Annotated in this window: 57 protein-coding genes and 2 pseudogenes (1 of these 59 only partly in view); 38 read left to right on the top strand and 21 right to left on the bottom strand. The window is 72.1% G+C overall.

Annotated elements, in window-relative coordinates:
- Positions 1-593: the 3' portion of a serine hydrolase domain-containing protein gene (locus tag ACWDBB_RS19860; protein ID WP_449790844.1), read on the top strand. It extends 592 nt beyond the left edge of the window; the window shows 593 of its 1,185 coding nt (coding positions 593-1,185); its start codon lies beyond the left edge, outside the window; its stop codon occupies positions 591-593.
- 183 nt (positions 594-776) lie between these two features.
- Here ACWDBB_RS19860 and ACWDBB_RS19855 read toward each other — a convergent pair whose 3' ends face one another.
- Together ACWDBB_RS19855 and ACWDBB_RS19850 are read right to left on the bottom strand one after the other, a co-directional pair.
- Positions 777-1,478, bottom strand: coding sequence for a response regulator (locus tag ACWDBB_RS19855; RefSeq protein WP_449790843.1), 702 nt, complete (start codon positions 1,476-1,478; stop codon positions 777-779).
- Positions 1,475-2,704: a sensor histidine kinase gene (locus ACWDBB_RS19850; protein ID WP_449790842.1), complete on the bottom strand. Its 1,230-nt coding sequence runs from the start codon at positions 2,702-2,704 to the stop codon at positions 1,475-1,477. The genes ACWDBB_RS19855 and ACWDBB_RS19850 overlap by 4 nt, the downstream gene beginning before the upstream one ends.
- 283 nt (positions 2,705-2,987) lie before the next feature.
- Between ACWDBB_RS19850 and ACWDBB_RS19845 the strand changes: the two genes are divergently transcribed.
- The gene (locus ACWDBB_RS19845; RefSeq protein ID WP_449790841.1) at positions 2,988-5,348 is read left to right on the top strand and encodes an MMPL family transporter; all 2,361 of its coding nucleotides are present in this window, start codon (positions 2,988-2,990) and stop codon (positions 5,346-5,348) included.
- A 392-nt stretch (positions 5,349-5,740) separates the two neighbouring features.
- On the opposite strand, the gene ACWDBB_RS19840 is transcribed toward ACWDBB_RS19845, so the two are convergent.
- Positions 5,741-6,058, bottom strand: a complete 318-nt coding sequence (locus ACWDBB_RS19840) for a hypothetical protein (protein WP_449790840.1) — start codon at positions 6,056-6,058, stop codon at positions 5,741-5,743.
- A gap of 201 nt (positions 6,059-6,259) precedes the next feature.
- Between ACWDBB_RS19840 and ACWDBB_RS19835 the strand changes: the two genes are divergently transcribed.
- From ACWDBB_RS19835 to ACWDBB_RS19825, 3 genes are read left to right on the top strand one after another with little or no spacing between them, the layout of a single operon-like run.
- On the top strand, positions 6,260-7,585 hold the full coding sequence (locus ACWDBB_RS19835) for a sensor domain-containing protein (protein WP_449790839.1): 1,326 nt from the start codon (positions 6,260-6,262) through the stop codon (positions 7,583-7,585).
- Entirely contained in the window at positions 7,576-8,220 is a 645-nt protein-coding gene (locus ACWDBB_RS19830) for a response regulator transcription factor (protein ID WP_449790838.1), read from the top strand. The genes ACWDBB_RS19835 and ACWDBB_RS19830 overlap by 10 nt, the downstream gene beginning before the upstream one ends.
- Positions 8,221-8,236: 16 nt before the next feature.
- Positions 8,237-8,983 carry a DUF4097 family beta strand repeat-containing protein gene (locus ACWDBB_RS19825; protein ID WP_449790837.1) on the top strand — a complete coding sequence of 249 codons (747 nt, stop codon included), beginning with the start codon at positions 8,237-8,239 and terminating at the stop codon, positions 8,981-8,983.
- 69 nt (positions 8,984-9,052) lie between these two features.
- Here the strand turns inward: ACWDBB_RS19825 and ACWDBB_RS19820 are convergent, their stop codons facing one another.
- Positions 9,053-9,445 (bottom strand): hypothetical protein, encoded by a 393-nt coding sequence (locus ACWDBB_RS19820; protein WP_449790836.1) that lies wholly within the window; start codon positions 9,443-9,445, stop codon positions 9,053-9,055.
- Between the two features lie 92 nt (positions 9,446-9,537).
- Here ACWDBB_RS19820 and ACWDBB_RS19815 point away from each other — a divergent pair, with 92 nt between their 5' ends.
- From ACWDBB_RS19815 to ACWDBB_RS19805, 3 genes are read left to right on the top strand one after another with little or no spacing between them, the layout of a single operon-like run.
- Positions 9,538-9,693: a hypothetical protein gene (locus ACWDBB_RS19815; protein ID WP_449790835.1), complete on the top strand. Its 156-nt coding sequence runs from the start codon at positions 9,538-9,540 to the stop codon at positions 9,691-9,693.
- 46 nt (positions 9,694-9,739) lie between these two features.
- Complete coding sequence (locus tag ACWDBB_RS19810; protein WP_449790834.1) at positions 9,740-10,450, top strand: class I SAM-dependent methyltransferase; 711 nt, start codon at positions 9,740-9,742, stop codon at positions 10,448-10,450.
- A gap of 19 nt (positions 10,451-10,469) precedes the next feature.
- A complete protein-coding gene (locus ACWDBB_RS19805; RefSeq protein WP_449790833.1) occupies positions 10,470-11,165 on the top strand; it encodes a hypothetical protein in 696 nt (231 codons plus the stop codon).
- Between the two features lie 73 nt (positions 11,166-11,238).
- Here ACWDBB_RS19805 and ACWDBB_RS19800 read toward each other — a convergent pair whose 3' ends face one another.
- Together ACWDBB_RS19800 and ACWDBB_RS19795 are read right to left on the bottom strand one after the other, a co-directional pair.
- On the bottom strand, positions 11,239-11,442 hold the full coding sequence (locus ACWDBB_RS19800) for a cold-shock protein (protein ID WP_045694210.1): 204 nt from the start codon (positions 11,440-11,442) through the stop codon (positions 11,239-11,241).
- A 231-nt stretch (positions 11,443-11,673) separates the two neighbouring features.
- Positions 11,674-11,847, bottom strand: a complete 174-nt coding sequence (locus ACWDBB_RS19795) for a 50S ribosomal protein L32 (protein WP_449790832.1) — start codon at positions 11,845-11,847, stop codon at positions 11,674-11,676.
- Positions 11,848-11,897: 50 nt separating this feature from the next.
- On the opposite strand from ACWDBB_RS19795, the gene rpmG reads away from it, so the two are divergent.
- Together rpmG and ACWDBB_RS19785 are read left to right on the top strand one after the other, a co-directional pair.
- Entirely contained in the window at positions 11,898-12,062 is a 165-nt protein-coding gene (gene rpmG / locus ACWDBB_RS19790) for a 50S ribosomal protein L33 (RefSeq protein ID WP_449790831.1), read from the top strand.
- 30 nt (positions 12,063-12,092) lie between these two features.
- A complete protein-coding gene (locus tag ACWDBB_RS19785) occupies positions 12,093-12,356 on the top strand; it encodes a type B 50S ribosomal protein L31 (RefSeq protein WP_279094886.1) in 264 nt (87 codons plus the stop codon).
- Positions 12,357-12,549: 193 nt separating this feature from the next.
- Here the strand turns inward: ACWDBB_RS19785 and dnaK are convergent, their stop codons facing one another.
- Positions 12,550-14,406, bottom strand: coding sequence for a molecular chaperone DnaK (gene dnaK, locus ACWDBB_RS19780; protein WP_449790830.1), 1,857 nt, complete (start codon positions 14,404-14,406; stop codon positions 12,550-12,552).
- Between the two features lie 112 nt (positions 14,407-14,518).
- On the opposite strand from dnaK, the gene ACWDBB_RS19775 reads away from it, so the two are divergent.
- On the top strand, positions 14,519-14,860 hold the full coding sequence (locus ACWDBB_RS19775; protein WP_449790829.1) for a helix-turn-helix domain-containing protein: 342 nt from the start codon (positions 14,519-14,521) through the stop codon (positions 14,858-14,860).
- 46 nt (positions 14,861-14,906) lie between these two features.
- Here ACWDBB_RS19775 and ACWDBB_RS19770 read toward each other — a convergent pair whose 3' ends face one another.
- The 3 genes from ACWDBB_RS19770 to ACWDBB_RS19760 form a co-directional block, all read right to left on the bottom strand.
- The gene (locus tag ACWDBB_RS19770) at positions 14,907-15,305 is read right to left on the bottom strand and encodes a DUF2267 domain-containing protein (protein ID WP_449790828.1); all 399 of its coding nucleotides are present in this window, start codon (positions 15,303-15,305) and stop codon (positions 14,907-14,909) included.
- Between the two features lie 54 nt (positions 15,306-15,359).
- On the bottom strand, positions 15,360-15,764 hold the full coding sequence (locus tag ACWDBB_RS19765; RefSeq protein WP_449790827.1) for a DUF2267 domain-containing protein: 405 nt from the start codon (positions 15,762-15,764) through the stop codon (positions 15,360-15,362).
- Between the two features lie 139 nt (positions 15,765-15,903).
- Entirely contained in the window at positions 15,904-16,338 is a 435-nt protein-coding gene (locus ACWDBB_RS19760) for an Hsp20/alpha crystallin family protein (protein ID WP_449790826.1), read from the bottom strand.
- 109 nt (positions 16,339-16,447) lie between these two features.
- On the opposite strand from ACWDBB_RS19760, the gene ACWDBB_RS19755 reads away from it, so the two are divergent.
- The 4 genes from ACWDBB_RS19755 (at position 16,448) to ACWDBB_RS19740 (ending at position 18,335) form a co-directional block, all read left to right on the top strand.
- On the top strand, positions 16,448-17,131 hold the full coding sequence (locus ACWDBB_RS19755) for a hypothetical protein (protein WP_449790825.1): 684 nt from the start codon (positions 16,448-16,450) through the stop codon (positions 17,129-17,131).
- Positions 17,106-17,357: a hypothetical protein gene (locus ACWDBB_RS19750; protein ID WP_449790824.1), complete on the top strand. Its 252-nt coding sequence runs from the start codon at positions 17,106-17,108 to the stop codon at positions 17,355-17,357. The genes ACWDBB_RS19755 and ACWDBB_RS19750 overlap by 26 nt, the downstream gene beginning before the upstream one ends.
- A gap of 142 nt (positions 17,358-17,499) precedes the next feature.
- Positions 17,500-18,021, top strand: a complete 522-nt coding sequence (locus tag ACWDBB_RS19745; protein WP_449790823.1) for a J domain-containing protein — start codon at positions 17,500-17,502, stop codon at positions 18,019-18,021.
- Positions 18,012-18,335: an STAS domain-containing protein gene (locus ACWDBB_RS19740; RefSeq protein WP_449790822.1), complete on the top strand. Its 324-nt coding sequence runs from the start codon at positions 18,012-18,014 to the stop codon at positions 18,333-18,335. Before ACWDBB_RS19745 ends, ACWDBB_RS19740 begins: the two co-directional genes overlap by 10 nt.
- 130 nt (positions 18,336-18,465) lie before the next feature.
- Here the strand turns inward: ACWDBB_RS19740 and ACWDBB_RS19735 are convergent, their stop codons facing one another.
- From ACWDBB_RS19735 to ACWDBB_RS19725, 3 genes are all read right to left on the bottom strand, one after another.
- The gene (locus ACWDBB_RS19735; RefSeq protein WP_449790821.1) at positions 18,466-19,107 is read right to left on the bottom strand and encodes a hypothetical protein; all 642 of its coding nucleotides are present in this window, start codon (positions 19,105-19,107) and stop codon (positions 18,466-18,468) included.
- 229 nt (positions 19,108-19,336) lie between these two features.
- Positions 19,337-21,286: a molecular chaperone HtpG gene (gene htpG / locus ACWDBB_RS19730; protein ID WP_449790820.1), complete on the bottom strand. Its 1,950-nt coding sequence runs from the start codon at positions 21,284-21,286 to the stop codon at positions 19,337-19,339.
- 190 nt (positions 21,287-21,476) lie between these two features.
- The gene (locus ACWDBB_RS19725) at positions 21,477-22,163 is read right to left on the bottom strand and encodes a type III effector protein (RefSeq protein ID WP_449790819.1); all 687 of its coding nucleotides are present in this window, start codon (positions 22,161-22,163) and stop codon (positions 21,477-21,479) included.
- A 115-nt stretch (positions 22,164-22,278) separates the two neighbouring features.
- Here ACWDBB_RS19725 and ACWDBB_RS19720 point away from each other — a divergent pair, with 115 nt between their 5' ends.
- The 7 genes from ACWDBB_RS19720 to ACWDBB_RS19690 all read left to right on the top strand — a co-directional run bounded on the left by ACWDBB_RS19720 (position 22,279) and on the right by ACWDBB_RS19690 (position 28,647).
- Positions 22,279-22,716 carry an Hsp20/alpha crystallin family protein gene (locus ACWDBB_RS19720; RefSeq protein ID WP_449790818.1) on the top strand — a complete coding sequence of 146 codons (438 nt, stop codon included), beginning with the start codon at positions 22,279-22,281 and terminating at the stop codon, positions 22,714-22,716.
- A gap of 175 nt (positions 22,717-22,891) precedes the next feature.
- Entirely contained in the window at positions 22,892-23,326 is a 435-nt protein-coding gene (locus ACWDBB_RS19715; RefSeq protein WP_449790817.1) for an Hsp20/alpha crystallin family protein, read from the top strand.
- 246 nt (positions 23,327-23,572) lie between these two features.
- Positions 23,573-23,698 carry a hypothetical protein gene (locus ACWDBB_RS19710; RefSeq protein WP_449790816.1) on the top strand — a complete coding sequence of 42 codons (126 nt, stop codon included), beginning with the start codon at positions 23,573-23,575 and terminating at the stop codon, positions 23,696-23,698.
- 364 nt (positions 23,699-24,062) lie between these two features.
- Positions 24,063-24,272: a ferredoxin gene (locus tag ACWDBB_RS19705; RefSeq protein WP_449790815.1), complete on the top strand. Its 210-nt coding sequence runs from the start codon at positions 24,063-24,065 to the stop codon at positions 24,270-24,272.
- Positions 24,262-25,632 carry an NAD(P)/FAD-dependent oxidoreductase gene (locus ACWDBB_RS19700; protein WP_449790814.1) on the top strand — a complete coding sequence of 457 codons (1,371 nt, stop codon included), beginning with the start codon at positions 24,262-24,264 and terminating at the stop codon, positions 25,630-25,632. Before ACWDBB_RS19705 ends, ACWDBB_RS19700 begins: the two co-directional genes overlap by 11 nt.
- A gap of 36 nt (positions 25,633-25,668) precedes the next feature.
- Complete coding sequence (locus ACWDBB_RS19695; RefSeq protein ID WP_449790813.1) at positions 25,669-26,868, top strand: cytochrome P450; 1,200 nt, start codon at positions 25,669-25,671, stop codon at positions 26,866-26,868.
- 516 nt (positions 26,869-27,384) lie between these two features.
- Positions 27,385-28,647 (top strand): hypothetical protein, encoded by a 1,263-nt coding sequence (locus tag ACWDBB_RS19690; protein ID WP_449790812.1) that lies wholly within the window; start codon positions 27,385-27,387, stop codon positions 28,645-28,647.
- A gap of 77 nt (positions 28,648-28,724) precedes the next feature.
- Here ACWDBB_RS19690 and ACWDBB_RS19685 read toward each other — a convergent pair whose 3' ends face one another.
- On the bottom strand, positions 28,725-29,633 hold the full coding sequence (locus tag ACWDBB_RS19685) for a LysR substrate-binding domain-containing protein (protein ID WP_449790811.1): 909 nt from the start codon (positions 29,631-29,633) through the stop codon (positions 28,725-28,727).
- Positions 29,634-29,899: 266 nt separating this feature from the next.
- On the opposite strand from ACWDBB_RS19685, the gene ACWDBB_RS19680 reads away from it, so the two are divergent.
- From ACWDBB_RS19680 to aspA, 5 genes are all read left to right on the top strand, one after another.
- Entirely contained in the window at positions 29,900-30,688 is a 789-nt protein-coding gene (locus ACWDBB_RS19680; RefSeq protein ID WP_449790810.1) for a gamma-glutamyl-gamma-aminobutyrate hydrolase family protein, read from the top strand.
- Entirely contained in the window at positions 30,685-30,852 is a 168-nt protein-coding gene (locus ACWDBB_RS19675; protein WP_449790809.1) for a hypothetical protein, read from the top strand. Before ACWDBB_RS19680 ends, ACWDBB_RS19675 begins: the two co-directional genes overlap by 4 nt.
- Complete coding sequence (locus ACWDBB_RS19670) at positions 30,849-32,288, top strand: amino acid permease (protein ID WP_449790808.1); 1,440 nt, start codon at positions 30,849-30,851, stop codon at positions 32,286-32,288. The genes ACWDBB_RS19675 and ACWDBB_RS19670 overlap by 4 nt, the downstream gene beginning before the upstream one ends.
- A gap of 108 nt (positions 32,289-32,396) precedes the next feature.
- Positions 32,397-33,413, top strand: coding sequence for an asparaginase (locus ACWDBB_RS19665; RefSeq protein WP_449790807.1), 1,017 nt, complete (start codon positions 32,397-32,399; stop codon positions 33,411-33,413).
- A 37-nt stretch (positions 33,414-33,450) separates the two neighbouring features.
- Positions 33,451-34,860: an aspartate ammonia-lyase gene (aspA, locus tag ACWDBB_RS19660; RefSeq protein ID WP_449790806.1), complete on the top strand. Its 1,410-nt coding sequence runs from the start codon at positions 33,451-33,453 to the stop codon at positions 34,858-34,860.
- A gap of 103 nt (positions 34,861-34,963) precedes the next feature.
- Here the strand turns inward: aspA and ptsP are convergent, their stop codons facing one another.
- Positions 34,964-36,622, bottom strand: coding sequence for a phosphoenolpyruvate--protein phosphotransferase (ptsP, locus tag ACWDBB_RS19655; protein ID WP_449790805.1), 1,659 nt, complete (start codon positions 36,620-36,622; stop codon positions 34,964-34,966).
- The gene (locus ACWDBB_RS19650) at positions 36,619-36,891 is read right to left on the bottom strand and encodes an HPr family phosphocarrier protein (protein ID WP_449790804.1); all 273 of its coding nucleotides are present in this window, start codon (positions 36,889-36,891) and stop codon (positions 36,619-36,621) included. Before ACWDBB_RS19650 ends, ptsP begins: the two co-directional genes overlap by 4 nt.
- A 338-nt stretch (positions 36,892-37,229) precedes the next feature.
- Between ACWDBB_RS19650 and ACWDBB_RS19645 the strand changes: the two genes are divergently transcribed.
- The 5 genes from ACWDBB_RS19645 (at position 37,230) to ACWDBB_RS19625 (ending at position 42,791) form a co-directional block, all read left to right on the top strand.
- Positions 37,230-37,991 (top strand): DeoR/GlpR family DNA-binding transcription regulator, encoded by a 762-nt coding sequence (locus tag ACWDBB_RS19645; protein WP_449790803.1) that lies wholly within the window; start codon positions 37,230-37,232, stop codon positions 37,989-37,991.
- Positions 37,988-38,959, top strand: coding sequence for a 1-phosphofructokinase (gene pfkB / locus ACWDBB_RS19640; RefSeq protein ID WP_449790802.1), 972 nt, complete (start codon positions 37,988-37,990; stop codon positions 38,957-38,959). The genes ACWDBB_RS19645 and pfkB overlap by 4 nt, the downstream gene beginning before the upstream one ends.
- Before the next feature lie 115 nt (positions 38,960-39,074).
- On the top strand, positions 39,075-41,093 hold the full coding sequence (locus ACWDBB_RS19635) for a PTS fructose transporter subunit IIABC (RefSeq protein WP_449790801.1): 2,019 nt from the start codon (positions 39,075-39,077) through the stop codon (positions 41,091-41,093).
- Between the two features lie 558 nt (positions 41,094-41,651).
- Complete coding sequence (locus tag ACWDBB_RS19630; RefSeq protein ID WP_449790800.1) at positions 41,652-42,050, top strand: hypothetical protein; 399 nt, start codon at positions 41,652-41,654, stop codon at positions 42,048-42,050.
- 537 nt (positions 42,051-42,587) lie between these two features.
- On the top strand, positions 42,588-42,791 hold the full coding sequence (locus ACWDBB_RS19625) for a cold-shock protein (RefSeq protein ID WP_280697877.1): 204 nt from the start codon (positions 42,588-42,590) through the stop codon (positions 42,789-42,791).
- An 85-nt stretch (positions 42,792-42,876) separates the two neighbouring features.
- Here ACWDBB_RS19625 and ACWDBB_RS19620 read toward each other — a convergent pair whose 3' ends face one another.
- From ACWDBB_RS19620 to ACWDBB_RS19605, 4 genes and pseudogenes are all read right to left on the bottom strand, one after another.
- On the bottom strand, positions 42,877-43,077 hold the full coding sequence (locus ACWDBB_RS19620; protein ID WP_449790876.1) for a hypothetical protein: 201 nt from the start codon (positions 43,075-43,077) through the stop codon (positions 42,877-42,879).
- 195 nt (positions 43,078-43,272) lie between these two features.
- Positions 43,273-45,705 carry a ricin-type beta-trefoil lectin domain protein gene (locus ACWDBB_RS19615; RefSeq protein ID WP_449790875.1) on the bottom strand — a complete coding sequence of 811 codons (2,433 nt, stop codon included), beginning with the start codon at positions 45,703-45,705 and terminating at the stop codon, positions 43,273-43,275.
- Positions 45,706-45,812: 107 nt separating this feature from the next.
- Positions 45,813-46,163, bottom strand: a complete 351-nt coding sequence (locus tag ACWDBB_RS19610; protein WP_449790874.1) for an RICIN domain-containing protein — start codon at positions 46,161-46,163, stop codon at positions 45,813-45,815.
- A gap of 28 nt (positions 46,164-46,191) precedes the next feature.
- Positions 46,192-46,431, bottom strand: a pseudogene (locus tag ACWDBB_RS19605) (hypothetical protein); the annotation flags it as partial.
- A gap of 561 nt (positions 46,432-46,992) precedes the next feature.
- On the opposite strand from ACWDBB_RS19605, the gene ACWDBB_RS19600 reads away from it, so the two are divergent.
- The 4 genes from ACWDBB_RS19600 (at position 46,993) to ACWDBB_RS19585 (ending at position 51,971) form a co-directional block, all read left to right on the top strand.
- Positions 46,993-48,042 (top strand): substrate-binding domain-containing protein, encoded by a 1,050-nt coding sequence (locus tag ACWDBB_RS19600; protein WP_449790799.1) that lies wholly within the window; start codon positions 46,993-46,995, stop codon positions 48,040-48,042.
- Positions 48,043-48,160: 118 nt separating this feature from the next.
- Entirely contained in the window at positions 48,161-49,735 is a 1,575-nt protein-coding gene (locus ACWDBB_RS19595; protein ID WP_449790798.1) for a sugar ABC transporter ATP-binding protein, read from the top strand.
- Positions 49,732-50,772: an ABC transporter permease gene (locus tag ACWDBB_RS19590; RefSeq protein ID WP_449790797.1), complete on the top strand. Its 1,041-nt coding sequence runs from the start codon at positions 49,732-49,734 to the stop codon at positions 50,770-50,772. The genes ACWDBB_RS19595 and ACWDBB_RS19590 overlap by 4 nt, the downstream gene beginning before the upstream one ends.
- 392 nt (positions 50,773-51,164) lie before the next feature.
- Entirely contained in the window at positions 51,165-51,971 is an 807-nt protein-coding gene (locus tag ACWDBB_RS19585; protein WP_449790796.1) for a DeoR/GlpR family DNA-binding transcription regulator, read from the top strand.
- 12 nt (positions 51,972-51,983) lie between these two features.
- Here the strand turns inward: ACWDBB_RS19585 and galK are convergent, their stop codons facing one another.
- Positions 51,984-53,129, bottom strand: coding sequence for a galactokinase (galK, locus tag ACWDBB_RS19580; protein WP_449790795.1), 1,146 nt, complete (start codon positions 53,127-53,129; stop codon positions 51,984-51,986).
- A gap of 264 nt (positions 53,130-53,393) precedes the next feature.
- Here galK and galT point away from each other — a divergent pair, with 264 nt between their 5' ends.
- Together galT and ACWDBB_RS19570 are read left to right on the top strand one after the other, a co-directional pair.
- Entirely contained in the window at positions 53,394-54,500 is a 1,107-nt protein-coding gene (gene galT, locus ACWDBB_RS19575) for a galactose-1-phosphate uridylyltransferase (RefSeq protein ID WP_449790794.1), read from the top strand.
- Between the two features lie 23 nt (positions 54,501-54,523).
- A pseudogene (locus ACWDBB_RS19570) lies at positions 54,524-54,744 on the top strand (N-acetylglucosamine-6-phosphate deacetylase); the annotation flags it as partial.

The raw sequence follows: 54,744 nt of genomic DNA, 5'->3' as shown, positions 1-54,744 counted from the left end.
TCCCCGCGGGTACCGGCTGGGAGTACAGCAACACCAACTACATCGTCGCCGGACTCCTAGTCCAGAAGGTCACCGGGCGGCCCACCGGCGAGGAGATCACCAGGCACGTCATCGACCGCATCGGCCTGCGCCACACCTACTTCCCCGCCCCCGGGGACATGAGCGTCCACGAGGCCCACCCGCACGGCTACTACCGCAGCTCGCCGGACGCGCCTCCGGTCGACTACACCGAGATGGACTCCTCGCCGGCCTGGGCGGCGGGGGCGGTCGTCTCCACCAACACCGACCTCAACTCGTTCTACGCCGCGCTCCTCGGCGGCCGGCTCCTGCCCGCGGCGCAGCTCGCCGAGATGCGCACCACCGTCCCCGCCGAGCCCCTGGGCCCGGGGGTCCGCTACGGGCTGGGCCTGCAGAGCAGGCCGCTCTCCTGTGGCGGCCTCTTCTGGGGCCACGGCGGGACCACCGCGGGATACCGCTCCCGCAACGGGGTCACCGACGACGGTCGCGCCGCCGCCATCACGGTCACCGCCGTCCCGGGCGAGGTCGGCGCGCAGCACATGGCGGACGCCCTGGACGCGGCCCTCTGCCGCTGACCCACCCCTCGGAGCGGAACGGGCCCAGGCCCCGGCAGTCACGGAGCGTCGCAACAACTCCGTGATCGCCGGGGCCGTTTGCCCGCTTTCCCGCCGGGGTACCCGTCCATGCCCCGCTGCGCGACCTCTCAGCCGGGCCCGGTTCGACCCTGCCCGGCCCGGCGGCGGCCGGCCGGCCCGCTTTCAGCCCGCCGGGTTGGCGCGCCGGGCCTCCACCAGGCCCGACTCGTAAGCCGCGATCACCGCCTGGGCGCGGTCGCGGACACTCAGCTTGGCGAAGATGCTGGTGATGTAGTTCTTGACCGTGGAGACGCTGATGCCCATCGCCGACGCGATCTCGGCGTTGTCGAGGCCGGTGGCCAGCAGGTGCCACACCTCGATCTCACGGGGCGTCAGTTCACCCAGGTCGGACACCGGCACCGGTGAGGACGGCTGCGGCAGGCGGGGCGTGGTGACGTACGTGGAGATCAACCGGGTGAGCAGGCGCGGCGCCACCGCCGCCTCCCCGGTGTGCACGGTGCGCACGGCCGCCGAGAGCTCCTCCGGGGAGACGTCCTTGGGCAGGAACCCGGAGGCGCCGGCGCGCAGGGCAGCCACCACGTACTCGTCCATGTCGAAGGTGCTCAGCGCCAGGACCCTGCAGGCGGGCAGCTCCCGCGTGATCCGCTCGGTCGCCTGGACCCCGTCGAGAACCGGCATCCGGATGTCCATCACGACGACGTGCGGCCGGTGCCGGTGCGCGAGGTCGACCGCTCGCTGCCCGTCGTCCGCCTCGGCCACCACCTCGAACGCCGGGTCCGGTGCCAGGATCAGGGCCAGGCCCCGCCGCACCAGCGGCTGGTCGTCCGCGATCAGCACCCTGATCCGCTCCGGGGTTTCCGTCATCCGAGCAGTTCCTCTCCGTCGGCCGGCGCCACCGGCAGGCTGGCCACCACCCGGAAGCCACCACCGTCGACGCCGCCGGCCACCATGCTGCCGCCCAGCAGCGCGACGCGTTCGCGCATGCCGATCAGACCGTACCCGGTGCGGCCCGCCCTCGGTCCGGCCGCACTGCCCGCCCCCGCCAGGGCCCCCACCAGGGTGTCGGCCGGCGCGGCGGCGCCGTTGTCGGACACCTCGACGGTGACCCGGTCCGGGTGGTACGTCAGCTGGACCCGCGCCTCGGCCCGGCCGGCGTGCTTGCGGGTGTTGGTGAGGGACTCCTGGACGATCCGGAACACCGCCAGGCCGGTGCTCGGCGGCAGCGGACGCTCCTCCCCCAGGACGGCGAACTCCGTGGGCAGACCGGCCCTGCGGGACTCCTCGACGAGCCCTGCGACGTGCCCGACACCGGGCTGCGGCGCGGACGGCGCCCCGTCCGCCTCCTCCGGCGCGTCGCCGGCCCGGAGCACGTCGAGCAGTTGGCGCATCTCGCGCAGCGCCATCCGCCCGGAGCCCTCCAGCGTGACCAGGGCGTCGCGCACCACCTCGGTGTCATTCCCGAGGTTCGCTCTGGCACCGCCGGCCATCAGCTGCATGGTGGTGATGTGGTGCGCCACGATGTCGTGCAACTCCCGTGCGATGCGGCGCCGTTCCTGCGCCACCGCGCGGTCGGCCAGCAGCCTGCGCCTGACCTCCATCTCGTGCTGCCAACGCTTCAGCACCTCGGCCGCGGCGACGACCAGCGCCGCGGCGAACACGTTGACCGCCATCTCCCCCACCGGAGGGGGCAGCGGATGCCCCCGGCCCAGCAGTGGCACGGCGGCCGCCACCAGGGCGGCCGGCGCCGCCACCGCGATGCCGCGGGAGCGGGCCACGGCGAACAGCGCGACGCACAGCGTGGAGTTGAAGTGCTGCGGCACCGGCCCGCTCAGGTTCAGTGCCAGGCCGAGGACCAGCACACCCGCCAGTGACGCCAGCGGGTAGCGGCGCCTGGTGAGCAGCGGCATGGCCGCCAGTACGAGCAGAACCAGGGCGGTCAGGGCGATCGGCTGGCTTCCGTCCGGACCGCCGACCGTGTAGCCGAGGAGGTCCAGGGCGGCCGCCCCGACGGCCACCAGCGCATCACTGGCCGTCCAGGGCACGCCGTCGGCTCTCGGCGACGGCGGCAGGGGCCGGTGGTGCGTCGACATGCTGGTGCTGGTCCTTTCTGTGGCCGGTCGGCACTGGCCTTCGCCGGTTCACCGTGACCGTCTACCGTGAGTCGTGTGCCGTTCCCGCAACGGCCTGCGGTCCCCGGGGGAAAGCGTCCGCGGTCATTCTCGCAGCGGTTCCCGGTCCCGGGCAGGCACCCGGGACCGATCCCCGACCAGGCCCCTGGTCCTGGTCACCGCCGTGTGCCGGGCCCAGGTCCTGACGGCGTTCTCCTCCTCCGCTCGGACGAGAAGGCCCGGTACGGCGTGATGGTCTGGAGACGTGCCGGAACCCCCGGCGACAGCACCGCAGCCGGAGGACATCGTGATCCGCGCCCTGACCGGATTCTCCACCAGAAATCCGTGGAAGGTGATCGCCGCATGGGCGGTCCTGGGAATGCTCCTGACCGTCCTGAGCCAGACCCTGATCTACCGGGTGACCCAGACGCAGACGGCCGACTTCCTGCCGAAGAGCTACGACTCGGCCGCCGCCATGAAGATCGCCCACGACCACTTCGGGACGAAACCCGACGCCAACCCGGTGACCGTCCTGGTGGCGCGGACCGACGGCCGGGCGCTGACCCCCGCGGACCACGAGCAGATCGACGCCGGGGCGAAGCGGCTGAGCCGCTTGAAGGTCACCATGCCCAAGCCCAAGGACGCGGCGCCCCTTCAGCGGGACTACTCGCAGATCCCCCAGGTCGGCCCGGCCATGGCGGCACCTGACGGAACCTTCGAGCTGCTCTCCGCCAACCTCACCGGAAACCCCGCCGACCCGGGCCTGGAGAACACCTTCCGGGCGTTCCGGGACAACGCCCGGGCGGAGTTCGCCGCCCAGGGCCTGCGAACCGGCTTCACCGGCGCACTCGCCGACCAGGTCGACTCCGCCGACGACGGGAAGACCCTCGCGACCATCGCCTCCGCCTGCGCCGTCGCCCTGATCGTGCTGCTCCACGTCCTGGTGTTCCGCAGCGTCCTGGCCGCCCTGCTGCCGCTGGTCTCGGTGGCCCTCATCAGCGGCGTGGCCGCCGGCGCGGTCGTGGGCACCGCGCTGCTCACCGGCATCAAGCTCGACCCCTCCGTACCGAGCCTCATCGGCGTGGTGCTCCTGGGCATCGGCATCGACTACTTCCTGTTCCTGATGTTCCGCTTCCGCGAGCAGCTGCGGGCCCGACCCGATCGCCACCACCGCACCACCGCCGCCGAGGTCAGTCAGAAGGTCGGCACCGCGGTCACCTCGGCCGCGCTGACCATCGTCGCCGCCTTCGCCACCCTCGGGATCGCCGGCTTCGGCCAGTTCCGGGTGCTCGGCCCGGCCGTCGCGGTCTCGGTCCTGGTCATGCTGCTGGCCAGCCTCACCCTGATGCCCGCCGTGCTCGCGGCGTGCGGACGCAAACTCTTCTGGCCCTCACGCGCCCTCAAGGCCGAGCCCCGCGACGGCACCGCGGCCCGATTCGCCGACCTGGTGGCCCGCCGCCCGCTGACCATGGTCCTCGCCTCGATCGCCCTCCTGGGCGCCCTGGCCGGCGGGCTGGCCGGGATCAAGATGGACTACGGCCTGGGCGGCGGCCCACGCACCGCGTCCCAGACCACCGCCCTCGAAATCTCGCGCGCCCTGCCCGCCGGCGTGGCGGACCCGACCAGCGTCTACGTCGAAACGAAGAACGCCGGCCCCCTCTCCCCCGGCGCACTCGACGGCCTGGCCCAGCGCCTCACCCGGGTCGCCGGCGTCGGCCAGGTGGCCAAGCCGGTCCTGAGCGAGAGCCGGCAGGCCGCGCGGATCGACCTGTTCCTCACCGAGGACCCGCAGTCCCAGCAGGCCCGCGACCTGGTCTCCGGCCCGATCCGCGCAGCCGTCGCCCAGAGCACACCCGCCGACCTGACCGCGCACGTCGGCGGCACCCCGGCCGTCTTCGCCGACGTCTCCACCGCCGTCGGCCGCGACCTTCGGCTGGTCTTCCCGGTCGCGGCGGTACTGATCGGGCTGATCCTCCTCTTGCTGCTGCGCAGCCTGCTCGCACCGGTGGTCCTGATGCTCTCCGTCGGCCTCGGCTTCGCGGCCACCCTCGGCGCGGCCGCCCTGCTGTTCCAGCACGCGATGGACAAGCCGGGCGTCAACTTCACGCTGCCCCTGGTCCTGTTCCTGTTCGTGGTCGCGCTCGGCACCGACTACAACATCCTGATCAGCGACCGGATCAGGGAAGAGATGGAGCACCCCGGGCCGCCCCGGGCAGCAGTCGCGCGCGCCCTGCGGCACACCGCCCCGGCCATCGCGACGGCGGGCCTCGTCCTGGCCGGCTCCTTCGCCGGCCTCGCGGTGACGCCGCAACCCTCCACCCAGCAGATCGGCTTCGCCACGGCGCTCGGCATCCTGCTCTCCGCGTTCCTGCTGTCCATCGTGCTGGTGCCCGCCCTGGCCGCGGTCCTCGGCCGCGGCCTGTGGTGGCCCCTGCGCCCCGGACGCACGACCACCCGACCCACCGACCAGCACCGCACGGACACACCGCACTCACCGCAGTCGCCGCCCTGCTCCCGGTGGCCCGCGCCGCCGCACCAGGACGCCCACCCCTACCCCCAGCCGTACGCGCCCCAGGAGGAACGGGGCACAGACCCCTCCTGGGCCCACCGGAGCCACCACTCCTAGGAGGCGGGTCCTCGGCCACCGAGCGGTCGTCCTCCTCGAAGGGCGCCGAGGTGTCCGCACGCCAGAACTCGGCGACCCCGAGCAGGATGCCACGGGCCAGCAGCGGGGCCGCGATCATCGAGTGCACGCCGTGGTCCATCAGGGCGCGGGTGGCGGGCGGGTCGTGCTCCTGCCACGCGGTGGCGTCGGCGAGGCGGGGTTCGAGCCTGGACTGTCCGGTGCCCAGGCTCCAGCCCTGAGGGGTGGCCGGGCCGAAGGCGGTGGTGCGGCCGAGCGGGTAGAAGTGCCCGCCCCTGGGGCCCGCCGACCCGTACCGCAGCCGACTCGTCTGATCGCCCCTTGGCACAGCAGTCGCTCCGGAACGACTGCTGCACGCCGACACCCGCGGCCCGTCACGAGCGGCGCGGGATCCGGGCACTCTGTGACAGCGACCCGCAGATGACGGAGGTGGCGGCCCACACCAGGGGGACTGTCCACGGGCTCCACCACATGAGCGCCAGCGAGACGGCCGCGGCCGCCAGCAGCGCGACGGTGACCGGCAGCACGACGTCGCGCCGGTACCCCCTCAGCTGCTCGCCGAGGACCTCCTCGACGATCTCGGCGACCCGGTCGTCGATGGTGTCCCCGTAGTGCGCGAGGAACTGCTCGATGTCGTCGGTCCTGCCGGCCGGGCCGGGACGGACGGCGGCGCTCGAGTGTCGATCGGTCATGACCCCACGATGTCGCACCGGGCGGCGCCGGGTCGGCAGCGTGAACCCACCGGCCGGACGGGGGTAGACCCTACCCCCCGCTGGTGGGCTCTCCTCGCTGTCGACGGGTGGTCGGGTTGGGTACCGTCCCCCTGTTGAACCGAGGCGCGGACGGTGACCTGGTCGCCGCCCGCACTGCCCACGAGAGCGGGTCCGAAGCAGTTGACCGAGAACATCGCCGGCCGTGCCACCGGCATGGCCTGGAGGGACGCCCGGCCACCCCGCGAGGTGGTGCCGGGCAATCCGCTGCGCGCGCTGGCCTCCCCCGTGCTGTGGCGGGCGTCGATCCACCTGGCACTTGACGGTCTGGTGGCGCTGGCGGGACTGGCCGTGCTGGTCGTGCTGGTCGTCGCCGTCTGCCTGGCGCCGGCCGGCCTGGTGGGCCTGCCGCTCACGGTGGCCGCGGGGTGGGCGCTGTTCCGGCTGGCCGCCGTCGAGCGCGCCCGGTTCGCCGTGACCTGCGGGCTGGAGCTCGACGAGCTGCCGGCGCCGGTCGCTTCGTGGCGGTTGGTCAAGTCGCTGCAGTCGCTCGTCCACAACCCCTGCACCTGGCGGCTGATCGGCTACCAACTACTGCTGATGCCGGTGGCGGCGGTGACCGTGGTCGGGGTGGCGCTGATCTGGGCCGTGCCGCTGACCCTGGTGCTGCTTCCGGCCTACTACCGGGGCCTGCCCGGCGGGCAGGCCCAGCTCGGGCCGTTCCTGGTGGACTCCCTGCCCCGGGCGCTGCTGGTCGCGGCGGTGGCGCTGCTGGTCGGCGCGGTCCTCTCCCCCCTGATCGTCAAACTCCTGCTGGCACTGGACACCGCGCTGGCCGTCGCACTGCTCTCCAGGCCCCGCGGCATGGAGCTGGAGCAGCGGATCAACGATCTGACGGAGAGCCGCGCCCGGGTGGTGGACGCCGCCGAGGCGGAGCGCAAACGGATCGAGCGGGACCTGCACGACGGTGCCCAGCAGAGGCTGGTGGCGATGTCGATCACCCTGGGCCGGGTCAGCTCGCGGTTGAAGAAGTCCGGCGACCACGAGACCAACAAGCTGGTCGAGGACGTCCGGCGGGAAACCCTCAGCACCATCGCCGAGTTGCGCAACCTGGCCCGTGGCCTGCACCCGCCGGTGCTGACCGACCGCGGCCTGGAGGCGGCGCTCTCCGCCGTCGCCGCGCTGGCACCGGTGCCGGTGCGCCTTGACGTCCTGGTGGAGCCGCGCCCCTCCCCCACCATCGAGGCGGTCGCCTACTTCACGGTGACCGAGGCGCTCACCAATGTGGCCAAGCATGCTCGTGCGACCCGCGCCTTGGTGGAGATCCGCCGGGAGGGCGCCCGATTGAACGTTAGGGTTGGCGATGACGGACGTGGCGGAGCCGATCTCACGGCCGGCACGGGTCTAACCGGTCTGGCGGACCGGGTGTCCGGGGTGGACGGGCGGTTCCGGCTCAGCAGTCCGGTGGGTGGACCGACCGTGATCGAGGTGGAATTGCCATGCGGGTAGTGCTGGCCGAGGACTCCGCGCTGCTGCGCCAGGGCATCGAACTGCTGCTCAGCGAACAGGGGATCGAGGTGGTCGCCGCGGTCGGCGACGGGGAGCAACTCCTGCGCGCGGTGGCCGAACACCGGCCGGACGCCTGTGTGACGGACGTCCGGATGCCGCCCACCTTCCTGGACGAGGGCCTGCGCGCCGCACTGGCGGTACGCGCCCGCTGGCCGGAGACCGGTGTCCTGGTGCTCTCCAACTACGTCGAGGAGCGCTACGCCATCGACCTGGTCAACACCAATGACAACGGGGTCGGCTACCTGCTCAAGGACCGGGTGTCGGACGCCGAGGAGTTCGTGGACGCGCTGCGCCGGGTCGCCGCGGGCGAGACGGTCCTCGACCCGGAGGTGGTCAAGCAGTTGCTGGCCGGCAGCCGGCAGCGGGATCCGCTGTCCACCCTGACGCCGCGCGAACGGGAGGTCCTCACGGCCATGGCGGAGGGCCGTTCCAACGCCGGAATCGCGGCCGATCTGGTGATCGGCACGGCGGCGGTGGAGAAGTACATCCGCAGCATCTTCGTGAAATTCGATCTGCAGCAGGAGGCGGGAGACCACCGCCGCGTGCTCGCGGTCCTGCGCTACCTGGGAGCTTGAGATCAGTACCACACCGATGAAGCGCCGCGGATGCCTCCTCATAGGGCTGGCCGCCCTCGTCGCGGTCGTCTCCGTGGCCAGTTGGATCGTGGTCGACTCGCTTCCGGCGCACCACCCGTACAGCGGCGACTGGCAGCAGGACGCGGCCGGCGCCGACCGGGTGACGGTCCAGACCGACCGACTCGGCGTGACGCTGAGCCAGGACAACTCCTCGCAGGTCACGGTGGCCATGAGCGGCAGCTACACGGGCCGTGTCCCGCAGGTCTCCGTCACCCGGTCCGGGTCGGACGTCACGGTCACCGCCGGCTGCTCCGACGACTGCTCGGGGCACCTGCAGGTCACGGTGCCGGCCGGCCTGGCCGCGCAGGTGAGCACCGGGGGCGCCGGGATCCAGGCGAAGGGTCTGACCGGCCGGCTGGATCTGGCCACCGGGCGGGGCGGGGTCGAGGTGGACCAGTCGTCCGGCCCGCTGACCGTGCGGAGCACGTACGGCGCGGTGACCCTCGCCGACAGCAGCGCCCCGGACGCCGAGGTGATCACCACCGACGGCGAGGTCAGCGCCTCCTTCACGGCGGCACCCGCCTCCCTGAAGGTCACCACGGACTGGGGCCGGGTCGACCTCAAGGTGCCTCACGACGCCTCCTACCGCGTCGACGCGCAGAGCTCCTGGTCGTCGCCGAGCGTCTCGCTGCCGAACACCGCCACGGACGCGCCGCACAGTGTGGTGGTGAAGACCACGCGCGGCGACATCGCGGTCCACTGAGAACGCCCGTGCCGCGAACGACGGTGGCGTCCCCGGGATCTCCCGGGGGCGCCACCGTCGTTCGGACGATCAGCCGGCGACCAGCGAGGGGTCGACGCTGATCTTCGCGTGCCGCTCCGGCGCGCCCAGTTCGGCGGTCGCCCCGGCCAGTCCGTCCAGGCCGATGACGCCGGCGATGACGGTGATGACGGTGATGACGGTGATGACGGCACCTTCCGGGGGTGGATCACGGATGCCGGATGAGTCCGGCGAGGAGGCGAAGTCGGCCGGTGCAGCGGTGACTTCGGCCGGTCGCCCCTGCTGGGTCCAGTGCCTCGTGGCCGCGGCCGCCGCCGCACCGGCGGCGATCACCCTCACCCTCGTCACGCCCGCCATCGCGTCCGGAGTCAGCGCCGCCGCGCAGCCGCGGGCCGCTGCCGCCCCGGCCGACACCACCGGCACCACCACCCCGCCCGACGACAACGGCGGGGACTGACAGGGGGGTTGTCCGTACCCCGGTTCGGTGGGCCTGCCACGTGTCCGGCCCGGCTGAACTGCTGTTGGCTGGAGGGCAGATGGTCGGTGCGACCTCGCGGGTGCCCTCGAGCACCGGCTACCGGATCGACGCCCACCGCAGCAGCTCCGCGCCGCGGATCGACCTGCCGAACTCCGACGGCGCGTCGACCTCCCTCACCGTGGCCGCCTCCGACGGAGGCATGCACATCCACTGAGCGGGCACCACCGCCCCACGCCGACGACCGACGTTGGAGAAGAACCATGCGCCACCCCTCCTCACCCCTGCGCGCCCCGTTCGGCAAGGCCGGCACCTGGGCCCTTGCGGGCGCCTCGGTCGCGGCCGCGGCCACCGCCTGGTGGGTGACCGACTCCGCGCCGTACCCCTACGCGCAGCACCGACTGCTCGACCTGCCGCTGCCGTTCCTGTCCTGGGAGCGGCTGGCCGAGCAGCTCCAGCCGCTGCCCGGCGAGCGGATGCTGGAGATCGGTCCCGGCACCGGGCTGCAATCGCTCCGGGTGGCGCCCCGGCTCGGCGCCGACGGCCGGCTGGACATCGTCGACATCCAGCAGGAGATGCTCGACCACGTGATGCGCCGGGCCGCCGGATCCGGCCTCGACACCATCGTCCCCACCCTGGCCGACGCGCGCGAACTCCCCTTCGACGACGCCACGTTCGATGCCGCCTACCTGGTCACCGCGCTGGGAGAGATCCCGGACGTCCCCGCCGCCCTGAGCGAGCTGCGCCGGGTCCTCAAGCCGACCGGTCGCCTGGTCGTCGGCGAGTTCTTCGACCGCCACCGGATCCGCCCGGCGACCCTGGCCCGGCACGCCAACGCCGTCGGCCTGCACGTCATCCGGCAGTCCGGACCGGCCCTGGCCTACTTCGCGCTGCTGCGGCCGTGCACCTCGGGCTCCGACGTCCGGCCGCCCGCCGGTGCCGCGGACCGGCGTGCGGCCACCATCGGCTCCTGATCGGGACTGGAGGACCGTCGTGAACGATCCCGGCATCCGGCGCGCGGCCGAGAGCGAGTGGGGCCCGCTCTACCGCCGTGCGCACGCCCGGCTGCGGGCCAGGGGCGCCGCCGCACTGACCCTCACCGTGGTCTCCAGCTGCCTGGTGCTGCTGTTCGCGGCGGTCGACGAGTTCCCGAGCGGGGCGGCCTTCGTCTCCCGGATAGGCGTGGTCCGGGCCGCCGAGCCGTGGGACGTCGCGCTGCCGCGCTTCCCGGTCTCGATATTCGTGCCGGCCCTGGGCCTCCCGGTCTGGGGGGCGCTGGCCCAGGTGTTCGTGGTCTTCGCGATCGCCGAGCTGACCCTCGGCCCGTGGCGCACGCTCGCCGTCGGGTACACCTGCTCGCTGGTGGGCACCTGCTACGCGCGCTTCGGGGTGTCCCGGCCGCCCGGCCACCTGCTCCACCTGCCCGCCGCGTTCGCCCAGGTCCGGGACACCGGGCCGTCGGCGGCCGTGATCGGGCTGGGACTGCTGGTCGCCTGGCGGTTCGGGGCGCGCTGGACCGCGTTGGGCGTGGTGCTGCTGACGGCCGCGATCACGGCGGTGGACCCGGTGTTGGCGGGTTACGAACACATGGCCGCGCTGGTGACCGCCGCCTTGCTGCTGCTCGCGGACGGGGTCGCCCGCGGGCTCACCGCCCGCGGTGCGCACGGCTCCGCCACCGTGGCGCGATGACCGAGGGGCCCGCACCGGGCACGTGTGCGCGGTGCGGGCCCCTCACTGCCAGGCGGGTGCCGTGGCAGAAGAACTACAGCGGGCGAATGTTCTCGGCCTGCGGGCCCTTCTGGCCCTGCGTGACGTCGAACTCGACCTTCTGGCCCTCGAGCAGCTCACGGAAGCCGTTGGCGTTGATGTTCGAGTAGTGGGCGAAGACGTCGGGGCCGCCACCCTCCTGCTCGATGAAGCCGAAGCCCTTCTCCGAGTTGAACCACTTCACAGTGCCATTAGCCATTAGAAATCTCCTTCAAGGGACTGTCCGAAGCACGCACGGCGCGGGCTTCGAGTCACCGCATGGAGCGCCCACCGGGGAAGAGCCGGGGAACAAAAAATGCGCCTGCAATACATCAGCAGGCGCACACAAAGTTCATGGGAACCACTACTGCAACTCCCACGACTGTAGCAGGCCAGGGCCCTGCGCGGCGGGAAGGCCGGCGCCCTGCCGATGCCGGCGCCCCCGCCGTGCTCACCTCTCGTCGGCGGCCAGCAGGCCGCGCTGGTAGGCGCGGACCAAGTGCTGGGGGACGAGGTGGCGACGGCCGTCGATCTCGATCGGGACCAGGATCGCGGCCTCGGCCCGGGAATGCCGTGGCCGCAGGTGACGTTGCCACCCTACACGCCTGATGGAAACGAAAACCATTTCGCTATGATGGTGGCTCAACCGTCACCGATCCGCCCCAGGAGGACGCCGTGGCCCGCAACGACCTGCGCCCGATCATCAAACTCCGGTCCACCGCCGGTACCGGCCACACGTACGTGACCCGCAAGAACCGGCGCAACGACCCGGACCGGCTCGTCCTGCGCAAGTACGACCCCGTGCTCGGTCGCCACACCGAGTTCCGCGAGGAACGCTGACCCCGACCCCGCCCAGCCAAGGAGAATCCGATGAAGCCCGGCATCCACCCCGCCTACCGCCCCGTCGTCTTCCGTGACCGCGTCGGCGGGCTGACCTTCCTCACACGGTCCACCGTCACCAGTGACCGCACCATCGAGTGGGAGGACGGCAACACCTACCCCGTGATCGACGTGGAGATCTCCTCCGCCAGCCACCCCTTCTACACCGGCCAGTCCCGCGTGCTCGACACCGCGGGCCGTGTCGAGCGCTTCGAGCGCCGCTACGGCGCCGCGGCCGCCCGCCGCAAGGGCTGAGACCGGGACCGCGTACGAATGCCGGTGCGCCCTCTCGGATCCGAGGTGGCACACCGGCGTTCGCGCGTACCGGGGCGGGTCATCGCGGCCGCAGGTGCTCGATGCGGGCGAAGGCCTGGTCGAGCGGTTCCGCCACGCGGTGGTCGTGAAGGGCGCGGACGACCCGCCGCCACCGCCGGCGGGCAGCCCACCGTCAGGGTGCGGTGCCGCCTCCCTTGTGCTCGTCCTCGTCCACGATCTCGGCGTCCACGACCTCCTCTTCCGAGCCTTGCGGACCGGTCGCGCCGCCCGGTGCACCGGGGGCGGTCTGGGCGTACATGGCCTGGCCGAGCTTCTGGCTGACCTGGGCGACCTTCTCGCTCGCCGCGCGGATCGCGGCGGTGTCCTCGCCCTTGAGCTTCTCTCTCAGCTCCGTCAGAGCGGCCTCCACCTCGCTCTGCACGTCGGCCGGGACCTTGCCCTGGTTGTCCGTGAGGAACTTCTCGGTGGTGTAGGCGAGTTGCTCGCCCTGGTTGCGGGTCTCGGCGGCTTCCTTGCGGCGGCGGTCCTCCTCGGCGTGCTGCTCGGCCTCGCGGATCATGCGGTCGATGTCGTCCTTGGGCAGGGCGGAGCCGCCGGTGACGGTCATCTTCTGCTCCCTGCCGGTGCCGAGGTCCTTCGCGCCGACGTGCATGATGCCGTTGGCGTCGATGTCGAAGGTGACCTCGATCTGCGGCAGGCCGCGCGGGGCCGGGGCGATGCCGGCCAGCTCGAACATGCCGAGCTTCTTGTTGTACGCGGCGATCTCCCGCTCGCCCTGGTACACCTGCACGGTGACCGAGGGCTGGTTGTCCTCGGCGGTGGTGAAGACCTCCGAGCGCCGGGTCGGGATCGTGGTGTTGCGCTCGATCAGCTTGGTCATGATGCCGCCCTTGGTCTCGATGCCCAGCGACAGCGGGGTGACGTCCAGCAGCAGGACGTCCTTGACCTCGCCCTTGAGGACACCGGCCTGGAGCGAGGCGCCGATGGCGACGACCTCGTCAGGGTTGACGCCCTTGTGCGGGTCCTTGCCGGTGAGCTTCTTCACCAGGTCCGTGACGGCCGGCATCCGGGTGGAGCCGCCGACCAGGATCACGTGGTCGATGTCGGGGACCTCGATCTTGGCGTCCTTGACGGCCTGGTGGAACGGGCCCTCGCAGCGGTCCAGCAGGTCGGCGGTGAGCTGCTGGAACTGGGCGCGGGTGAGCTTCTCGTCCAGGTGCAGCGCGCCCTCGGCGGAGGCCGTGACGTAGGGCAGGTTGATCGTCGTCTCGGTGGCGGCGGACAGCTCGATCTTGGCCTTCTCGGCGGCCTCGCGGAGGCGCTGCACGGCCATCTTGTCCTTGGACAGGTCGATGCCGTAGCCGTTCTTGAACTGCTTGACCAGGTGGTCGATGATCCGCTGGTCCCAGTCGTCACCGCCGAGGTGGGTGTCGCCGGAGGTGGCCTTCACCTCCACCACGCCCTCGCCGATCTCCAGCAGCGACACGTCGAACGTGCCGCCGCCGAGGTCGAAGACCAGCACCGTCTGGTCGTTCTCCTTGTCCAGGCCGTACGCCAGGGCGGCGGAGGTCGGCTCGTTGATGATCCGCGCCACCTTCAGGCCCGCGATCTCGCCGGCCTCCTTGGTCGCGGTGCGCTGGGAGTCGTTGAAGTACGCGGGCACGGTGATCACCGCGTCCGTCACGTCCTCGCCCAGGTAGGACTCGGCGTCGCGCTTCAGCTTCTGCAGCACCCGCGCGGAGATCTCCTGCGCGGTGTAGCTCTTGCCGTCCACGTCCCCTTTCTCCGGGAAGTGCCAGCCGCTCTCGCCCATGTGCCGCTTCACCGAGCGCGCGGTGCGGTCAACGTTGGTGACGGCCTGCCGCTTGGCGACCTCGCCGACCAGCACCTCGCCGCCCTTGCCGAAGGCCACCACCGACGGGGTGGTGCGCGCGCCTTCGGCGTTCGTGACGACGGTCGGCTCGCCGCCCTCCAGCACGCAGACCACCGAGTTCGTCGTTCCCAGGTCGATACCGACTGCGCGTGCCATCACGGGCCTCCTCTCTTGCCATCCCTCCCGTCTTGCCTCACCGGGAGGAAGGAAACTTGAGCCTCATGACATCAAGGGTAAGTCGACGCCGTGGCTGGAGGAAATCTGTAACGTGGAAGTGAGGTTTCATTTCATCGAGCGGCGAGGTGAGGTCGCGGTGGTGGAGCTGCCCATTGATGACGCGGATGCCGCGCTGTACACGGTGGGGCAGGTTGCCGCGATGCTGCACGTCCGGGTGGCGTTCCTGAGGCGACTGGACGAGCTGGGCGCGGTGGTGCCCGTGCGCTCGGCAGGCGGCCAGCGGCGCTACTCGCGCCGGGAGATCAACCGCATTGCCGCACTGGTCAAGCTGATCGGCGAGGGACTGACCCTGGAAGGGGCGCGCCGGGTGCTCGATCTCCAGGCCCGAGTGGAGGAGCTGGAGGCCGACCTGGGGCGGACCCGCGGCCGGTGACGTCCGGCGCCCGCCGCCTGGACCCGCCCGCGCTGCTGGGTGGGGTTCAAGCGGCGGCGGCGAGGTCGGCGCGGCCGAACAGGAGCGCGTAGCCGCTGGGCAGGCAAGCGAGAAGGCGGTCGGTGAGCCTATCGCCGGCGAGATCGGCGAGGGCGGCCAGGACGGAGGAGGCATCCCAGCGGGCGCTGGTGAGGCTGATGTTCAGGGCTCGGGCGACGGCTTCGACGAAGGCGGGGGCGGCGACGGGTTCGGGCAGGGGGATCTGCGAGGCGAGGACGGCGCGGGCCCGCTCGGGCAGCGCGGCGGCCAGCTCGCAGCGTTCGTCGCCGGTGAGCTGGGAGCCGAGGACGGCCAGGACGGTGTCGAGGACTCGTTCCGCTTCCTCGTCGCTGGGGTGGCGGCCAAGGGTGCGGACCTGCTGGATCAGGCGGCGGTGCCGGGTCATGGCGGTGGCCTTCCGATACGGGCCGCCGCGGTGCACGCGGCGGCACGAAAGCGGTCAGGATCGGTGGTCGGGGGCGGGGCGGCCGAACAGGACGTCGTAGCCGGGCGGCAGCTGGAACAGCACGCGCTCCAACAATTCGTCGCCGGCGGCGTCGGCCACCGTGGACAGGACGGCTCCGATGTCCCACACGGCGGTCTTCTCGGTGGCGCCCTCGATCCAGGCGGCGGTGGCGCGTACGAACCGTTCGGGACTGAGCGGCTCGGCGGCCTGCAAGGGGTTCAGCAGGATCAGGGCGAAGGTCTCGGGCAGACGGGCCGCGAGCTTCGCGCGCACATCGCCGACCAGGTGGGCGCCGAGCAGGGCCAGCACGACGCGGGCCGCGCGATCGGCGTCCTGGGGTGTGTCGTACTCTCCGCGTTCCTGGACCTGGTCCAAGAAAGCTTCCCATCGAAGAGTCACCGCGATTCCTCCCTGTCGATTTCACCGAAGGCCCTCACCACGAACGGTGCCGGTCCGGGCGGCACGGGGCCGACTGCGGGAGTGTTCCGCGCCGTCCGCTCGGGGGGTGCGGGCGGCGCGGAACGGCAGAGGGACGCCGTCAGGCCTTGATCTCCTTGCGGCTTCCGCCGTGGCCGATGGCGATCTTGCGGGGCTTGGCCTTCTCGGCGACCGGGATCTTCAGGGTCAGCACGCCGGAGTCGTAGTCGGCGACGATCCCGTCGGGGTCGAGCGTGTCGGAGAGCATGACCTGCCGGGAGAAGACGCCGAGCGGACGCTCGGACAGCTCCCACTTCACGTCCTCGCCCTGGTGGCGGGGACGGCGTTCGGCCTTGACGGTCAGCATGTTCCGCTCGACATCGATGTCGATCGCATCGGGGGCCACCCCCGGCAGGTCGAAGCAGATCACGTACTCGTCGCCGGCGCGGTAGGCGTCCAGCGGCATCGGGGTCGGCCTCGACCAGGTCCCGGTCGTGCCGAAGAACTGCTGGGTCAGCCGGTCCAGCTCGCGGAACGGATCGGTGCGCATCAGCATCGCGAAACACCTCCACTGATCGATGGGTGCCAGTGCGCTTCACCTGAAACCGTTCTAACATGTCATCCATCCAATGACAAACCCTGATGTCGCCAAAGGAGTGACACCCATGAGAAAGCGGCCCCAAGAACCCGCCACCAGTGGCGGACCGTCGAGGGGCCCGGCGTCCTTCCTCGCCGCCGCCGCGGCGCTCGCCGCCATAGACGACGCCGTCCGCACCGCGCAGGACACCGAAGCCACGACCCCGCCCACCACCCAAACCGACCCCGAGCAGGCACTGGCCGCCCTGCTGCTGCTGCGCGAGCTGCGTACCGAACTCGCCGACTGGGAGGCCCCGCTGGTGGAGACCGCCCGCGCCGCCGGCGCCACCTGGGCCGACCTCGCCCGCCCCATGGGCGTCGCCAGCCGTCAGGCCGCCGAGAACCGCTACCTGCGCCTTGCGCCACCCGCCACCGGCACCCCGGGCACCACCGGGGCCAAACGCGTCAAGGCCGTACGCGACCGCCGCGCCGCGGAGCGCTCCGTCGCCGACTGGGCCCGCGCCAACGCCGCTGACCTGCGCCGGCTCGCCGCCCAGGTCGCCGCCCTGACCGACCTCGCCCCGGCGGCCCGCCCCGCCCTCGACCACCTCCACACCGCGCTCGGCGCCCCCGACGCCACCGAACTCCTCACACCCCTGGCCGCCGTCCGCCCCCACCTCGGCGCCCACCACTCCCAGATCGCCCACCGCCTCGACGACCTCGCCCAGCACACCGACCGACTGCGCCATGACAGCGACCACCGGCGCGCCTGACCCCCCGGCCGCCGCCGAAGAGCGCTGGCAGCGGCTCGAGGACCAGCTCGTGGCCGTCGGGCACCGGATGCGGACCGACGGCGACGCCGCCCTCGCCTCGCTGGACGCCTGCCTCGCACGCCTGGAAGCCATACGCGAAGCCCTCCACACATCCCTGGCACAGGTCGCACAGGACATCGCCGCGCAGACCGGGGCCGGCGCGGCGCATCACACCGCCGGATACTGAGGGGGGTCATGCCGACGGCAGTGGGGACACCCATAGCCCGTATACCCCCATTTCGGACATCTTGACAAGCGTTGGCCAAGGTTCTATCCAAGTCAATGAGGAGGTTTGCCGGGGTCGCCGGTCGCCCGGGAGGTGGTCCGCCATGACGGGATCGCGAGACCGACGCGATCACTACGCGGTGCTGGGAGTGGAACCCACGGCGTCCGCGCGGCAGGTCACCTCGGCCTATCGCACCCTGGTCCGGCTGCTGCACCCGGACACCCGCCCCGTCGAACCGGGATCGGCGGAGCGACTCGGCGCGGTGGTCGCCGCCTACGAGGTCCTGCACGATCCCGAGCTGCGAGCCGCCTACGACGCCGAACGCGAGACCGCCCGGCCCCACCCGGGGACCGCCCGCGCCTCGGCCCCTCCCCCGACCGCCGGCCGACGGGTGCCCGTACGAGTCGTCCGGAAAACCGGTGGGGCGGGGCCTGCGCGCACCGCGCCGACTCCCCTCGTCGGAGCGATGCCGCGAGGAACCGAACCGCTCGTTCGAGTGGGCCCCGTGCGGACCGCACCGCCAGGTGCGTCGACGTGGGCGCGGGATGCCGGCGACCTCTGGGAGTGGGGCGACTTCTGGGAGTGGATGGTGCACCGGCTGTGGGAGGTGGAGCCATGGCTGTGAACGGCAACGACTTCCGCACCGCCGTCTCCCGGTGGGACGGCCAGGTCACCATCGCGATCACGGGCGAGATCGACCTCGCCACCGCCGCCGAGCTGGAGAGCCGCGTCAAGGAGTTCCTGGCGAACCGGCCCAGGCGCATCGACCTCGACTTCGCGCAGGTGAGATTCTGCGACTGCTCGGGCGCGCACGCCCTGGAACGGCTCCGTCACCAGGCGCAGGAGGAAGGCGTCGTCCTGAAGGTCACGGATGTGCGGGCCCCGCTCGTCGCCCGGGTGATCGACCTTTTCGGCCTCGCCGACCTGGTGGAAGGCTGACGCCGGGCCGCGTACCGCGGCGCTGCCACCATCGCGCGCGCTCCGAGGCACCGATGGCGCGAGTGAGGGCCGCCGCTTCAGGACCATCCTCCCGGCCGCCGGTCAGACTCCCGGCACCGGCCCGTCGTGTTCAGCTGGCCGTGGCCCACCGGGTGGCCCGCGCGCGCAGAGGGGAGACGACGGCGGCGTAGCAGTGTCCGGGCAGGTCGGTGACCCAGTCGAAGGTGTCGAGGGTGATGCCGTGCCTGGCCGCGGCGTGGAGCATGTCGGCCAGCAGAGCGGTCGCTGCGGCTTTCTGCTCCTCCGTGCCGGGAGTGGTGCGGCGCTCGGCGGCCTCGTTGACGCGGTCGGTGAGCTCGCGGTGCCGCAGGACGGCGCGGTAGCAGGTGCCGGGCAGATCGGTGACCCAGTCGAAGGTGTCGAGGGTGATGCCGTGCTGGGCCGCGGCGTGGAGCATGTCGGCCAGCAGAGCGGTCGCGGCGATCTTGTCCTGCTCGGTGCCGTGGTCCGGACGGCGCTCGGCGGCGGCATTGATCCGGTCGGCCAGGGTGCGGTGCCTGACGATGGCGCGGTAGCAGGTGCCGGGCAGGTCGGCGACCCAGTCGAAGGCCTCGAGGGTGATGCCGTGCTGGGCCGCGGCGTGGAGCATGTCGGCCAGCAGAGCGGTCGCGGTGACCTTGTCCTGCTCGGTGCCGTGGTCCGGACGGCGCTCGGCGGCGGCGTTGATCCGGTCGGCCAGGGTGCGGTTCTTGCGGTCGGTGTACTCGTACACGCGCGGATGTCCTCGGTCGGTCGGGTGGCTGTCGGCGGTGGCCGGCTTCCGTCCCCGGCTGCCGAAACGGGTGAGGGAAGCGGTGCTGCGGGCCGCACTCCTGCCAAGGGTGATGCAGCCCGGCCCCGGGCCGGTGCGCGCCCGCCCGCTGGCGGGCGGGTCTGGCCAAGCGGCGTGGGAGTGCGGCCGGCCGGGCTCTGTCAGCCGCGGCCGGCCGCACCTGCAGGGGTTAGAGGGTGTGGGTGAGGCGGTCGGTCAGGAGACGGGTGAAGCGGGCCGGGTCGGGCAGGTCGCCGCCTTCGGCGAGCAGGGCGCTGCCGTGGACGAGTTCGGCGGTGTCGGCGAGCGCGGGGTCGTCGGCGTTCGCCGCGTGTGCCTGGTGCAGGGCGGTGATGAGGGGGTGGGTGGGGTTGAGTTCCAGGATCCGCTTGACGGGCGGGAGTTCCTGGCCCATGGCCCGGTACATCTTCTCCAGGGTGGGGGTCAGGTCGTGGGCGTCGCCGACCAGGCAGGCGGCGGAGGTGGTGAGCCGGGTGGAGAGGCGGACCTGCTTGACGTGGTCGGCCAGGGCGTTCTGGAGCCAGCCGAGGAGGGCGGCGAAGTCCTGCTCGCGCTGGGCCTTCTCCGCCTTCGCCTCGTCGCCGGCGTCGCTGTCGGCATCGCCGTCGAGGTCGACCTGGCCCTTGGCGATGGACTGGAAGCGGTGGCCGTCGAAGGCGGGGATCTGGTCCGTCCAGACCTCGTCGACGGGGTCGGTGAGGATCAGGACCTCGTAGCCCTTGGCGGTGAAGGCCTCCATGTGCGGGGAGTTCTCCACCATCTGGCGACTCTCGCCGGTCAGGTAGTAGATGGTGTCCTGGCCGTCCTTCATCCGCGCGACGTACTCGCGCAGCGTGGTCGCCTTCTCCGGGTCGTTGGTCGAGGCCGCCGAGACCAGCTCCAGCAGCGCGTCGGTGTTGTCGCGGTCCTCGATCAGGCCTTCCTTGATCACCCGGCCGAACTGCTCCCACAGCTTGGTGTAGGTGTCGGACCTGCCGGCCTGCATGTCCTTGAGGGCGCCGAGGACCTTCTTGACGAGGCGTCGGCGCACGGCGGTGATCTGGCGGTCGTGCTGCAGGATCTCGCGGGAGACGTTCAGCGACAGGTCGTGGGCGTCGACGACGCCCTTGACGAACCGCAGGTAGTTCGGCATCAGCGCGTCGCAGTCGTCCATGATGAACACGCGCTTGACGTACAGCTGCACGCCCCGCTTGGTGTCACGGGAGAACAGGTCGAACGGGGCGTGGGCGGGGATGAACAGCAGCGCCTCGTACTCGAAGGTGCCCTCGGCGCGCATGTGGATGGTCTCGGCCGGGGCCTGCCAGTCGTGGCTGATCTGCTGGTAGAAGTCGTGGTACTCGGCCTCGGTCACCTCGCTGCGGGGACGGGCCCACAGCGCCTTCATCGAGTTCAGCGTCTCCGGCACGACGACGGCCTTCTCGTCCGTGGCGGATTCGGCGCCCGCCTCGACGGGCTCGACGGGCTCGGCGGCCATGCGGATGGGCCAGCGGATGAAGTCCGAGTACCGCTTGACGATCTGGCGGATCTTCCACGCCGCGAGGTAGTCGCCGAGCCCGTCCTCGCCGTCCGCCGGCTTGAGGTGCAGCGTGACCGAGGTGCCGACCGGCAGATCGTCGGCCTGCGCGATGGTGTAGGTGCCCTCACCGTCGGACTCCCACACGGTGCCCTGCTCGGTGCCGGCCCGGCGGGTCCGCAGAGTGACCTTGTCGGCGACCATGAACGCGGAGTAGAAGCCGACGCCGAACTGGCCGATCAGGCTCTGCGCCGCGTCCGCGTCCTTGGCCTCCTTGATCTTGGCCAGCAGACTCGCGGTGCCGGACTTGGCGATGGTGCCGATCAGGTCGACGACGTCCTCGCGGGTCATGCCGATGCCGTTGTCACGCACCGTCAGGGTCCGGGCGTCCCGGTCGACGTCCAGCGTGATGTGCAGGTCGGAGGTGTCGACTGCGAGGCCGCTGTCGGTGAGGGATTCCAGGCGGAGTTTGTCGAGGGCGTCGGAGGCGTTGGAGATCAGCTCGCGCAGGAAGATGTCCTTGTTCGAGTAGATCGAGTGGATCACCAGCTGCAGCAGCTGGCGGGTCTCCGCCTGGAACTCCAGCGTCTCGGTCGGGCTGGCCACGGGAGGCGTCTCCTTCATGTGCGGGTAGGGGAAAGGTCACGGACGACGCGGCGCCGTCACGGGGAGTGGTCTTCACGTCGAGGGCCTCAGGGCCTCTCGACTCGCACCTCGCGGGCCGGGCAGGCTTTACGACGGTGAACAGGTCCGCTGACATGCGGGCCGCAGCCCGGCAGGGCCGCGGCCGGGGTGCTCACGGGCCGGCCTGGGGTGTGCGGCGCAGCCGGTCGCTCTCGGCACGAAGCTGTTCGGTTCGGGCGGTGAGTTCGTCGAGGCGGTCGGCGATCGCCGGGTGGTCCGCCTCCAGGAGGGGCCGGGTCTCGGCGAGCGGGGCGAGCAGGCGGGCGGGGTCGTCGTGACCGAGCGCGTCCAGCAGGCGTTCCACGGCAGGGGCCGCCGAGGCGGTGAGGTCGTCCAGGGCGCCGATCTGTCCGGCGAGGCGGCGCAGGTCCGCGGCGTTGTCGCGGGCCCAGGTCGTCACCGCGCGGTCGGCGGCACGCTGGTCGCGGGTGGCCTGGACACGCTGCTCGCCGGTGCTGCCCGCCTCGGTGCCGGCATCGGCGTTCGGGCGCATGCGCAGGTAGCGGCGCTCGGCGGCCTGGCGGCTCTGGACGCCCATCGGTTCGGCGAGGTCGGCCCAGGTGGCGCCGGCGCCGCGGGCCGTCTCGATCAGACCGGTCTCCCAGCCGGCGAGTTCCTCGCGAAGGTGGCGCAGCATCAAGAGCGCGGACAGGGCAGGGTGCGGGTCGCTCTGGCCCGCGTCGTCCGGGGGTGCGTGGCGGGCGGTGCGGGCGGCGGCGTCCATCATGCCCAGCGCGGCGGCGGCGGCCAGGAACGAGGCCGGCCCCACCCCGGCCGCGCCGGTGTCCTGCGTATCCATGTCGTCACTCTTTCGCTGACTGGGTGTTTGTCATCACCTGGACGACATGTTACAACGGTTCGTGTCGCGCCGCACCGGTGCGAACAAGACCTTCTGGACCGGAGGTGTTCCGACGATGTCCATGCCCACTGCGGTGACCCACCAGGCGCCCCCCGGGTCCTGGTCGCGGCCGGCCCCGATTCCGATGGACGCCTGGCGCGAGGACGAGCGCTTCGTGATCGCACTCGACCTGCCCGGTGTCGCACTGGAGGCGATCGACGTCGACGTGCTGGGCCGGATGGTGACCGTGAAGGCCGAACGCCGTCCCACCCCGCGCGGCGAGGGCGCGCGCACCCGGCTCGCCGAGCGGACCCACGGGGTGTTCGAGCGCCGGATCCAGCTGGCCGACAGCCTCGACCCGAGCCGCATCGCGGCCCACCTGCAGGACGGCGTCCTGACCCTCACCGCCCCCGTCGCCCCGGCTCACCGGCCCCGCAAGATCACCGTCCGGGCCAGTGAGGCCGGCCAGTCGCCCGAGGAGAGCAGCCAGGCCGTTGTCGCCGCGGCGGCGTGAACCAGCGCGGGCCCTGAAGGCCACTGACACCGGGGCCCGGCCCCAGGACGCCTGACCATCCACTCTGTCATCCATCCAGCGACATTTGGGATGAGTCGCCGAGAAGGTGACATACCAGGAGGGATGTGTGAGCGCGTCGAAGTCGCCCGTTGATTCGACGAGGAGGTATTCGACGATGTTGATGCGCACTGACCCGTTCCGCGAGCTGGACCGACTCACCCAGCAGTTGTTCGGCACGGCCGGCACCTGGTCGCGCCCGTCCGCGATGCCGATGGACGCCTGGCGCGACGGCGACACGTTCTACGTCCAGTTCGACCTTCCCGGCATCAGCCCGGACGCGATCGACCTGGACGTCGAGAAGAACGTGCTCACCGTCAAGGCCGAGCGCCGCCCCACGCAGCGCGGCGGCAACGCCGAGGTCCAGCTCTCCGAACGCCCACTCGGAGTCTTCTCCCGGCAACTGTTCCTCGGCGACGCCCTCGACGCCGAGCACATCACCGCCGCCTACGAGGCCGGCGTACTCACCCTCACCATCCCGGTCGCCGAGACCGCCAAGCCCCGCAAGATCCAGATCAGCGGCGGCAGCGGCCGCAAGGCACTCCAGGCCTGACCACCCGTCGGACCTGGTCCCCCAAAGGGAAACGGTGCCGCGCGGGCGGAACACCCTTCGGCCGCCCGCGCGGCGCCCCGACCCGAGACCCTGCGCCGAACGGCGCAGGCCACGAATTTCCAGGCCCGACCTTGGCCCTCGGGCCTGGAACCCACGGAAAGTGACAGGGTCGGGTGCCGCGCGGAACCACGGGCTCCTTCCCGGGACCCACCGCGCGGCACCCCAGTCAGCCGCGGTCTGCGCGCCATGACCGCGCAGACCGCCGAAGCCGTGGACGAGGCGCTCTGGGGCCTGGTCTGTGACGACCCGGCCGCCGCCGAGCAACTCGCCCGCGTCATCGACGCCCACCACCGCCTGACCGACGCCCTTTGACCGCCATGGCCGACCGGTCCGCACGCCGGCCCCGCAAACACCAGCCGCTCGGCCACCGGTCACCCGTCCGGAGCAGCCGCACGGGGCGACGGTCGTCGCGGGTCCTGCCCGCATCAGCCCCCTGCCCCGATGACCTCGCAGGCCCGGCCTTCCGCCCGGCTCCCGGCCGCTCGACAGCCGGGAGCCGGGCCGGCTTCGTTTCAGCCGGTCGCGGTCCGGGGCGACGTCACCGCCAGGACGCGCCGGATGATCGGCCGGCGTTCTCCGCTCCCCGGCCCTTCTCGCCGCGGATGGCCCGTAGCCATGCGAAGGTCCGGTCCATCCCCCACTCTGGAACGGAGGGGGTGACGGAGGGAGTCATGGGATGCAGATCGTTGTGGACCTCACACGCTGCCAGGGCTACGCGCAGTGCGTGTTCCTCGCGCCGGAGGTGTTCCAGCTGCACGGGGAGGAGGGGCTGCTGTACGCCCCGGCCGTTCCCGACGACCAGCTGGATCGCGTGCGCCAGGCCGCGGCGGCGTGCCCGGTCCAGGCCATCCTCCTCGGCAAGGAGGTGAGCCCCGATGGCCGCTGACCTTCGAGAAGGCCGGATCGTCATCGTCGGCGCGTCGCTGGCCGGGTTGCGGGCCGCCGAGGCGCTGCGCGAGGAGGGCTTCACCGGCTCCCTGACCGTGGTCGGGGACGAGCCCCATCCGCCCTACGACCGGCCGCCGCTGTCCAAGCAGGTCCTGCTCGGCAAGGTCGCGGCGGACTCCACCGCCCTGCCGATGCGCCGGGACCCGGACGCCGACTGGCGGCTCGGGGTCCGTGCCACCGGCCTGGACCCTCTCGGGAAGCGGGTGCTGCTGGCCGACGGCGATTCGCTGCCGTTCGACCGGCTGCTGATCGCCACCGGCACCCGGGCCAGGCCCTGGCCCAAGGTGGCGGAGGCCGCCCTGGACGGAGTGTTCACGCTGCGTACCCGCGAGGACGCCGCCGGGCTGGCCGAGCGGCTGGCAGCGGGGCCGCGGCGGGTACTGGTGATCGGCGGGGGCTTCACCGGTTCGGAGATCGCCTCGGCCTGCCGGGAACGCGGTCTCGACGTCACGGTCACCGAACGTGGCCCCGCCCCCCTGGTGGGCGCGCTCGGCGGCACCTTGTCGAAACTCGCGGCCGCCATGCATCGCAACCACGGGGTGGACCTGCGCTGCGGGGTGACCGTCACCGCCCTGAGGGGCAACGGGAACGGCCGGTTCACCGGTGCGGACCTGTCCGACGGCAGCCGTGTGGAGGCGGACGTGTGCGTGGCGGCCCTGGGGGCGGTCCGCAACGTCGAGTGGCTGGCGGACTCCGGACTGGCGGCGGGCCCGCGCGGGATCGCCTGCGACGCCGGGTGCCGGGCCTTCAACATGTACGGCATCGTCACCGACGACGTCTTCGTGGCCGGTGACGTCTCCCGGTTCCCCCACCCACTGTTCGGCTACCAGATGCTCTCCCTGGAACACTGGGGCAACGCGGTCGCGCAGGCCGAGGTGGCCGCCCACAACATGGTCAGTCCCGGCCCTCTGCGCCGCCCGCACCTTGCCCTCCCGACGTTCTGGTCGACCCAGTTCGGGCTCAACATCAAGTCCGTGGGCGTGCCCACCTTCTCCGACCACGTGGTCATCGCCCAGGGCAAGCTGGAGGAGCGTCGCCTGGCGATGGTCTACGGCTACCAGGGCCGGGTCACCGCCGCGGTCACCGTCGACATGGCCAAGTCACTCGACTACTACGCGCACCTGATCGAGACCGCCGCCCCCTTCCCACCCGCGCCCGGCGCGTCCGACCGCCCGCTCGCGGCCGAGCTCCCGCTCCCCTCCGACGTGCCGGATCCGAAGGGGCTCTCCCACGGCCCGACCGTCGCGCTCACCGGCCACCTGCCCGACCGCCGACTGACCCTGGTCCAGCCCACCTGACCCACCACCCCGCCCAACCACGAGGAGCCCCACCCCATGGCCGCCGCCGACACCCTCCTGGAACGGATCACCAACTACGCCAACCGCCCCGACCCCTACCCGCTCTACACGGAACTGCGCGAAGCCGGTCCCGTCGTGCGGCAGGCGGACGGCAGCTACCTGGTCGGCACCTACCACGAGATCACCGCGCTCCTCCACGACCCACGCATCAGCGCCGATCCCCGCAGCCTCGCCACCCCGCCCGAGGGGGCGCCGAAGCCGCCGTTCCTACGGCTCGACGACCCCGAGCACCACAGACTGCGCGGTCTGGCCATGCGGCCGTTCGGCCCGCCGCACAGCGCCGGCCGCGTCGACGCCATGCGCGGCCAGATCACCGAAATCACCGAAGAACTGCTCCAGAACCTCCAGGACCGCACCCCGATCGACATCGTCGACGACTTCGCCTACCCGCTGCCCGTCACCGCCATCTGCCGACTGCTCGGCGTCCCCCAGGAAGACGAACCGCAGTTCCGGCAATGGTCCGACGCGATCGTCGCCTCCGCCGACGTCAGACCCGACGAGGAGTCCTCCGCCGAGCGGGACCGGGCCGGTGAGCAGGCGCGGATCGAGATGGGCCAGTACCTGGTGAACCTCGCCGAACAACGCCGCGGCCACCCCACCGACGACATGCTCTCCGCCTACATCAACGAACCCGACCCGGCCATGCGGCTCACCCACGAGGAACTCGCGGAAACCGCCGTACTGCTCCTCATCGCCGGACACGAAACCACCGTCAACCTCATCACCAACGGAGTCCTCACCCTGCTGCGCCACCCCGACCAACTGGACCGGCTGCGCCGCGAACCCGACCTGCTACCGGCCGCGGTAGAGGAGCTGCTGCGCTACGAGCCCCCGGTCCACATGCGGCAACGCATCCCCCTCGCCGACGTGGACATCGCCGGCACCACCCTCCCCAAGGGCACCTCCGTCGTGCTCGCGCTGGCCTCCGGCAACCGCGACCCCAAGCGGTTCCACGATCCCGACCGGTTCGACCCCACCCGCCCGGACAACCAGCACCTCGGCTTCGGCGGCGGCGTCCACCTGTGCTACGGCGCACCCCTCGCCCGTATCGAAGCCCAGGCCGCGCTCGGCGCACTGATCCCCCGCCTCACCAGCGCAACCCTCCTCCAGGACCCACCCCCCTACCGGCACGCCGCCATGCTCCGCGGCCCCCGCCACCTCCCCATCCGATTCTGACCGCGACGTTGCCCGCGACCTGCTCCGGCCCGCGCGAAGTCTCGGTAACGGCTGGTCCGTCTCGACCGACGCCCAGTCACCAAACGTGTCGCCAAAGGGAGTTGGCCCCGTTGCGGCCAACCGTCAGACGGTCGCCACAAGTGAAACTGACGGCATTTCAGCTACCTCCTCGCCGATCCACCTCACTCTCTCGCCGGACAGGTGAGTCATAGCGCGTGCGCCCAACTGGCCTCTCCGACCGCCGCGGTTGGCTCTTCAACGGGCGGTCATCCGGAGCGGATCCCGGCGCGCCCCCAGCGCAGCGCCGCCTGTTGGTCGACCGGTCCGAAGGTTCCGGGACCCGGCGGGCAGCGTTCCACGATCGCCTGTCGTCAGCCCCGTCGCGTTCGCACGTGGGCGGACTTTCCTTGGGCGACAAGTCCACAAGTGATCGGATTTGATCGCAACAGCTCCCACAGGGCAGGCTCGGTGCCGCACAGTGGCGGATCCGCCACTGTCCGGCGCGGAGGGAGTCGCATGTCCGGGACCGAGAACAGCAAACCGACTGCACATGTCGTTGTCGGGTACACCCCGCAGGACGGTTTCGTCGCCGTCCAACTCAATCCGCCCCCAGCGGAATACGTGTGGCACGACCAGCGGGCCGAGCACGACCGGGAACGGTTCGGGCCGGGCAACGGCTACCAGCAGTGGCTCGCCGTCGACGCCGCCACCGGTGCCGTTTGGTTCGGGGACACCGACTGGCGAACCCAGGACGAGGGCACCGCCCCCTGGCTTCCGGGGCACCGCCGGGCCGCGGCCGGCGATGGCGCTCTGCCTTCCCCGGCCGTGTTCGCGCTCCTGCTCACCCACCGCACTGTCGACGAGCAGGGCGCCGATACCTGGCGCTTCTTCAGCGCGGAGGAGCTCTACGCACTGGTCCGACGGATCCTGCCCGTGGTCCAGCGGGTGATCGGCTCGCTGCACCGTGTGGGCCCGGCCGGGGATCTGGAGTGGTCCGCCGAGGCTGCCACGGCCTGGACCGATCTCGAACAGGCCTGCCTCTACACGTTCGACGCGACGGGCACGGTGGCCTGGTCCGAGCCCCGCATGAGCCCCGTTCCCGGATGGCGGGTGGAAGTGGCGGACTTCCTCGCCCGGAATCCGGAGCTTTGCGATCCGGATTGGGCGACGGCTACCGACGCCGAGCTGGACACCTACGCCACGTACGAACCCGATTCCGGCTACGGCGGCGTTCCGGGACGCATGTGCACTCCGGCGGGCGTCCGGATCGAGGAGGGCTACACCTTCTACGGTCACCGTGCGGCTCTGTACGCCTACCGCGCGGCCGCTTGCGGCGACCGCGCCCCGGTCGAAGCCGGGCTCTGGCTGCGGACCAGCGATGCCGGACGGAGCAGTTGGGAGGACGCGAAGGTCGTGGGAGCGAGTCTCGCCGACGCCACTGACTGGGTGTTGGACCACCTCGCCGAGACGTTCCGCAGCGCCGCGGCCGACGACGGTGTGGTCCTCACCGGCCTGGCGGCCTACCTGCGGCAACAGCGGGCCGAGGAAAGGGCGGCGGTCGATGACACGCTTTCCGCCACCGGGGAGGAGCTGAAGCGCTTGGAGGAGTTGCTCAAGGAGGTCCGCCTGGTCCGGAACACCGTCCTGACCCGGGTCCTCAGCTGGACCGACGGGCGGGACGACGAGGTGATCGCCCGTCTCGCGGCGATGTCCCCCGTCGCCGTGGCCGAGTGGCGGGAGCGGCTCACCGCCGACCGGAGTGTCCGACCGGAGGGGTGAGAGGCTGCCCGGAGGGCCCGGCCCGCAGGCGGGCCGGCGACGTTCGGGTCCGAACTCGTCGGGGCATGGTCCCCGCCTCATGAGAGGGCGGTCAGTGCCTGCGCGGCGAGCATGCGTTCCAGGTCCAGGAGGGCGCGTGGGGCGTGCCGGGTGTCGATGCGGACGGTGTAGATGAAGCGCGTCAACTCCGGTCCTGCGAGGGGGCGCGCCACCACCTGGGTGCTGCCCGGGGGGAGGGCCAGCCGCGGCATGACGGCGACGCACAGGCCCGCGGCCACGAAGCCGAGCACGGTGTTGAAGTCGTCGCCGTCGTATTCCAGGCGGGCCTGGAAGCCCGGTGTCTTGGCCATCTGAGCGAGCAGTTCCAGGCGCAACGCGGCCTCCGGAGCCGCTATCCAGGTCTCGGCCGCGAGGCCGGCCAGGTCGATGACGTCCCGGTGGGCGAGGTGGTGGTCGGCCGGGACCACCGCCACGACCGGGTCCCGTGCGACCAGCGTTCGGCGCAGCGTCCGGGGCGGTGGCACCGGGATGAAGTCGTAGTCGTAACTGAGGGCCAGGTCCATGTCTCCCCGCTTGAGTCGGCTGTAGCCGGCTTCGGGCTCCACTTGGGAGAGGCTGACCTCCACACCGGGATAGGCCGCGTGAAGCTCTGCCAACGCCTGCGGGACGATGCCGGCGGCGGCCGAGGCGAAGGCGCCGAGCCTGATCCGTCCGGCAGTGCCCGCACGCATGGCGTCGAGTTCCACGGAGGCCGCCGCCAGTGCGCTTCGGACGCGCTGTTCGGCGTCGAGGAGGACCGTGCCGGCCGGGGTGGCGCGTACGGGGCGGCGCTCGATCAGGATGAGACCGGTGCGGCGTTCGAGTTCGGCGATCTGTTGCGAGACGGCGGGCGCGCTGTAACCCAGCTCGCGTGCGGCGGCGTTGAAGGAGCGGTGGCGGACCACGGCTTCGAGGGTGGCGAGCAACCGGGGGTCGAGTCTCTGCACGGAGTTAAGGCTCACTTATCTGTCGCGAAGATGTCTTTTCTTGTGCTTAAGCATGAACGGCAGCAGGATTCTTGCTCGCGGCCCGGATGCGCAAGCCTCCGCCCCCCGGGTCCGCGACCCACCACCTCCCTCGTCGGGCGCTTTCGTGCGCCCGCGGCGCCGTGCACCCCCTCTTCCGCAGCATTCCTGACCCGCGTCCGTCGGGTGGGTGGGCTGCGGAGGAGACGGCCGTCGACGATCGACTCCCGCCCCTGAAAGGAAGTGGTATGCCCAAACCACTCATCGGACTGACCACCTACCTCGCCGACGCTCAGTGGGGGGAGTGGGAGCTGCCCGCCGCGCTGCTGCCCGCGGCGTACATCAGCTGTCTCCAGGCGGCGGGCGGCCGCGTGGTCCTGCTGCCGCCGGACGCGCCGGAAGCCGCGGCCGATGTCGTCGCGCGCCTGGACGCGATCGTCCTGACCAGCGGCGAGGACGTGGACCCCGCGCTGTACGGGGCGCGGCCGCATCCGTGCACGGGACCGCCGGTCCGCGAGCGCGACCAGTGGGAGTGGGCGGTGCTGGCCGAGGCTCTCGCGCGTGACATACCGGTGCTCGGAGTGTGCCGGGGAATGCAGTTGATGAACGTGCACGCCGGCGGCACCCTGATCCAGCACCTCCCCGAAACGGTGGGTCACCACGGGCACAACCTGCACGGCGGCCACTTCTCCCCCCATGCCGTCACCACGGTGCCGGGGACGCGGATCGGCGCACTCATCCCGGGGACCCGCCAGGTCGCCACGCACCATCATCAGGCGGTGGACTCCCTCGGGGCCGGCTTGATCGTGGGCGCCCGCACGGCGGACGGCACCATCGAGGCGATCGAGAGCACCCGGCACCGCTTCGCGGTCGGCGTGCAGTGGCACCCCGAAGTGGCTTTCGATTCGGCCGTGGTGCACGCCCTGGTGGCCGCCGCCAAGTCGACCCCGAACCCCGCTCCGGGTCGCGTCGCCGAGAGCGAGGTGCGCATCCGGCGGGGTACACCGGAGTCCGCTCCGTCGACCCCGGTGTCTTGACGCCGCTGCGCCCCGACCCCGGCGACTACGCGGCCGGCGATCTCCTGGAGGTGTGCCGGCACGTGGCGATGTCCCACCGCCTCCACCGCGTGGAGGCCACCCTCACCGACATCGTGCGCCCCCAGCGCGCGGACACCTCAAGAGAAGGCAGAGCCGAGGCGTGAGCGAGCAGTTCCTCAACGACGAGAAGCGCCCCACGACCCGTCACGTCGACGCCGGTGACACCGGCTACAGCAAGTCCCTGAAGCCCCGGCACGTCAACATGATCGCCATCGGCGGTGCCATCGGCACCGGCCTGTTCCTCGGCGCGGGCGGACGGCTCGCCGACGCCGGGCCCTCCCTGTTCGTCGCGTACGCCGTCTGCGGCGTCTTCGCCTTCCTCGTGGTGCGCGCGCTCGGCGAGCTCGTGCTGTACCGCCCGTCCTCCGGCGCCTTCGTCTCGTACGCCCGGGAGTTCCTGGGCGAGAAGGGCGCGTACACCGCGGGCTGGATGTACTTCCTCAACTGGGCGACCACCGGCATCGCCGACATCACCGCCGTCGCCACGTACACCCACTACTGGCACCTGTTCTCCGACGTCCCGCAGTGGGTGATCGCTCTCATAGCCCTGGCCGTGGTCCTCACCGTGAACCTCATCTCGGTGCGGATCTTCGGCGAACTGGAGTTCTGGTTCGCCATCGTCAAGGTCGGCGCCCTGGTCGTCTTCATGGGCATCGGGATCTTCCTGCTCGTCACCCGGCACCCGGTCGACGGCGTCGTACCCGGCCCGTCCCTGATCGCCGACAACGGCGGGATCTTCCCCAACGGCCTGCTGCCGATGCTGCTGATCATCCAGGGCGTCGTCTTCGCCTACGCCTCCGTCGAACTGGTCGGCGTGACGGCCGGGGAGACCGAGAACCCCGAGAAGATCATGCCGAAGGCGATCAACTCGATCATGTGGCGCGTGGGCCTGTTCTACGTCGGCTCGGTCCTGCTGCTGTCGATGCTGATGCCGTGGAACAAGTACACCTCCGGCCAGAGTCCCTTCGTGACGGTGCTCTCCCACATCGGTGTCCCGGCGGCGGACAGTGTGATGAACCTGGTCGTCCTCACCGCGGCGATGTCCTCGCTCAACTCCGGCCTCTACTCCACCGGCCGCATCCTGCGCTCCATGGCCGTCAACGGATCGGCCCCGCGTTTCACCGCACGGATGAGCCGCACCCAGGTGCCCTACGGCGGCATCCTGCTCACCAGCGGCATGTGCGTCCTCGGTGTCGGCCTCAACTTCGTGGTCCCCGCCGACGCGTTCGAGATCGTGCTCAACCTCGCGGCCATCGGCATCATCGCCACCTGGGGCATGATCATGGTCTGCCACCTCCTGTTCTGGCGGAAGACCACGGCCGGCGAACTGACCCGCCCCGGCTACCGCCTGCCCGGCTCGCCCTGGACCGAACTCGTGACGCTGGCCTTCCTCGCTGCCGTCCTGGTCCTCATGTACGCCGACGGCGGCGCCGGACGCACCACCGTGCTGTGCGTACCGCTCATCGCTGCGGCACTCGTCGCCGGCTGGTACGCGATCCGCGGGCGCATCGCGCGCGCCGCCGCCGGAGCCGACGACTGAACCCGGGCGGCCCGGGGGACCCCGCGTACCCACCGCTCGTCCGCCCGGGCCCGCCGCCTCCAGGCACACAGGTCACCAGCCCCACGCCAATCACCGATCGAGGCAGTCATGCTCACCAGCCCCCTCGCGGACGCGCCCGCGGTCCGCGAGCCCCGCCACACGCCCGTCGCCCACGTCACCCGGGGCGGCGTGGTCGAGAGCACCCACTACGGTTCCGTCGTCGTCCTCGGTGGCGACGGCGAGGTCCGGTTCCACCTCGGCGACGCGGAGGCCGCGTGCTACCCGCGATCGGCCCTCAAGCCCGTCCAGGCCGTCGCCATGGTCCGGGCGGGACTGCCGCTCGACGGCGAACTACTCGCCCTCGCCATGGGCAGCCATTCCGGCGAGGAACGCCACCTCGCCGGTGCCCGGCGGATCCTGGCACTTGCCGGCCTCACCGAGGACGACCTGCGCAACGTCCCCGACCTGCCGTACGACCCGGCCGTCCGCGACACCTGGATCCGGGAGGACCGCCCGCCCTCCCGGCTCGCCCAGAACTGCTCCGGCAAGCACGCCGCGATGCTCCACCTCTGCAAGCTCAACGGATGGCCGCTGCAGGACTACGACGCCCCTGAGCACCCGCTCCAGCGGATGATCGCGGAAGTCGTGGAGGACCTCACCGGCCAGCGCATCGCGCGCGCCACCGTGGACGGCTGCGGCACCCCCCTGTTCGCCGTCTCCCTGCACGGCCTGGCCCGCGCGGCCGCGCGCATCGCCACCGGCGCGCCCGGGACCCCTGAATTCCGGGTGGCGGACGCGCTGCGCACCCACCCGGAGATGGCCTCCGGTGCGGGGCGGGACGTGGCCGTGCTGATGCGCGCGGTACCCGGGCTGCTCGCCAAGGACGGCTTCGAGGGCGTCCAGATCGCAGCGCTGCCGGACGGCCGCGCCGTCGCCCTGAAGATCGCCGACGGGGCGAACCGGGCGCGCATCCCGGTGGCGGCGGCCGCCTTGGCGCTGGCGGGAGTCGACCCCCGGCTACTGGCCGGGTTCGCGGGGGAGCCGGCGACCGGCGGCGGCCGGCCCGTCGGCGGCGTGCGGCCGGTGGCGGTGCTGGACCCGTCGGCCCTGTTCGCCCCCGCGTGACCCGACCCACCACTCCGAGAAGAGGACCCGCACACCCATGACCGCCGCCACCCGCAGCGAACACGATCTGCTCGGGGACCGCGACGTCCCCGCCGACGCCTACTGGGGCGTCCACACCCTGCGCGCCACCGAGAACTTCCCCATCACGGGCACGCCCATCTCCGCCTACCCGCACCTGATCGACGCGCTGGCCGCGGTGAAGGAGGCAGCCGCCCTCGCCAACGAGGAACTCGGCCTGCTGGAACCCGCGAAGGCCTGGGCCGTCGTCGCCGCCTGCCGCGAGATCCGCGGCGGAGAGCTGCACGACCAGTTCGTCGTGGACGTCATCCAGGGCGGCGCCGGCACCTCGACCAACATGAACGCCAACGAGGTCGTCGCCAACCGGGCGCTGGAGCTGCTGGGGCACGCCAAGGGCGAGTACCGGCACCTGCACCCCAACGAGGACGTCAACCTCGGCCAGTCCACCAACGACGTCTACCCGACCGCCGTCCGGATCGCGACGGTGTTCGCGGTACGGGGCCTGCTCGACGCGATGGCCGTCCTCCAGGACGCCTTCGCCCGCAAGGCCGTCGAGTTCCGCGACGTGCTGAAGATGGGCCGCACGCAGCTGCAGGACGCCGTACCGATGACGCTCGGACAGGAGTTCTCCGCCTTCGCCGTCATGCTCGACGAGGACCGCAGCCGGCTCGCGGAGGCCGTCGAGCTGATCCACGAGATCAACCTCGGCGCGACGGCGATCGGCACCGGCCTCAACGCCCCCACCGGATACGCCGAGGCCGCCCGGCGCCACCTCGCCGACATCACCGGGCTGCCCCTGGTCACCGCGGCCAACCTGGTCGAAGCCACCCAGGACTGCGGCGCGTTCGTCCAGATGTCCGGGGTGCTCAAGCGCATCGCCGTCAAGCTGTCCAAGACCTGCAACGACCTGCGGCTGCTGTCCTCCGGGCCGCGCGCGGGCCTCGGCGAGATCAACCTGCCGCCCGTGCAGGCCGGTTCGAGCATCATGCCGGGCAAGGTCAACCCGGTGATCCCCGAGGTCGTCAACCAGGTCGCCTTCGAGGTGATCGGCAACGACGTCGCGATCACCATGGCCGCCGAGGCCGGTCAGCTCCAGCTCAACGCCTTCGAGCCGATCATCCTGCACTCGCTGTCGGAGTCGATCACCCATCTGCGCGCCGCCTGCCTCACCCTCGCCGAGCGTTGCGTCGTCGGCATCACCGCCAACACCGAGGTGCTGCGCGCGACCGTCGAGAACTCCATCGGCCTGGTGACCGCTCTGAACCCGCACATCGGGTACACGGCGGCCACCGACATCGCCAAGGAGGCCCTGGCGAGCGGCCGGGGCGTGGCCGAACTCGTCCTGGAGAAGGGCCTGCTCCCGGCGGAGCGGCTCGCCGCCCTGCTGCGGCCCGAGGTCATCGCCGGCAGCGGTGCGGCCGTGGCCTGAGGACGACGCCCCGGCCGGCCGCCCGGTCGCTCCCGGGCGGGCGGCCGGGCGGGCCCGGCCGCCCTCGGTGAGGCGGGCCGGGCCCGGCGCCCGGAGGGGTGGATCAGCCGCCGGCGATCCTCGACCGGACCTTGCCGCGGGCGTCGGCGGCGTCGTCGGCCCGCAGGGCGAGCTCGGCGAGTTCGCGGCATTCCTCGAGGGTGTGGGCGGCCAGCGCGGCCCGTACCTCGGGGAGCGAGGAGGGTGCGGCGGACAGGCTGGTGATCCCGAGGCCGACCAGGACCAGGGCGAGGGCCGGGTCGGCGGCGGCCTCGCCGCACACGCCGATGGGGCGGCCGTGGTCCGCCGCGGCGCGGGCGGCGGTGGCGACCAGGGTGAGCAGGGCCGGCTGCCACGGGTCGAGCAGTTCGGCGAGGGCGCCGAGGGTACGGTCGGCGGCGAAGGCGTACTGGGCCAGGTCGTTGGTGCCGACGCTGAAGAAGTCGCAGACCTCGGCCAGCCGGTCGGTCCGCAGGGCGGCCGCCGGGACCTCGATCATCGCGCCGGCCAGCGGCAGCCCGTGCGCGCGGACCCGGGCGGCGAACTCGGCGGCCTCACGGGGGACCGACACCATCGGCGCCATCACCCACACCTGTGCACTGCCACTCCCGGCGGCCTCGGCGATCGCGGCGAGCTGGGTCTCCAGGAGCTGGGGGTCGCGGGCGGCGGTCCGCAGGCCCCGGACGCCCAGGGCCGGGTTCTCCTCATCGGTGGAGGTGGCGAAGGACAGCGGCTTGTCCGCGCCCGCGTCGAGGGTGCGGACGACCACCCGGCGGCCGGCGAAGGCGTCGAAGACCTGCCGGTAGGCGGCGGCCTGTTCGGCGAGGCCCGGTGCTTCGGCGCGGTCCAGGAAGAGGAACTCGGTGCGGAACAGGCCCACGCCCTCGGCGTCGGCGGTGGCCGCGCCGGCCAGTTCGTGCGGCGCGCCGAGGTTGACCAGCAGCGCGACCGGGTGGCCGTCCGCCGTCCGGCCCGGTCCCCGGACCGCGGCCGACAGCGCGCGGCGGCGTCGCTCCCGTTCGGCGGCCCGCCGGAGCGCCTCCGGGCTCGGGTCGGGTTCGACCACGCCGTCCGCGCCGTGCACCAGGACCTGCCGGCCGTCCTCCAGCACCACCGCGCCGGCGCAGCCGACCACGGCGGGCACGCCGAGCGCCTTGGCGAGGATGGCGGTGTGGCTGGTCGGTCCGCCGCGGACGGTGACGAGGGCCAGCACCCGGGCGGGGTCGAGCAGCGCCGTGTCGGCGGGTGCCAGGTCGTCGGCGACCAGGACGTACGGGTGCCCCGGGTCCGGCAGGCCGGGTACGGGCAGGCCGAGCAGGTGCGCCACTGCGCGGTCGCGGAGGTCGTCCAGGTCGGCGGTCCGTTCCGCGAAGTGACCGCCGGCGGCGAGCAGTGCGGCGCGGAAGCCGTCGAAGGCGCCGGCGAGCGCGTGGGCGCCGTCGGTGCCCCGCTGGACCAGCGCGGCCGCCTCGTCGGCGAGGACGGGGTCGGCGGCCATCATGGCTTGCGCGGCGAGCACCTCGGAGGCGGGGCCGCTCACGCGGGCGGCACGCTCGTCCAGGTCGGTGACGACGGCGGTGAGGGCGGCGCGGACCGCGGCCGCTTCGGCCGTCGGGTCGGGGACGGGCCTCGGGGCGGGCAGCGCGGGTGCGGGCGCCATCCGGGCGACCGGGCCTGCCGCGCTGCCCGTACCGACGCCGATCCCGCGGATCGGAGCGCTCATGCCGCTGCGTCGAGGTCGGAGGCGAGCAGGTCGGCGAGCGCCTTCAGCGATTCCTGGGCCTGGTCGCCGGCGGCGGTGAGCTCCAGGGTCTCGCCGCGACCGGCAGCGAGGGCGAGGACGGAGAGCAGGCTGCGGGCGTCGACCGAAGCCTGGCCCGGGCGGCCGACGGTGACCTTGACCGGCTGGCGGGCGGCGGCCTGGACGAACAGCGAGGCCGGGCGGGCGTGCAGGCCGCTACGGGATCCGACGGTGACCTGGATCGAGTGCATGGGAGTCCTTGAGGGAGAGGGAAGCGCCGACCCGGGTGGGAGCCGGGTCGGCGGACGAGGGGCACGGTGGCCCCGCGCGGAGGGTGAGCGGGGTGAGCCGAGGGGAGCCGGTCTCCGCGGTACGGGGGCGGTAGCGGAGAGACCAGGCATTCTGTGGCTTCACGCCCGCTAGCGTGTTGTTTTGATTGGTTCTATGCCCGATCTGCAAGTGGTGTCAACACGTTCGGGCAAACTCAAAGATGACGGTACAAGTCGGTGCGACCTCTTGCTTTTCCGCTCCGAGCGCGTATGGTCGGCCTGAACCAAGCGCGAACAGACATGAACGGACCCAATCCCACATGTATGCACCCGAGCGGCAGCAAGAGATCCTCCGCCTCGCCCAGGAACAGGGCCGGGTGGACGTGCCGACGCTGGCCGAGGAGTTCGGCGTGACGCAGGAGACCATCCGGCGTGACCTGAGCGCCCTCGACCGGGCCGGTCTGCTGCACCGGGTGCACGGCGGCGCGCTGCCCGCCGGCGCGCTGCACCTGGAGCCCGGCCTCGCCGAGCGCGACTCCACGGCCGCGGCCGAGAAGGAACGCATCGCCAGGGCAGCCCTGGCCCTGCTGCCCAGCGAGGGCAGCGTCATCCTCGACGCCGGCACGACCGTCTCGCGGCTGGCCGGCCTGCTGCCCGCCGACTGCACGCTCACCGTCGTCACCAACGCCCTCCCGGTCGCCGCCCGGCTGGCCGACCACCGCGGGCTCGCCCTCCACCTGGTCGGGGGTCGGCTGCGCCACCGCACCCAGGCCGCCGTCGACGCGTGGGCGCTGCGCGACCTGGCCGACATCCACGCGGACGTCGCGGTCGTCGCCACCAACGGCTTCTCACCGGAGGGCGGCCTCTCGACGCCGGACCTCGCCGAGGCGGCCGTCAAGCGGGCCATGCTCGCCGCTGCCCGGCGGGTGGTCCTGGTGGCCGATTCCTCCAAGTACGGCGCCCGCCACTTCGCCGGCTTCGGCTCGCTGGACCAGGTGGACGTGCTGGTCACGGACACCGGGCTGACCGACGAGCAGACCGCCGAGATCGAGAACCACGGACCGGAAGTCATCCGCGCATGATCGTCACCATCACCCCCAACCCCAGCCTCGACCGCACCTACGAACTGGGAACCCTCGTCCCGGGCGAGGTCAACCGGGCCTCGCATGACCGACTCGACCCCGGCGGCAAGGGCGTCAACGTCTCCCGCGCGCTCACGGCCGCCGGCCACCGCACCAGCGCCGCCCTCCCCCTGGGCGGCCCCTCCGGGCAACTGCTCGCCGACCTGCTGCGCCGCCAGGGCATCGATGTCGCGGCGGTCGCGATCGCGGGCGACACCCGGATCAACGTCTCGATCGCCGAGGACGGCGGCAGCCTCACGAAGATCAACGCGGTGGGCCCCGAGCTCAGCGCCGCCGAGTCCGCCGCACTGCTGGCGCTCGTCCGCGACGTCCAGAGGACCGGACAGGACGTCGGACAGGGCACCGGGAACGACGTGGACTGGCTCGCCTGCTGCGGCAGCCTGCCGCGCGGACTGGCACCCGAGTGGTACGCCGAGGTGGTCGCCCAGGTGCACTCGGGCGGCGCCCGGATCGCCCTGGACACCTCCGGCCCCGCGCTGCTGGCCGCGCTCTCGGCCCGTCCCGACGTGGTCAAGCCCAACCGGGAGGAACTCGCAGAGGCCGTGGGCCGCCCGGTCCTCACCATCGCTGACGCCGTGGACGCGGCCGAGGAGCTGCGCGAGCGCGGCGCCCAGCAGGTCCTCGCCAGCCTCGGTGCGGACGGGATGCTGCTGATCGCTGGGGAGGGCCGCTGGTACGGCAGAGCGCCGGTCGCCGCCGTCCGCAGCGACGTGGGCGCGGGCGACGCCTCACTCGCGGGCTTCCTCGGCGCGGGCGGCACCGGCCCCGAGGCGCTCGCGGCGGCACTGGCGCACGGCGCCGCCGCCGTACAACTGCCGGGGAGCGTCATGCCGACCCCGGCCGATCTGGACCCGGCCGCGGTGGTCGTGACGGCGGACCTCCCGCTCGACCGACCGCTCAGCGGCTGAGAACGTCCTCCGGCGGCCACCGCCGGAGGCAGCACGCCCGACCGTGTGGGACGGGAAGGGCGGCAATTCCCGGGGGCAAGGGACACCGTCAGGCACCAGTCGAAGGACCGACACGATGAGCGACACCAGCGGACTGATCACACCCGCACTCGTTGACCTCTACCTCGCCCCCGAGGACAAGAGCGAAGCCCTGCGCGCCCTCGCCCAGCGGCTGGTCGCCGAGGGCCGGGTCACCGACCTCGAGGGTTTCCTCGCCGACATCGCCGCCCGCGAGGCCCAGACCCCGACCGGGATGGGCGACGGGATCGGCATCCCGCACTGCAGATCGCCCCACGTCACGCAACCGAGCCTGGCCTTCGGCCGCAGCGCCAGGGGCGTCGACTTCGACGCCCCGGACGGACGGCCCGCCGACCTGATCTTCATGATCGCGGCACCGGCGGGTGCGGACGACACCCACCTGCAGATCCTCGCCGCGCTGGCCCGCCGGCTCATGGACCCCGCCTTCACCGGCGCCCTGCGCGAGGCCGAGAACCCGAGCGCGGTCGCGGCGCGGATCAACGGTGAGGAGGCACCGGTCGCCGCGAAGGAGGCGGACCCTGCTCCGCAGACGCCTGCCACTCTCCAGCCGACCGCTGCCGACGGCGGGCTGCGGCTGGTCGCGGTCACCTCCTGCCCGACCGGCATCGCCCACACCTACATGGCCGCCAAGGCCCTGGAGCTCGCCGCCGCCCGGGCGGGCGCGCGGATCCAGGTCGAGACCCAGGGCTCGGCCGGGACGACGCCGCTCGACCCCGAGGTGATCGCGGCAGCCGATGCGGTGATCTTCGCCCATGACGTCGAGATCCGGGACCGGGCCCGCTTCGCCGGCAAGCCGACCGTGGACGTGGGCGTCAAGGCCGGCGTCAACCGCGCCGACGACCTGATCGCGCAGGCCGCCGGGCTGGTCACCGGCGCCGGCACCCGTCCCACCACTGCCGCGGTCACCGCTCCCGCCCCGGTCGTCACAGCGAGCGCGCCGGGTGAGCACTGGGCCCAGCGGCTGCGCACGTACCTGATGACGGGCGTCAGCTACATGATTCCGTTCGTCGCGGCCGGCGGTCTGCTGATCGCCCTCGCCTTCGCGATCGGCGGCTACCGGATCGCCTCCGCGCCATCCGTGCTGGGCCACTTCGACTGGACCTCCTCGCACAGCTGGGCGGCGATGCTGTTCCAGACCGGCAAGACCTCGTTCGGCTTCCTGGTCCCGGTCCTCTCCGGGTACATCGCCTGGGCGATCGCGGACCGGGCGGCACTGGCCGCGGGCATCGCCGGGGGTGCCGTCTCGGTGGCGGTCGGCGCGGGCTTCCTCGGCGGCCTCGTGTCGGGCCTGGCCGCGGGCTTCCTGGTGCTGTGGATGATCCGCTGGAACGTGCCCCGGGCGATCAGGGGCATCATGCCGGTCGTGGTGATCCCGCTGCTGTCGGTGGCCGTGGTCGGCTTCCTGATGTTCGTGGTGGTCGGCTCGCCGATCGCCTCGGCGATGAACGGCCTGACCGACTGGCTGAACGGCCTCTCCGGCTCCAATGCGATCATGCTCGGCGCGCTGCTCGGCGCGATGATGGCCTTCGACATGGGCGGTCCGCTCAACAAGGTCGCCTACACCTTCGCGGCCGGTGCGCTCACCACCGCCGGAACCACCCCGGATGCCGGCAGCCTCAAGGTGATGGCTGCCGTGATGGCTGCCGGCATGACCCCGCCGCTCGGCCTGGCGCTGGCGACCGTCGTCCGGAGCAGGCTCTTCAGCCCCGAGGAGCGGGAGAACGGCAAGGCGGCCTGGGTGCTCGGTGCCTCGTTCATCACTGAGGGCGCGATCCCGTTCGCGGCGGCCGACCCGCTGCGGGTCATCCCGGCGGGCATCGCCGGCAGCATGACCGCCGGTGGCTTGTCGATGGCCTTCGGCTCCACCCTGCGTGCCCCGCACGGCGGAATCTGGGTGCTCCCGCTGATCGGCAGCCCGTTCCTGTACCTGGCCGCGGTCGCGGCGGGCACGGCGGTCACCACGGCGGTGGTGGTGCTGCTCAAGGGAATGCGGAAGCCCGCCCCCGCGGCGGCGCCCGGCTCCCCGGTCGCGGGGAGGGAAGCGGTCGCCGCCTAACCTGCCGGCCCATGAGACGCGTCGAGGTGCGTCCGGATCCGGCAGGCCGAATCCGAACCGGTTCGGGGCGCCCGCTCGTACGAGAGGGCGCCCCGAAGGTCGAGAAGCACGCAGCGTGATCCCTCCCCCGGCGGACAGCTCAACGGTCTGACTGACACCGAGAGCGAAGTCCGGCGAACCAGCGAACAGCCGGGCCCGCCTAATGCGTAAGAGTTCAAGGCCCGGACAGAGACGATCTTCACCGAAGGCCGTGGCGGGCCGGAACCCGCTGGACGCCTCCGGGCGAACACCCGCCGTGAGGGCGAGCGCCGCAGCCCATGTGGGCAAGGGCCACATGGGCCTGATCGAGGGACGGGACGGACCACCAGACGGGCCGGAGGGCAACCGCGACGCGGAGCATGACTCGCCATGGTCTTGCTGCCGCCAACCACTTTGGCAATAACGGAGTCGGACCGCCCCGCACGGGGAACGGGATGGCGGTGGCGACGATTCTCGAACGAGCTCGAAAATCAATAGGAGGGGGCCTGACCGGTTTCCCTTTCTCGGTAGGCTGCAGGTATGACGGATGACTATCAGCAGCGGGAAGAGTGGCGGGCCGCCTTCGCCCAGCAGGTCATCACCGACTGCCTGGGCCAATGGCTGCGGTCGGCCAATGAGGCGGCGGTGGCCGCGGTCGGCTCGGAGCACGCCGCCGAAAGTGCCCGCCTGGCCCGGCAGGCCAAGGACAAATTGACCCGCTGGCGGGACAAAGGCGACCTCGGCGGCGACACGGCAGCCCGGATCGCCGACGCCGTGGTCGAGAGAATGGAGCACGGCGAGAAAGCCTCCCCGCCTCCGGAGAAGGCTGACGAGTCCTTTCCCTCCTTCGACAGCGGTTACCGGGCCGCGGTGACCTGTCAGTGGCTTCGCGACCAGGGCTACGACATCCCCACCTATCCCGGGGACCCCGAGCTGTGAGCGGGATCCCGCGGACCTGCGCGGGTAGCCAACAGTCGGACCCCAAGAGCGTTCTCCTTGCACAGCCCGGCCGCCGACCCCCGGCTCCGCCTTCCCGCAGTGTCAGTCCGTCGCCTCGCCCACCCCGGGTCCGCCTCGTCCCGGCGGATCCGGTTCCGCGGACCGAATGTCTCGTTGGGCGCCGACGCCACTCCAACGGGCGATCGCCATCGCCTGAGGCCCATCGACGCCGACGGGATGCGGTCGCTCTCTCAACCAGCCTGCCCGCCAGGTGTGTTGACAGCGTTGGGGTCTCGCCGCCGACGGCCCCGGATAAAGACTCCACGGAATCCGGGGGGTGACATATCCACCCGCGGCGAGCCCAGGCCTGCTAGGGTCTGAAGTTAGTTGCAGTAGTGTTCCCATGAACTTTGTGTGCGCCTGCTGATGTATCGCAGGCGCCTTTTTCTTTCCCGGATTTCCCCGGGTGGGCGCTCATCGCGGCGACTCGAAGTCCGCACTGTGCGGGCTTCGGACAGCCCCTCGAAGGAGATTTTTATGGCTAATGGCACCGTGAAGTGGTTCAACTCGGAAAAGGGCTTCGGCTTCATCGAGCAGGACGGTGGCGGCGCTGACGTCTTCGCCCACTACTCGAACATCAACGCCAACGGCTTCCGCGAGCTGCTCGAGGGCCAGAAGGTCGAGTTCGACGTCACCCAGGGCCAGAAGGGCCCGCAGGCCGAGAACATCCGTCCGCTGTAGTTCCTCCCACGGCACCCGCCTGGAGCGAGGGGCCCGCACCGGGTCGGCGGTTTCTAGCGGTCGTCGCAACACGTGGTCGGTTTGATCAGGCCGCGATGAGTTTAGCCAGACGCTCGGCTGGGGTTTCCCAGCCGAGCGTCTTACGTGGGCGGCGGTTGAGCTGGTCGGAGATTCCGAGCGTTCCCTCCAGTGCCTGGCTGTACTTGAGGCAGCCCCAGTGCTCCGCGAGCCCCCGCCCGGCACCGCGCCGCGCGAGTGCAGTCGCGCGCCCGAGGGTGTGCAGCACGTCCCAGGGCGTCAGCTGGACGCCGGCGCCGAGTTCCCTGGACGGCACGGGTCGAAGGCCCGGTTTGCGGCGCAGCGCGTCGAGTTCGTTCTGCTCCCCGGGCCTCCTTCCCGCTGTCGTGCCTGCCCGGACGGCGGGTGTCGCCGGGCTGAGCGCGGAAGGAGGCCCGGCCCTGGCCGGGGTCGGGTCAGCCGGTTACGGCAGGGTCCAGCGCTGGTTGGCGCCGCCGTTGCAGTCCCAGATCTCCAGCGGGGTGCCGTCGGCGGTGGCCGCGGCGGGGTCGTCGAGGCAGCGCCCGGACTGGACGCTCTTCAGGGTGCCGTCCGGCTGGGGCGCCCACTGCTGGTTGGCGCCCCCGTTGCAGTCCCAGAGCTCGACCGGGGTGCCGTTGACGGTGCCGCCGCCGGTGACGTCGAGGCACTTGCCGTTGTGGGTGAGGGTGCCGCCGTTGGAACGGGTCCACACCTGCTGGGCACTTCCGTCGCAGGCCCAGAGCTGCACGGCGGCGCCACTGCTGTCGGCTGCGGGTCGGGCGCAGGTGCCGGGCAGGGCGGAGGCGATCGGGCCGGTGTGGTTGGTGGGCGTGCCGGGGGTGATGGCGAAGTTGTCGAACTGGTCGGTCTGGTAGCCGGTCACGCCGAGGCCGGCGCGGCCACTGACGAAGGTCGCGTCGGTCGCGCTGCCCACGGCGGTTCCGTCGATGCTGGCGGTGAGGGTCGTGTCCTCGAGGGTGAGGGCGACGGTGTGCCAGCGGCCGGTGCCGAGGGCGGTGGTGGTTCCTCCGGCGAGCGTGGTGAAGTTCCACTTGGTGTCGCTCTTGTCGATGGACCAGGCACCGGTGTCGCTCACCCGCAGGTGGTAGGCGTTCAGGCCGTTGTTGTTGCGCCCCTGCTGGTTGACCCTGCCGAGGAGCTCGACGGTGCTCGACTGCTCGAACATGGTGTCGGCGGTGACCGTGTAGTTGGACCAGCTGCCGTCGCCCACCATCGTGTACGGGGCGTTGTAGGGCTCGTCGGTCCAGCGGATCGGCGAGGTCGGGGCCATCTGGCGCAGGCAGGTGCCGGTGCGGCCGCCGCCGCAGGCGACGGTCTTAAAGGCCCCGTTCATGTCCGTGAAGTACTTCGGCGAGGTGGTCGCCGCCGGGGTGTCGAAGCCGTCCGCGTACGGCAGCTTCATCGGCGCGGCGGCCGGCGGGGTGGCGGTGCCCTTGCCCTGGCCGGTGGTGGTGGTCACGGTGTAGACCCGGCCGGGCTGGAGGGTGAGGGTGTAGCGGCCGCCGGAGGGGGTGACGTCCTTCTGCTGGACGAACCAGTCGGCCGGGTTGCCGGAGTTGAGGTCGGTGGACCAGACGTGGACCTTGCCGGTGGACAGGCCGCCGGTGACGCTGAAGTTCGCGGTCTGGGCGGCGGTGGCGTCCAGGGTCTCGACGACGGTGCTGTAGTCGCGGTTGTTCGGGCTCTTCAGCGTGACGTAGCTGCCGTTGGCGCGCGCGCCGCCGAGGTAGCCGCTCGCGGCGTCGATGTAGCGCCAGCCGGGGTGGGTGAACTGGGTGGTGTGCGCGGTGACCCAGGTCGTCTTGTCGATGCCGTAGCTGCCGGACCAGGGCTGGTTGGCGATCGACATGCCGTCGGTGGAGAAGAACAGGTCGGGGTAGAGCGCGGCGATGACCGGCCAGTTGAGGAACGAGGTCATCTTCCCGTCGAGGTAGCCGCGGTTGATCCCGCGCGCCACCGCCGGGGCGCCGGCGTCGGCGTCCTGGGAGCCGTTCTCGCTCGCCCACAGCGGCTTGCCGAGCGCCTGGGCGGTCGGCGTGCTCGGGCACTCGGTGAAGGAGCTCATGTACCCGCAGGGGTAGTGCACACCGACGATGTCGACGGCGTTCTTGAAGGCCGGGTCGGCGGCCATCGCGTCGGCGACGCCCCAGCCGTCGTCGGAGGCGACGACCTTGGTGTCGCCGTGACCGCGTGCGACGAGCGTGCTCTTGAGGTTCTCGTACCAGGCCTTGTCGTAGCCGCGCTCGTTCCAGCCGCCGAGGTAGGAGACGTTCAGGTGGTGCTGGGCGGCGCAGCCCATCCAGTCCATCAGGTAGTCGACGGTGTCCTGGGACCAGAAGTTCCCGTTGCCGATCCACCCGGGGGCGCCCCAGGCCAGGCCGTAGAACTTGATGCCGGGGTTGCGGGCCTTGGCCTGCTCGGCCAGCCACCACTCGTAGCCCTGGTTGCAGTCGATGGTGCCGCGGGTGTGCTCGATGCTGGGTTCGGCGCCGTCGGTGGAGTTGGTGTCGCCACCGATCTCCAGCTTCAGCACCTGCAGCGAGGCGCCGTAGCCGGGCTTGAACAGGTAGTCCAGCAGTTGGGTGCGCTGGGGCTCCGGGTAGTCCACCAGCAGGCGGGAGTTGCCGCCGCCGCCGGAGATCGCGCCGACCCCGTCGAAGGTCAGGCCCGGCTTGGTGCCGTCGACGGTGACGGCGGTGGAGGTGGTGGCGGTGGCGGTGGAGGTGGGGGTGGCGGCCTTCGAGGCGGCGGCCTGCGCGGCCGGTGGCGCGGCCAGGCCGCCCAGCGCGCCGGCGAGGACGAGCGCCGCGCTCAGGGCGGTGCGCCAGGTCGTGGACGGTTGTTGACGGCCCATGGGCGTCTCCGAGGTGGGGAGGGGGTGGGGGTGGTGTTGCTCCGTGCCGGACGCCCGCTCGGGGCATCCGGCACGGCGTTCGGGGGCAGGAGCTTCGCCGGTCCGGGTTACGAGACGGTCCACTCCTGGTTGGCCCGGCCGCTGCCGCAGGTCCACTGGACGACCTGGGCGCCGTCGGCCGTCGAAGCGCCCGTGACGTCCAGGCACTTCCCGCTGTTGGCGCTGGTCACGGCGTGGGTGGCCGGGCCGGCCAGCGGCGTCACGGTGGTGTTGGCGAAGTCGGCGTGCTGGAAGCCGCCGACGCCGAGGCCGATCTGCCCGATGCCGTGGCTCGCGTCGGCGACCGAAGCGACCTGGGTGTGGTCGATGGACGCGGTGATGCTCTGGCCCTGCACGGCGAGCGTGAGGTTGTGCCAGGTGCCGGCCCCGGCACCGGGGTAGCTGCCGCTCGCCAGCACGGTGTCGGTGCCGGAGCCAGAGGTAGTCCAGCACCTGGCTGCGCTGGGGTTCGGGGTAGTCGACGAGCAGGCGCGAGGTGGCGCCGCCGCCGCTGATCGCGCCGAGTCCGTCGTACGCGCGCCCCGGTGAGCGACCGTCGAGCGTCACGGACTGCGTCGCGGAGTCCGTCGCGGCCACCGCGGCCGGTGCGGCCAGGGCGGCGGCGCCGAGTGCGAGCGCCGCCAGGGCCGTGACGCCTCTGCGGAGCAGGTGGGGCGGTTTGCTCATCGACTACTCCTGTCGTCGGGCCGGGTCGGCCGGGTGGGGGCCACCAGCACCCGGACCCCCGGACGGGGGCCGCGGCGGTCCTGGCGGGTGCATGACGACATGCCGGGGAGGACAGTAAACCCAACTTTCAACATCAATCAACAACTTCGGATGAAATGCAACGCCGCCACATAAACCCGTCGACAGGCGTCGGCGCCCGAACCGGGCGGCCGGACCTGGCCCGGCGACCCTTGCGACCGCGCTCCCATCAGGCGCTATTGACGCCATCCCGGCTTTGCTCGAAGCTGTCGGGGGCGGCAACCTACCAACCGGTAGGTTGCGACGAACGCACCACCACCTGCTTGGATCCGCAAGATCGCGACTCGCCTCGCCCGGTCTCGCCCCGGGTCCACGACACGACGGCACAACGAGACGATCTCAATGGCTCCCAACAGGAACCATGAGCTTGACTCAGCTCATGGCGAGGCACTTTCTTTTGGTCCATCACGTTTGATTGTGATGTTTTCTGATCGCTTTTGTTGCTTCTCGCCGATTGGCCCCTCACCCTCAGGAGCCCCCACCATGCACCTCCCCCGCCGTGGCCGCCTGGCCTCGATCGCCGCACTGGGCCTGGTCACCTCCTTCGGCCTGACCGCCTGCTCCACCGGGCAGACGTCCTCGAACAGCGCGGACGCGCCCGTCGCCCCGGTGTCCGGCAAGGTCACGATCACCTACCTGCAGAAGCAGGGCGACCAGCAGTACTTCGTGGACGAGGCCGCGGGCGCCAAGGCCAAGGCCGCCGAGCTGGGTGCCGACCTGAAGGTGGTGAACCTCGGCAACGACGCGAACAAGACGGTCGGCGAGGTGCAGGCCGCGATCGCGCAGAAGAGCAACGGCCTGATCATCGTGGTGCCGGACCCGGCGGTCGGCCCGCAGGTCGTCCAGACCGCCCGGGACGCGAAGGCCGCACTGCTCACCTCCGACGACCAGGTCTGCGCGAGCGGGCCCGCCCCGGCGCAGTGCGCGGCGACCGACCTGGTGCCCCGGATCGGGTTCTCCGGCCAGCAGATGGGCCAGCAGGTCGGCCAGCGTGCCGCCGAGGAGTTCAAGAAGGCCGGCTGGAACGCCGCCGACACCCGGATCCTCTCCGCCTGGAAGCAGGACGTCACCGTCTGCGGCGACCGCGTGAAGGCCGCCAAGGACGCCTTCGACCAGGCCGTGCCGGGCGTGCAGCTGATCGACGTCGCGACCGACAACACCCCGACCGGCGCGCAGGACAAGGTCGCCGCCACCATCACCGCCAACCCCGGGGTCAAGCACTGGGTGGCCTGGGGCTGCAACGACGAGAACGTCCAGGGCGCCGTCACCGCCCTGCAGAACGCCGGGATCAGCCCCGACGACATCGACGGCGTCGGCCTGGGCGCCTACCTGGCCTGCAAGAACTGGGCCTCCGGCAAACCCTCCGGCATGAAGGCCGCCCTGTTCATCAACGGCAAGGACGTCGGCGCCCTGTCGGTGCAGACCATGTTCGACAAGCTCAAGAACGGCAAGGACTTCCCGAAGGAGGCCTTCGCCCCGACCAAGATGGTCGACGCCGCCACCTGGCAGTCCGCAGGCGTGTCCTGCAGCTGACGCCGCGTCGAGCCGCCGGTGCGGCGGACGGGCACCGACCCGCCGCACCGGCGCCGCTCCCGGAGACCGTAGGCCCGGCTCCCCAGCCCGTACGCACCGCACTGCCAGCGAGGCCCCGATGACCACATCCGCACCGTCCCCCCTCCCGCCGCCGAGCGGCTCCCCCGGCCTGAGCGCCGAGGGCGTGTCCAAGCGCTTCGGCTCCGTCCAGGCGCTGAAGGACGTCACCCTCACCTTCCCGCCCGGCCGGGTCACCGCCCTGATGGGCGAGAACGGCGCCGGGAAGTCCACCCTGCTGCGCATCCTCACCGGCGACCACCGCCCCACCGAGGGGCGCGTCCTGCTCGACGGCGAGGGCGTCGACCTGCACTCTCCACAGGACGCCCGCCGCGCCGGGATCCGGATCATCCCGCAGGAACCCGAGATCATCCCGCACGTCCCGGTCGCCGAGAACGTCTACGCCGGCTCGCTGCCCCGCGCCGGGCTGCGCCGACTGGACCGCGCCGAGCTGCGCCGCAGGATCACCGCGGACCTGGAGCGCCTCGGCTTCGACAAGGTCCTCGACCCCGATCTCCTCGGCTCCGAACTCACTGCGGCCCAGCGCCAGTTGGTCGAGATCATGCGGGCCCTGACCGGCGCCGTCCCGCCGCGGGCGATCGCCTTCGACGAGCCGACCTCCTCGCTCTCCGACCACGAGGTCGAGGCTCTGTTCACCCTGATCGGGCGGCTGCGCGACGAGGGCATCGCGGTCATCTACGTGTCCCACCGGATGAAGGAGATCTTCCGGCTCGCCGACCACATCGCGGTCCTGCGCGACGGCCAGGTCGCCGGGATCGTCGAGGCCGCCGCCACCGACGAGAGCGAACTGGTCCGGCTGATGGTCGGCCGGGACCTCTCCTCCCTCTTCGTCCGCCAGCAGGTCGCCACCGACCGCGTCGTCCTGGACGTCCGGGACCTCACCACCGACGACGTGCACGGGGTCAGCCTGGTGGTCCGGGCCGGCGAGGTCGTCGCCCTGGCCGGCCTGATCGGCGCCGGGCGCTCCGAACTCGCCCTCGCCCTGGCCGGCGACGCCCCGATCCGCTCCGGCACGGTGGCCCTGGGCGGCGAGGTCCTGCGGCTGAAGGACCCGCGCGCCGCCATCGCCGCCGGCATCGGCCTGGCCCCCGAGGAGCGCAAGGCCCAGGCGCTGTTCCTGCAGCGCACGATCCGCGACAACACCTCGCTGGTCAGCCTGCGCCGGCTCAGCCGCTGGCGCTTCGTGAAGCACCGCCAGGAGAAGGCCCTCGCCCAGGAGTACGCCGACCGGCTGCGGGTGCGCGCCCTCTCCATCGAGGCCGAGGTCCGCACCCTGTCCGGCGGCAACCAGCAGAAGGTCGTCCTCGCCCGCTGGCTCGCCCGCAAGCCCGACCTACTGATCCTCGACGAGCCCACCCGCGGCGTCGACATCGGCGCCAAGGCCGAGATCTACCAGATCATCGCCGACCTCGCCCGCGAGGGCACCGCCGTCCTGGTCATCTCCTCCGAACTGCCCGAAGTCCTCGGCCTCGCCGACCGGGTCGTGGTGATGCAGAACGGCCGCACGACCGGCGAACTGAGCCGTGACCAGGCGACGGAAGAGGCCGTCCTCGCCCTCGCCATGGCCGATGACCTCGCCCCCACCGCCACTGCCCAGACCGGAGACATCCGATGACCACCGCCACTCCCCCGACCGCCCCGGCGCCGGACGCCGGGGCCCTGCCCGTCCGGTCCGGCGGCCCGCGCGCCCTGCTCGCCGCTGTCGGCGGCCAGAACCTCAGCCTGATCGGCGCCCTCGTCGCCGTCGTCGCCCTGTTCGGCTCGCTCAACTCCAACTTCGTCGGCTGGGACAACATCCAGGTCATCGCCGAGGCCGCCACCATCTCCGGCCTGCTGGCCGTCGTCCAGACCGTCGTGATCATCTGCGGCGGTCTCGACATCTCGGTCGGCTCCCAGGCCGGCCTGGCCTCCGTCACCAGCGCGATGGTCTTCACGTCCACCGGCGCCAACCCCTACCTCGGCATCGGCGCGGCGCTCGCCATCGGCGCCGGCATCGGCCTGTTCAACGGCGTCGTCATCGTCTACGGCCGGGTCAACCCGACCATCGCCACCCTGGCGGGCCTCGCCGCCTACAAGGGCGTCGCCCAGCTCGTCTCGGACGGCCGCGCCCAGGGCTACGTACTCAACGACCCGGTGTTCGTCTTCCTCAGCCGCGGCAAGATCGCCGGCCTGCCCACCATGGTCTGGCTGCTCATCCTCACCGCCGCCGCCGTGCACGCCCTGCTCACGTACACCGACATCGGGCGCAACATCTACGCGATCGGCGGCAACGACACCGCCGCCCGCCTGGCCGGCATCAACCTCAACAAGTACCTGATCGCCGCCTACGCCCTCTCCGGCACCGTCGCCGCCCTGGCCGGCGTCCTGCTCACCGCCCGCACCGGCAGCGGCCAGCCCGTCTCCGGCAGCGAGGGCCTGGAACTGCAGTCGATCACCGCCGCCGCGCTCGGCGGCTGCGCCCTCAAGGGCGGCAAGGGCAGCATCGGCGGCACCCTGCTCGCCGTCGCACTGCTCGGCGCGCTGCAGAACGGCCTCACCGTCCAGGGCATCAACGCCTTCTGGCAGAACGTCGCCCAGGGCACCCTCCTGGTCGCCGCCGTCGTCATCCAGCAGCGCCGCAACCGCGAGCGGGCCGTCGGCCTGCCCGCCTGACCCCCGTCACGTCCGCCCCGACCGGACCCGCCGCACAGTGGCAGCGGGTCAGAATCCGGCCGGCGGCGGAACGAGCGGTCGGCCGTTGAGGGTCGGCCGACCGCGACCGGAACTGCCGGTGCCACCCCTGCGCGGGGCACCGGCAGTTCCGTGCTTCCGGGCCCGTGCGCGGGGCCCCGCCCCGCGGGTCTGCCCACGGAGCGTGGGGCACACCGGCGCCCTGGGATACTGGATCATGTCGCAGCCGGACGCGGCCCGGTCGTCGACGCGGCGTCTGCGGCCGCCCCGTCCCACCGGAAGCGGTCGCACACGTTCGTCCACGACCGTGGCAGGGTCGACCCACCGCAAGGAAGCGGGAGCGACCAGGCACCCGTTCGATCGAAAGGGCCTTCGTGGCTGATCAGAGTTTGCTCGCTCCGCAGCGCCAGGCGCTGATCCTGGAGGCCATCCGCAAGGCCGGCGCGGTGCGTGTCGCCGAGTTGGTCGAGCAGTTCGGCGTGTCGGACATGACGATCCGCCGTGACCTGGACGCGCTGGCGCGCCAGGGAGCCGTGCAGAAGGTCCACGGCGGGGCCATCGCGGTGGGCGCCGCGAGCACGGACGAACCCGGCTTCGACGTCAAGTCCGAGCTGGAGGAGAGCACCAAGGCCGCGCTGGCGGACGCCGCGGCGCGACTCGTCGAACCGGGCAGCGTGGTCGCGCTCTCCGCTGGCACCACCACCTACGCCGTCGCCTCCCGGCTGTTGGACATCCCCCGGCTGACCGTCGTCACCAACTCCCTGCGGATCGCCGACCTGCTCTGGGCGGCGCACAGCGACGGAACGGAGACCGTTCCGTCGCTGCTGTTGACCGGAGGGGCGCCGACCCGCTCCGCGGCCCTGGTGGGAGCCCTCGCGGACCAGACGATCCGCACGCTCCACGTGGACCTGCTCATCCTGGGCGTGCACGGTGTCAGCGAGCAGGCCGGACTCACCACGCCCAACCTCGCCGAGGCCCAGACCAACCGGGCCCTGATCGCCTCCGCCCGTCGCACCGTCGTGGTCGCCGACCACACAAAATGGGGCGTCGTCGGCCTGAGCAGCTTCGCGACCCTGACGGAGGTCGACTGCTTCATCACCGACGACGCCCTCCCGGCGGCGGCCCGCAGCGCGCTCGCCGACGCGGTCGGCGAACTCGTCGTGGTGCCGACCGCCGGCTGACCGGCCGCCGGATCAGGCCACCCGGCGGGCACCCGCCGAGGGGGCGGCGGTGAAGACCACCGGTGCGGCGAACCCCGCGGACCGGAAGGCCGACCGCACCGCGTCCGAGACCGCCCCGACGTCCGCCGTCCCGACCAGGGCGATGACGGAGCCGCCGAAGCCGCCGCCGGTCATCCGGGCACCCAGCGCCCCGGCGGCCACGGCGGCCTCGACCGCGAGGTCCGTCTCGGGGCAGGAGACCCGGTAGTCGTCGCGCAGCGAGGCGTGCCCGGCCGTCAGGACCGGCCCCAGCGCGGCGGTCCGGCCGGCGTCCAGGTGCTCGATGGTCTCGGCCACCCGCCGGTTCTCGGTGACCACGTGCCGCACCAGCGGGGCGAGTTCCTCGGGGAGGCGCTCCAGGGCCGCGTCCAGGTCGGCGGCCGGAAGGTCGCGCAGGGCGTCCAGGCCGAGCAGGTCGGCGGCGCGCTCGCAGCCGGCCCGCAGGGCGGCGTAGGCGCCGTCGCCGAGGTCGTGCTTGACCCTCGTGTCGATCACCAGCAGCCGGAGGCCGGCCGCCTCCAGGTCGAGCGGGACGTGCCGCCGCTCCAGCGTCCGGGTGTCCAGGAACAGCGCGGCGCCCTCCGCGCAGCAGGCGGAGGCCATCTGGTCCATCACCCCGCACGGCACGCCGACGAAGACGTTCTCGGCCCGCTGGGCGACCAGGGCGATCTCCGGCGCGGTCAGGCCGAGCCCGTACAGGTCGTTCAGCGCGGCGGCCGTGGCGCACTCCAGGGCTGCCGAGGAGGAGAGCCCGGCGCCGGTGGGCACGTCGCTGTCGAAGTACAGGTCGGCGCCGCCGATCGCGTGTCCGGCCTCGGCGAGGGCCCAGAAGACGCCGGCCGGGTAGGCGGCCCAGCTGGTGACCGCGCCGGGGGCCAGGCCGTCGAGCGCGAGGTCGGTGATCGTGCCGTCGCCCTGGGCGCTGTAGACCCGCAACCGGCCGTCCTCGCGGCGGCGGGCGGTGAGCCTGGTGGCGTGCGGGAGGGCGATGGGAAGGACGAAGCCGTCGTTGTAGTCGGTGTGCTCACCGATCAGGTTCACCCGGCCGGGCGCGGCCCACACGCCGCTCGGCCGGGCGCCGTGGACGGCCTCGAAGTCGGTGGCGGCCTGGTCGATCATCCGTTCAGCTCCCGTGCATCGTGCGCATGCCTGATGTCGGCTCCCACCGCGACTTCCATCAGCGGGCGAGTCAATTTCGACATAATCAAACATGATCGCTATCTCCAGTCAACACCTGCGGGTTTCTCGTCACGGCAAGCCGCATCGGCACCACCTGGCGATCGGCGAGCAATCGACTTCTGTTGACAATCGATTGTATATGTTTGATTCTGTTTGAGATCGACAACGGGATGGGGCGACGTCCCCCGGGTAAGGAGCACAGCGGTGCACAGGACCGCGACCAAGCTGGCCGACGGCCGCGAACTCTTCTACTACGACCAGGAGCCGGGGACGGTCCGCGACGCCGAGGACGAACGCCCACTGGAACCCGCCGCGAGCCTCGCCGAGACCCGGCTCGACCCGGTCCTCGGCGAGTGGGTCACCGTCGCCGCCCACCGCCAGCAGCGGACCTACCACCCCCCGGTCGGCGACTGCCCGCTCTGCCCCTCCCGGGACGGACGGCTGAGCGAGGTCCCCGCGACCGACTACCAGGTCGTGGTCTTCGAGAACCGCTTCCCCTCGCTGGCCCTGAACTCCGCCGCCCACGTCACGGCCCGGGAGGACGACCCACTGCGCACCCTCCGGCCCGGCACCGGCCGCTGCGAGGTGGTCTGCTTCGCGCCCGACCACGACGCCTCCTTCGCCGACCTGGACGAGACCGACGCCCGCCTGGTGCTGGACGCCTGGACCGACCGCACGGCCGAACTGTCGGCCCTGCCCGAGGTCCGGCAGGTGTACTGCTTCGAGAACCGCGGCGAGGAGATCGGCGTCACGCTCGCCCACCCGCACGGGCAGATCTACGCCTTCCCCTTCGTCCCCTCCCGCACCACGCGGATGATCCGCCGGGCCGGGGCGCACCGGGCGAGCACCGGGCGGAACCTCTTCGAGGACCTCCTCGCCGCCGAACAAGCCACCCCCGAGCGGCTCGTGCTCCAGGGCGGGCACTGGACCGCCTTCGTACCGTTCGCCGCCCGCTGGCCGTACGAGGTCCACCTCTACCCCAACCGCCGGGTGCGCGACCTCACCGAGCTGAACGAGGCCGAACGCGCCGAATTCCCCGGCCTCTACCTCGACCTGCTGCGCCGCTTCGACCGGCTGTTCCCCGTGCCCGCCGGCTCCGCGCCGAACCGGACCCCGTACATCTCCGCCTGGCACCAGGCACCGAAGGACGGCGGCGACGAACTCGCCCTGCACCTGGAGCTGTTCACCATCCGGCGCGCTCCCGGCAAGCTCAAGTACCTGGCGGGCGTGGAGTCCGGGCTCGACGCCTTCGTCACCGACGTGAGCCCGGAGACCGCCGCCGAGCGGCTCCGCCGCACCGCACCCCACTGACCCGGCCCACAGGAGGACCCCGCATGGCCGTCGATCGAACCGTGCTGGCCGGCGCCCGACTGGTCCTGCCCGGCGGCGTCGTCGAGGGCGACCGCCTCACCGTCGACGGCGAGCGCATCGCCGCCATCGGCGGCGAGACCGAGCCCGGTGACCTCGACCTGACCGGGTACACCGTCGTGCCCGGCTTCGTCGACCTGCACGTCCACGGCGGCGGCGGTGCCTCGTACACCTCCGGCATCGCCGA

The sequence above is a fragment of the Kitasatospora sp. NPDC001095 genome, assembly GCF_053598615.1.
Note: the sequence above shows the minus strand (reverse complement) of the source record. Positions and strands in the feature narration are given on the sequence as shown.

Bases quoted from the DNA above. Each gene is read 5' to 3' on its own strand.
- ACWDBB_RS19680 (WP_449790810.1), top strand. From the start codon at position 29,900: ATGCCCAAACCACTCATCGGACTGACCACCTACCTCGCCGACGCTCAG.
- ACWDBB_RS19740 (WP_449790822.1), top strand. From the start codon at position 18,012: ATGGCTGTGAACGGCAACGACTTCCGCACCGCCGTCTCCCGGTGGGAC.
- ACWDBB_RS19760 (WP_449790826.1), bottom strand. From the start codon at position 16,338: ATGCTGATGCGCACCGATCCGTTCCGCGAGCTGGACCGGCTGACCCAG.
- ACWDBB_RS19600 (WP_449790799.1), top strand. From the start codon at position 46,993: ATGCACCTCCCCCGCCGTGGCCGCCTGGCCTCGATCGCCGCACTGGGC.
- ACWDBB_RS19725 (WP_449790819.1), bottom strand. From the start codon at position 22,163: ATGGATACGCAGGACACCGGCGCGGCCGGGGTGGGGCCGGCCTCGTTC.
- ACWDBB_RS19785 (WP_279094886.1), top strand. From the start codon at position 12,093: ATGAAGCCCGGCATCCACCCCGCCTACCGCCCCGTCGTCTTCCGTGAC.
- aspA (WP_449790806.1), top strand. From the start codon at position 33,451: ATGACCGCCGCCACCCGCAGCGAACACGATCTGCTCGGGGACCGCGAC.
- ACWDBB_RS19665 (WP_449790807.1), top strand. From the start codon at position 32,397: ATGCTCACCAGCCCCCTCGCGGACGCGCCCGCGGTCCGCGAGCCCCGC.
- ACWDBB_RS19770 (WP_449790828.1), bottom strand. From the start codon at position 15,305: ATGACCCGGCACCGCCGCCTGATCCAGCAGGTCCGCACCCTTGGCCGC.
- ACWDBB_RS19650 (WP_449790804.1), bottom strand. From the start codon at position 36,891: ATGCACTCGATCCAGGTCACCGTCGGATCCCGTAGCGGCCTGCACGCC.
- ACWDBB_RS19645 (WP_449790803.1), top strand. From the start codon at position 37,230: ATGTATGCACCCGAGCGGCAGCAAGAGATCCTCCGCCTCGCCCAGGAA.
- ACWDBB_RS19595 (WP_449790798.1), top strand. From the start codon at position 48,161: ATGACCACATCCGCACCGTCCCCCCTCCCGCCGCCGAGCGGCTCCCCC.
- dnaK (WP_449790830.1), bottom strand. From the start codon at position 14,406: ATGGCACGCGCAGTCGGTATCGACCTGGGAACGACGAACTCGGTGGTC.
- ACWDBB_RS19695 (WP_449790813.1), top strand. From the start codon at position 25,669: ATGGCCGCCGCCGACACCCTCCTGGAACGGATCACCAACTACGCCAAC.
- ACWDBB_RS19825 (WP_449790837.1), top strand. From the start codon at position 8,237: ATGAAGCGCCGCGGATGCCTCCTCATAGGGCTGGCCGCCCTCGTCGCG.
- ACWDBB_RS19755 (WP_449790825.1), top strand. From the start codon at position 16,448: ATGAGAAAGCGGCCCCAAGAACCCGCCACCAGTGGCGGACCGTCGAGG.
- ACWDBB_RS19850 (WP_449790842.1), bottom strand. From the start codon at position 2,704: ATGTCGACGCACCACCGGCCCCTGCCGCCGTCGCCGAGAGCCGACGGC.
- ACWDBB_RS19830 (WP_449790838.1), top strand. From the start codon at position 7,576: ATGCGGGTAGTGCTGGCCGAGGACTCCGCGCTGCTGCGCCAGGGCATC.
- galK (WP_449790795.1), bottom strand. From the start codon at position 53,129: ATGATCGACCAGGCCGCCACCGACTTCGAGGCCGTCCACGGCGCCCGG.
- ptsP (WP_449790805.1), bottom strand. From the start codon at position 36,622: ATGAGCGCTCCGATCCGCGGGATCGGCGTCGGTACGGGCAGCGCGGCA.
- ACWDBB_RS19795 (WP_449790832.1), bottom strand. From the start codon at position 11,847: ATGGTTTTCGTTTCCATCAGGCGTGTAGGGTGGCAACGTCACCTGCGG.
- ACWDBB_RS19840 (WP_449790840.1), bottom strand. From the start codon at position 6,058: ATGACCGATCGACACTCGAGCGCCGCCGTCCGTCCCGGCCCGGCCGGC.
- ACWDBB_RS19800 (WP_045694210.1), bottom strand. From the start codon at position 11,442: ATGGCTAATGGCACTGTGAAGTGGTTCAACTCGGAGAAGGGCTTCGGC.
- ACWDBB_RS19720 (WP_449790818.1), top strand. From the start codon at position 22,279: ATGTCCATGCCCACTGCGGTGACCCACCAGGCGCCCCCCGGGTCCTGG.
- ACWDBB_RS19705 (WP_449790815.1), top strand. From the start codon at position 24,063: ATGCAGATCGTTGTGGACCTCACACGCTGCCAGGGCTACGCGCAGTGC.
- ACWDBB_RS19810 (WP_449790834.1), top strand. From the start codon at position 9,740: ATGCGCCACCCCTCCTCACCCCTGCGCGCCCCGTTCGGCAAGGCCGGC.
- ACWDBB_RS19690 (WP_449790812.1), top strand. From the start codon at position 27,385: ATGTCCGGGACCGAGAACAGCAAACCGACTGCACATGTCGTTGTCGGG.
- ACWDBB_RS19745 (WP_449790823.1), top strand. From the start codon at position 17,500: ATGACGGGATCGCGAGACCGACGCGATCACTACGCGGTGCTGGGAGTG.
- ACWDBB_RS19815 (WP_449790835.1), top strand. From the start codon at position 9,538: ATGGTCGGTGCGACCTCGCGGGTGCCCTCGAGCACCGGCTACCGGATC.
- ACWDBB_RS19625 (WP_280697877.1), top strand. From the start codon at position 42,588: ATGGCTAATGGCACCGTGAAGTGGTTCAACTCGGAAAAGGGCTTCGGC.
- ACWDBB_RS19590 (WP_449790797.1), top strand. From the start codon at position 49,732: ATGACCACCGCCACTCCCCCGACCGCCCCGGCGCCGGACGCCGGGGCC.
- ACWDBB_RS19710 (WP_449790816.1), top strand. From the start codon at position 23,573: ATGACCGCGCAGACCGCCGAAGCCGTGGACGAGGCGCTCTGGGGCCTG.
- ACWDBB_RS19635 (WP_449790801.1), top strand. From the start codon at position 39,075: ATGAGCGACACCAGCGGACTGATCACACCCGCACTCGTTGACCTCTAC.
- pfkB (WP_449790802.1), top strand. From the start codon at position 37,988: ATGATCGTCACCATCACCCCCAACCCCAGCCTCGACCGCACCTACGAA.
- ACWDBB_RS19700 (WP_449790814.1), top strand. From the start codon at position 24,262: ATGGCCGCTGACCTTCGAGAAGGCCGGATCGTCATCGTCGGCGCGTCG.
- ACWDBB_RS19855 (WP_449790843.1), bottom strand. From the start codon at position 1,478: ATGACGGAAACCCCGGAGCGGATCAGGGTGCTGATCGCGGACGACCAG.
- ACWDBB_RS19715 (WP_449790817.1), top strand. From the start codon at position 22,892: ATGTTGATGCGCACTGACCCGTTCCGCGAGCTGGACCGACTCACCCAG.
- ACWDBB_RS19750 (WP_449790824.1), top strand. From the start codon at position 17,106: ATGACAGCGACCACCGGCGCGCCTGACCCCCCGGCCGCCGCCGAAGAG.
- ACWDBB_RS19615 (WP_449790875.1), bottom strand. From the start codon at position 45,705: ATGGGCCGTCAACAACCGTCCACGACCTGGCGCACCGCCCTGAGCGCG.
- ACWDBB_RS19630 (WP_449790800.1), top strand. From the start codon at position 41,652: ATGACGGATGACTATCAGCAGCGGGAAGAGTGGCGGGCCGCCTTCGCC.